This is a genomic window from Chelativorans sp. AA-79 (genome assembly GCF_029457495.1).
GTDB lineage: Bacteria > Pseudomonadota > Alphaproteobacteria > Rhizobiales > Rhizobiaceae > Chelativorans.
Genome location: NZ_CP120361.1, coordinates 2,288,729 through 2,344,056, shown reverse-complemented (window position 1 = coordinate 2,344,056; position 55,328 = coordinate 2,288,729). Strand labels below are relative to the sequence as shown.

Here is a 55,328-nt window from a genome sequence, read left to right as displayed (position 1 = left end):
TGCGTGGTGACGTGAAGCTGCGTATAGCCGAGCGAGCGCGCATGCGCGATGAGCCGCTCGAAGAGGCGGCTGCCGAGCCCGCGATGCTGCAACGGCCTCTCCACGCTGAAGGCGATCTCCGCCGTCGGTGGGTCGAGTTCCGGCCGCTCGTGCAGTTCGGCGGCGCCGAGCACGCGGCCGTCCTCCACATATCCCACGACCGTCGCCCCCTCGTGGAAGCTGCGCAGAGCGTAGTCTTCGAGAAAGGCGTCGCTGATGGCGCCGTTGAAACGATCACGGCGGCTCTCGCGGTCGAGCCGCAGAAGATGCTCGCGGAAGAGATTCAACTCTGAAGGCCTCAGCCGGCGAATCACGCCCGAGGGCTCCACTGTCGATCTTGACGATTGGACCATAAGCCGTACTCCTCGCGGGTTCCTCCCCGAGCCGTTCGACTCGTGACCTTATATGTGCGTGAAAGCGACTTTCACAAGACTTGCAGCCGCATTGCGGGTTTGCGGGCGGTGCATATCTCGATATTGTGATTTTTCTGGAGTTGCAAAGTCATATTTTTGCTGAATCGACTCTGGAATTATTCTAAACTCTGATCCATATTGAAGCTGGCTTCGAGCGAAAGGCATGTTATGCGGCTTACCCGACAAACGAACTACGCGATCCGGATCTTGATGTACTGCGCGGCCAACGAAGGCCGGCTGAGCCGGGTGCCGGATATCGCGCAGGCCTATTCGCTGTCCGATCTTTTTCTGTTCAAGATCCTCCAGCCTCTGGTGGAGGCGGGTTTCGTGCAGACGGTGCGCGGCCGCAATGGCGGCGTGAAGCTTGCAAAACCGGCAGAGGACATCACGCTATTCGACGTCGTGCGCGTGACGGAAGAGAATTTCGCCATGGCGGAATGCTTCGAAAACGACGGCACGGACTGCCCGCTCATCGAGGGCTGCGGCCTCAACGAGGCGCTGCGCCGGGCGCTCGGCGCCTTCTTCGAGGTGCTTGCCTCCTATTCGATCCAGGACTTGGTCGATGCACGGCCCAACATGCGCGATCTCCTCGGACTGGAGACAGGGGAAGCGCCGGCCGCAGCGACCGCCTGAGCCTCAGGCGCTTGCCGCCTGAGGCAGCACGAAGGGCATGGTACCGGCGGGTACGGCGCCCACTCTCAGCCGACAATCGAAGACCTCCGACAGGAGCGCATCCTGCATCACCTCACCGGGCGTGCCGGCGGCGACACTCCTTCCACGCTGCATAACGTGCACCATATCGGCAAATGCCGCCGTCAGATTGAGGTCGTGAAGCACGGCCACCACCCCTCCCCCGCGCTCGGCGAAATCGCGCGCGATCCGCATTACGAGGAGCTGGTGCTTGATGTCGAGGCTCGACACCGGCTCGTCGAGCAGGAGATAGCGCGGCCTCCCCTCCAGCACCGGCGCCCAGACCTGGCAGAGCACGCGCGCGAGCTGTACGCGTTGCTGCTCGCCGCCCGAAAGCTCCTGATAGAAGCGGCCGGCGAAGCCTGCAAGGTCCACCTTGGCCAGCGCACGCTCCGGCAGGTGCTCGTCCTGGCCGGGCAGCGCCCCGGAGCGCCCGCCCATGAGCGCGAGCCGCACCACCTCACGCACCGTATAGGGGAAGGAGAGGACCGTCGCCTGCGGCAGCACCGCCCGCACCACCGCCGCTTCCGTCGGCCTGAGGCCGGCGAGCTCACGCCCGTTGAAGGTGATGCTTCCGCCATAGGGAAGATCGCCGGACAGCGCCTTGATCAATGTTGATTTCCCCGAGCCGTTGGGGCCGACAATGGCCGTCACGCGGCCGGGCTCTGCGGAGAAATCTACGGATGAAAGAATACGCTTGCGGCCGATGGAGACGCTGACGTCACTGGCTTCGATCATGGGGTGCCTCAAAGGTCGAGAATGCCGCGCCGGCGCAGGAGCACCCAGAGAAAGAAGGGTGCGCCGAAAACGGCCGTCACGATGCCGATCGGCAGTTCCGCGGGCGCGACGATGGTGCGGCTGACGGCGTCGGCCAGGAGAAGCAGGCTCGCCCCGAGAAGCGCGGAAGCCGGCAGCAGGTAGCGGTTGTCCGGCCCGATCACGAGCCGGAGCAGATGCGGCACGACGATGCCGACAAAGCCGATCCCGCCGGAAACGGCTACGGAAGCGCCGGTGGCCGCCGCCACCGATAGGATCGCGAGCGCCTTCATGCGCTGGACGGGCACGCCCAGATGCCGCGCGGAAGGCTCGCCCAGCGCCAGCGCGTTGAGGCCACGGGCAAGGAACGGTCCGGCCGCGAGCGCGGCGAGGATGATCGGGCCCGCAGCCCAGATCTTCGCCCAGGTCGACCCGCCCAGCGAGCCGAGTTGCCAGAAGGTGAGGTCGCGGAGCTGCCGGTCGTCGGCGACATAGATGAGGATGCCCGACAAGGCCGCGGCCAGCGCGGCGAGCGCGATTCCCGCCAGAAGCATGGTGGCGATCGAGGTCTGCCCCCGGCGCGTGGCGACGCGGTAGAGCAGCAGCGTCGTCACCAGCCCGCCGACAAAGGCGGCAAAAGGCAGGGCATAGATGCCGAAAAGGCCGATGAGAGGTGCAAGCACGGTGGTGCCGAGCACGATGACCGAGATCGCGCCGAGCGCCGCGCCGGCCGAGACCCCGACAATGCCGGGATCGGCGAGCGGATTGCGGAACAGACCCTGCATCACCGCGCCGGAAACGGCGAGCGCAGCCCCCACCAGGATCCCCATCGCGATGCGCGGCAGGCGGATATCGTGGATGATCAGGCGGTCGCGGACCGACAGCGCGCTTTCCTCCCCCCCGCCGAGCCAACCCCGGATGACGCCGGTCACGGACGCATCGGAGGCACCCGTGGCGACGCTCACGGCCGCAACCGCGACCAGCAGCAGGAAAAGCAGCACGAGGATCAGCCGCGCCCGCGCGGAGCGATCCCCTTCCGGCACGTTGGCGATGCCGCGGGAGAGTGTCATTTCAGCAGACGGGAACATGTTTCAGTTCGCGATCGAGGCGCCGTAGAGCGCCGCTGCAAGGTCGCGGACGGCGCCGGCCGTGCGGGGGCCAAAGCCGAGCAGATAGCTGCCGTCCATGCGCACCACCGCCCGGTTGCGGCCCGCAGGTGTCGAGGCGATTGCGGCATTGGCCAGCAGTTCGGCATCGCCCGAATCGAGGCCGCCGCCCCGGTTCATCACCAGGATGACGTCCGGCTGGGCCTCGATGATCGCCTCCTCGGATACCTGCTTATAGCCCGGGAAAACGCCGACGGCATTGACGCCGCCCGCCATGCGGATGATGCCATCCGCCGCCGTGCCCGTGCCGGAGGCGAGGATACGGCCGCCCTGCGTGCTGAGGACAAAAAGCACGCGCTTGCGTTCCGCGATGCCCTTCGTGAGGGCCTCGGCCGCGTCGATCTCGCCCGCGATCTTTTCGGCCAGAGCTTCCGCCTTCTCCTCCGCGGCGAGTGCGGCGCCGACGACCCTGATTTTTTCGATGATGCCGTCGCGGTCAAAGCGGTCCGGCACCAGCAGAAGGGGCACGCTCCCCCTGGTGAGCACGTTCATCGTCTCCGGCGGACCGCTCCCCTCCAGCGCCAGAATGGCCGTCGGTGCAACCGAGAGCACGCCTTCCGGCGCAAGCTGTCGCATATAGCCGATATCGGGAAGCTCCAACGCCTCCCGCGGGAAGACGCTCGTCGAATCGCGGGCAACGAGCTTGTCCTGCTCGCCCAGCGCGTAGACGATCTCCGTGAGGGATCCGCCAATGGAGACCAGCCGGGAGGGGTCGGCGAAAGGCTCGGGCAGATCGTTCTGCGCGTGAGCCGGAAGCGAGAAGAGGACCACGGTGATCGACAGCGCGGCAAGCATGGTCGCCTTCGCAAAGATCGCTTGGAGACGCTGGCGTCCCTTCGCCCCCCCTTCTGGCCTGCCGGCCATCTCCCCCGCGAGAGGGGAGATCGGCTGTCTCCGCGGCTTTCGCCAATTGCCGATATGGAAGGACAAGCGATGGAGCAGGCGGCCGGCGTGATCTCCCCCCTCGTGGGGGAGATGGCCGGCAGGCCAGAGGAGAGCGTGAAAAGATGCCGGCATCTCCGCAACTCCCCTCAAGCCGCCGAGGCGTGCTGAAGACGCGGCAGGCCTTCCACAAGCCCCCGCCAGTCGGCCCGCTCGTCCTCGCCCTCGTGCCTTTTGCCGAAGAACTGGATGACGAGATGGCCGGCGGCGTTATAGGCCTCGAGCGAGGTCACATGGCCATCCCTGGTGGGCTTGCGTACTGCCCAGAGCTCGACGAGATGATCGAGCCTGAGATGCAGGTGGAAGGTCGGGTCCATCACGTTGAGCCAGGGCCCCATCGGCACCACCTTCACGACCGGACCGGAATGGATCTGGATGCAGCCGCGGCTGCCCACGAAGCACATGATCGGGATCTGTTTTTCGACTGCGCGCTCCATCATCGCGGGCACCGCCCCACCATCCAGCCGCCAGGCGAATTCCTCGCCGATCAGGTGTACGGCCTGCCGACGCGTGAGCTTCAAACTGCGCAGGATTCCCACGAACTGATGCACGTCCTGCATCGCCGTCCAGCGCTCCCGCAGGGCCGAAACATCCGCGTCCGCCTGCGGCGCCTCGCTCGTGATAATCGGCGCAACCTCGATGGCCGGGCTCTGCTCGGTGCTCGAGAGTTTTTCAACGAGTGCCAGATAGGCGTTGAGGTCCGACTCGGGTCGCAGATGCACCTTGTGCACGGCGTCGCCTGCCCGGTCGAAGAACTGCAGGCTGTGCCGCACCTCGCCTCCATCGCGCTTCTCCACGGCGAAGCCATGGACCCAATGGGATGGGAAGATGCGAAGATCGATGTCCCGGCCGAGCACGATCGCGCTCCTGTCGGAGGCGGACGCGTTTTCATAAACGCCGATCTTCTCGTGCACCGCGCTTTCGTTGCGCGTCAGCGCCATCACGGATCCCACCGCCTGCATGCCGGCGAGGAACTCCGCCACGCGCGGCTCGATCCGCCGCACGCCATGGCCGCAATGGGCAGCCACCAGCTCGGCCTCGGAGATGCCGAGGATGCGGGCGAGGTCCCGCTCGCGCATCTTTGGATTCTCCGCGCGCCTGCGCCGAATGTCCTCCGGGCGAAAGATGTCTTCGGTTACCATCATGCCCCCGGATTCACTTGTTGAGAATGAGCTTGCCCTGCCTGGTGATCTTCAGGCGGTAATAGGAACCTGCATGGGCTATGGCGATCTCCTGCGCCCCGCGGAAGAGCTCTTCGCTCGTCAAGGTGCGAACGGGTGCCTCGCGGCGCCGAAGCTCGCGATCATGGTCTATCGGCGGCAGATTGCGGTCCAGAGGAATTTCAGCGTTCACGTTCCGATGCCCTTGTTTCCGCGCCTGGCTCGCTTGGGCTGGCTGGGCGACGTCGTCGTGTGATCTGATTTCTTGACACCAATAATCAACTTAACTAGGAAGCGCAATACCGGATAAAGGAAGTCAACATTTAGCCTGCCGGGGGCAAGGCAAGCCAGCAAGCCTGCAGCGCGCAGGCAAGCCAGCGAACGCCTCATCGAGAGATCAGGGGATTCGCAATGAAGGGGCCATTGGCTCGAAATCGGACGGCGATGCTAGGCTGCGCGGCCGTCATTTGGTGTGTTTCAATGCAGGGGGCGGCAGCTCAGGAGACGGATGATAACACAATCGGCGTCACCATGCTCCAAAGACTCGTTGTCGGCGCGGGCGTGGAGAAGGTTGCAATCGATACGCCCCAGTCGGTCACTGTGGTTGAGCAGGAGGACATCGACGACGAGCAGGCCACAACGGTCGGTGAGATCTTGGAAAGTGTACCCGGGGTGAACACGTCTGGTTCCGACCGCGTTTTTGGCCAGACCTTCAACATCCGCGGCATCGGCGCACCGGAATCGGCCAATGAGGAAGGCCGCATCATTGTCACGGTCGATGGAGCGACGAAGTTCTACGAACAGTACCGCATGGGCGGCTTCTTCTCCGAACCCGAGCTCTACAAGCGCGTAGAGGTACTGCGCGGCCCTGCCTCCTCGACGCTCTACGGTTCGGGCGCGCTCGGCGGCGTCATCCGGTTTGAGACGAAGGATGCCTCGGACTTCATTGCCGACGGGCAGAACGGCGCGCTGCGGCTGAAGAGCGGCTATAACTCCAACAAGGACGGATGGCTTGGCTCCGCGATCCTCGCGCAGCGCTGGGGCGAAAACGCGGAATTCCTGCTGGCCGGCAATTACCGTCGCGCCGATCCGTACGAAACCGGCGACGGAACGGTAATCCGGAGTTCCGATTTCAAGGCTTGGTCGGGCCTCGCCAAGGGTACGTTCCAAGTGGGAGATGAAGGCACGCTGCGCCTTTCTTATCAGCAGTGGGATTCAGACGCAGATGATCAGGATTACGCTCAGGTCGGCGGTCCGGTATCGGGAGGGAGCGTCAGTGGGTTCGGGACAGTGGACCGGCACGTCATCGACCGCACGGCAGTGATCTCCTACGAAGATCCCGTATCAGACAATGACTGGGTCGACTTGAAACTCTCGGCATCCTTTTCCGACACAGCGGTGGAGCAAACGGATGCGTCGGGAGCTCCGCCTTCCCTGACCTGCGTTCAGAGTGCGCTCTTTTGTGACACCGACTACGGTTATCAGACTTGGCAGTTCAACGCCCAGAACACCAGCCAGTGGCAAGGTGACAGTTGGGAAAACCACCTCACCTACGGTTGGCAGACCTCTTATCAGATCCGGACGGCAGAGGCGATCAGCGCCACAGGCGCACCCGTCGGGATCACCTTCCACCCCGAAGGCACAGACCTAAAGACCGGCGTTTTCGTACAGAACGAGTTCATCTGGGACGAACGGCTGACGATCATTCCCGGCGTGCGGCTGGACTGGCACCGGCTCTCGCCTGAGGACGGGATCGCGGGCGCCGAAGATACGGACGACACAGCCGTCTCGCCGAAGATCGCGGCCCACTACCGCTTCAACAAGAACTTCGCAGTCTTCGGCTCGATCGCCCATACGGAGCGGTTTCCGACAATCGACGAGGTCTTCTCCACGAGTGGCAGTCGCAGCACATTTAATCCGAGCCTCGATCTCGAAAAGGAACGTTCAAACAATTTTGAGCTTGGTTTCGCAATCTCGGGCTACGACCTGTTGGAATCCGGCGACAGCCTGCAGATCAAGACGACCGGTTTCTACAATGACATCAAGGATTTGATCTCATTTAATCCAAACCTCGCACCGGGCTATAACAACGCGCCGGGATACGTCAACATCGACGATGCGGAGATCTATGGCGCCGAGGTCGAGCTTGCCTACGAAGCCCACCATGTCTTCGCGGAAGCCGGATATGCGTACGTGGTCGGCAAAGACAAGACCACCGGTGACTATCTCACCACCATCGCGCCGCATGAGCTATCGCTCACGATTGGCGGCAAGTTGCCTGCGCACGACCTGAGATTCGGCTGGAAAGCACGCCTCGTAGCTGCTCCGCAAGACGACTGCCGCCGTTCCGAAAATCCCGTCGTCTGTGCAGGCGACAGTTCGCAAGGCTCTCAGCGTTTCGCCGAATCGTTCGATGTCCACGACGTATTTCTCACCTGGACACCGCAGGAAGGCCGCTTCGCGGGTTGGGAGGCCAATCTGGGCGTCGAGAACGTCTTTGACACGCAGTACAAGGAATTTCTCCACAACGACGCCGCGAAAGGCCGGACCTTCAAGGTTTCGCTCGCCAAGCAGTTTGGATGGTGATCGTGAAGTGCATGTCAAAATACCGGCTGTACCCGATGCTCGGTTTCCTCGTTGCAGCGGGCGCCCTGCCCGCCGCAGCCCAAGGCGATGGCAATCAGCCCTCCCTCTCCATCGAGCTGAACGGGGCGGAGCCCAGCGAGCGCGGATGCAGGCTCACCTTCGTCGCGGCCAACCGGCTCGGGCAGGATATCGCCCGGGCCGCCTATGAGGTGGCGCTGTTCGGGAAGGACGGGCTCGTCGAGCGGCTCACCATCCTCGACTTCAAGGAACTGCCGGATGCCGAGACCAAGGTCCGCCAGTTCGACATGCCGGAGATCGATTGCGCCAATCTCGGCCGTGTTCTGATCAACGGCGCCACCGCCTGCGAGGGGCCGGACGCCTCCGCCTGCATGAAGCGGCTGGAAGCCACCACGCGCGGTGCGGTCGCATTCGGAAAATAGGACCGGCAAGCAGAACGCCAGCAAGGACAGGATAAAAATGCCCGCAGGACTGATCGATTCCATCACCTCCCTTCTCGAGCTCGGCGGCCCCGTCGTCGTCTTGATTCTCGTCCTGTCGATCTTCGCGGTCGCGATGATCCTCTTGAAGCTCGTGCAATTCTGGCGCGAGAAGGTGGGGCGCCACCGCAGGGCGGAACGGGCCCTGCATGCCTGGTTCCATCACGGCTACGGCGATGCGCGCAACCTCATCGAGGGCGACCGTTCGCCCGCGGGCGAGGCGCTTTCCGCCTGCATGCGGCTGGCGGTCGCGCCCAACATGCCCAAGGACGCGATAGAGGACGAGGTCGGGCGCATCGCGCTCACGCGCCTGCACGAGTTGCAGCGCGGCTTGCGCGCGCTCGACGCCGTCGCGCAGATCTCGCCGCTCCTGGGCCTCTTCGGTACCGTGCTCGGCATGATCGAGGCTTTCCGGCAGCTCCAGGAGGCCGGCAATGCGGTCGATCCCTCGATGCTGGCCGGCGGCATCTGGGTGGCCCTTCTCACCACCGCGGCGGGCCTCGCCGTCGCCATGCCCGTCTCCCTGGTGCTGACCTGGTTCGAAACGCGGGTGGAGAACGAGCGCGTGGCGATCGAGACCATGACGAGTGCGGTGCTCTCCCACCGCACCGCGGGCCGGCACACGGAAGCCGAGGCCCATGCGGTAAAGGCGGTCGCGGGGGCGGCCCATGCGCATTGACCTTCCGGTCTCCCGGCGGCGGCCGTTGTCGATGACGTCGCTGATCGACGTCATCTTCCTGTTGTTCCTGTTCTTCATGCTCTCCTCCACCTTCCTGCATTTTACCGAGGTGGAGGTGACGGGCGGTGCCGCCTCCAGCGCCGCCGCGACGGAGGCGCCAGACATCCTGATCCGGCTCGATGGCGAGACCTGGCAGGTGAACGGCGTCTCCGCCGATCCCGACCAGGGGTTGGCGGAACTCAAGCGCCTGCAGGACCAGGGTGCCGAAAAGGCCGTGCTTCTGGTGCGCGAGGGGCTCACCTCGCAGGACCTCGTCAGCGCGCTCGAGCGCATCCGCAAGGAAACAACCCTGTCCGTAACCGTCGCGAGGTGATTGCATGTTGCGCCTTTCCCGCCCCCTGCCCCCGCGCCAGCGCGAAAGCACCATCGCGCTGATCAATGTCGTGTTCCTGATGCTGGTGTTCTTCCTGGTGGCCGGCACGCTCGCCCCGCCGCTCGACAAGGAGATCGACCTGATCTCGACCGCAACGACCGAGCGCAGCACACCGCCCGACGCGCTCTTCGTGACGAGCGAGGGCGAGTTGCGCGTAGAGGGCACGACGACCACCGCGGCCGCTTTCCTGGAGAGCCTGCGGGCAAGCGGCGCGGCGGAAGGCGAACTCGAGGTGAAGCTCGCTGCCGATCGGAACCTGCCGGCCGTCCGGCTGGTGGAGATCGTGGGCGAACTGCGCCAGGCGGGCGCGGTGAAGATCAGCATCGTCACGGAGCTCGCCGCCGAATGAGGAAGCGTGCATGGGTTCTGGCATTGGGCGCCTCCCTCGTGCTGCACGCGGGAGCGGCGGTGCTGTTTCAGCCGAAGGAGGAAGAAGCCCTGGTCGCAGGCGGCGAAAGCGGGGAGATCATGATCCTCGGCAATGCCTTCGCGGACATGACCGCCGCCGGAACGCCCTCCGAGACCATCGAGCCCGTGGCGGACCCCGCAACGACGGTCTCTCCGGTGGAACCGGAGGCGGTCGAGGCGGAGACGGTGGTCCCCGTCGAGGCGCCGTCGCCCTCCGTGGCCGAAACCCCGGCGGAGGCCGTGCCGCAAGCGGAAACGCCGGAACTCGCGGAAACCGAACCGACGGAAGCGGCACCGGTCGAGGTGGCCGTGCCCGATCCTGTCGAGGTGGAGCCGGCCGAACCGCAGGAAGAGGTGGTGGCCATGGTTCCCGTTCCCCGGCCGACGCCTCGCCCGCACTACGAGCCGCCGAAGGCCGAGCCCCGCCGGGCGGAAACGCCTCAGCCGAAAAAGGCGGCCGCGCAGCGTCAGGCAGAGCGGAAGCAGGAAAGGCCGGTCCGCCGATCGGCGGGTTCCGGCGGGCGGGACACGCAAGAGGCAAGGCGCGGGTCGTCCGACGGCAGCACGGCGGCACGCGACGCCGGCAGCCGTGGCGCCGGCAGGGCTTCACAGGCCGGTAATGCCGCCGTTTCGAACTACAAGGGGAGAGTCAGGAGGAAGCTCGACCGCGCACTGCGCTATCCGCGTGATGCGGAACGCAACCGCGTGCGGGGCGAAGTGGTCGTATCCTTCACGATATCGGGGAACGGCTCCGTCAGCGGAATCCGTGTAGCCCGCAGTTCCGGCCATCCGGTCCTCGACCGGGCGGCCATTGAAACGGTACAGCGCGCCGCCCCCTTCCCTGCAATACCGGCCGACGCTGGCCGCGCGTCCTGGCCGTTCACTGTGCCCATCGCATTCACACGCTAACGGATAGCCCATGTTCCATCTCGCCGCACTTCATCAGCTTGGCGTCGCGCGCGGCGACGGTCTCAGGCCGGAATTCCTGGAACTTGCCCGGCGGCAATCCGAAAGAGGTCATCCGGCGGTGACGGAGATCTACGGAAACCGGCAGGCCGGCCCCGATCCCGCGCCGCGTCTGGATGGCATGCTGCCGGAAAATGTGGTGTTGTTCCCGCAGGCCGCTTCGGAAATGCCGAAAAAGTCAGTGATCACGAAGTGAAAATGAAGGAAAATCGATGTTCGTCGCGATGAACCGCTTCAAGGTGACGGAAGGACAGGAAGAGGCCTTCGAAGAGGTCTGGAAGAACCGGGATTCGAGCTTGGGCGAAATGCCGGGTTTCGTCGATTTCCACCTGCTGCGCGGTCCGCGCAACGAGGAAGAGGGCTACACGCTGTACGCCTCCCACACGGTCTGGAGAACACAGGAGGATTTCGTCGCCTGGACCAAGTCGGAGAATTTCCGTAACGCGCACAAAAATGCCGGCCAGAACAAGGTGCTCTACAAGGGTCACCCGGTGTTCGAAGGATTTTCCGCCGTCGAGGGGGCGTGAGTATTCGGTAACGGGAAGGCGCCCGCGGTATGTACCCTCTGGCCTGCCGACCATCTCCCCCTCGAGGGGGATTATAGCGCGGCCGCCTGCTCCAGAGCTCATTCTTCTACAGGCGTGCTGACTGGCGAAATCAAATCGCTACGGCTGATCTTCCCCTTGAGGGGAAGAGGTCCTGCAGGACAGGGAGGAGCATTCACCAAACGGTGATTGCCCAGCGATTACGCCGCCGCGAGCAGGCTTGCATTGCCGCCGGCCGCCGTCGTGTCCACGCAGACGGAGCGCTCGTGGACATAAGCCGCGGGATAGAGAAGCTCCGTCACCAGCGGCACGATCTGCCCTTCGCGCGCTGCGAGCGCGCGTCTCAGCGCCGCAAGCCATTCCTCGCCACCGGCGGCGGCCACGAGATCGACCGACAGGGTTTCAAGCGTCTCCGGCGCCACGGCGCCGTCGAGCGCGGCGAGCGGTAACCCCGCCTTGAGCAGCGGCTGCAGCGTGGCCTGCGCGTTCTGCGCGACGGCGAGCACCGCATTGCCGGCGGCGAGCGCCTGGATCACCTGCGCGGCGAGTATCTCGTCGTCCGCGCCCAGGCAGAGGACCCGGCCGCGTGGGGCAAGCTGAAGGGAATTGGCCTCGCCCGTCGGCCCGGGCAGGTCAACCGGACCGAGGTCGACGGCGGAAGCCGCGGCCAACACTTCCGGCCACCGGCCGCGCAGGGTCTTGCGCAGCACGACGATCCTGTCGGTTCGGACGGCCCAGCCGCTTCCTTGCGCGTCCGGGAAGGCCTGTACGAACCTTTCGCCATCGATCGCCGGCGCGTTTGAGGGCACCGCCCGCGCGCCCGCCTTGCCGCGCCGGAAACGGCGCAGATAGAGTGGACCGCCAGCCTTCGGTCCGGTGCCCGAAAGCCCCTCGCCGCCGAATGGCTGCGAGCCGACGACCGCGCCGATCTGATTGCGGTTCACGTAGATGTTGCCGACGTGGACGCCGTCGACGATTTCCTGCACGCGCGCGTCGATGCGCGTGTGCAGGCCGAAGGTGAGCCCGTAACCCCTGCGATTGATTTGGGAAATCACCTTTCCGAGGTCTTCCGCCTCGAAGGTGGCCACGTGCAGCACCGGCCCGAAGACCTCGCGTTCGATCTCCTCGATGCCCGACACCTGGAAGGCGGCGGGCGCCACGAAACGGCCGCCCTCGGGCTTTTCGATCCTGGCGATCAGGCGCCCCCTCTCCTCCATCTCCTCGCAATAGGCGGAAATACCGGAAAGCGCCTCGTTGTCGATGACGGGGCCGACATCGGTGGAGATCAGCCACGGGTCGCCCACGACAAGAGCCTGCATGGCGCCCTTCAGCATCTTGGTCATCCGCGCCTCCACGTCTTTCTGCACATAGAGGATGCGCAAGGCCGAGCAGCGCTGCCCCGCGCTCTGGAAGGCAGAGGCGAGGATGTCGCGCACCGCCTGCTCGGGCAGCGCGGTGGAATCGACGATCATCGCGTTGAGCCCGCCCGTCTCCGCGATCAGCATCGCGTCGGGCGCGGCGGTCTTTGCAAGCTGCCGCTCGATCAGCCGGGCGACTTCGGTGGAACCGGTGAAGCAGACGCCTGCAATGCGCGGATCGGCAGTGAGTGGCGCGCCCACCGACGGGCCGTCGCCCGGCAGGAGATGCAGAACATCTTCGGGAACGCCCGCCTCGTGCATGAGCGCCACCGCACGCGCGGCGATGAGGCAGGTCTGCTCGGCAGGCTTCGCCACCACGGCATTGCCGGTGGTGAGCGCCGCCGCGATCTGCCCCGTGAAGATGGCGAGCGGGAAGTTCCACGGCGAGATGCAAGCGATCACGCCGCGCGCCTCCGTCCCCTCCTCCGCGCGCACGGCCTCGTTGGCATAGTAGCGCAGGAAGTCGACGGCCTCCCGCACCTCCGCGATGCCGTCGGCCAGCGTCTTGCCGGCCTCGCGCGTGCAAAGCGCGAAGAACTCGCCGGCATGGTCCTCGTAGAGATCGGCGATGCGCCGCAGGATGTCAGCGCGCTCCGCCACCGGCCTTGCCGCCCAGGTGGGCTGAGCGGCGAGCGCGAGCCCCACGGCTTCGCTCGCCTGCTCCGGTGAGGCGTCGGTCACCGCGCCGACGATCTCGCTGGTGCGGGCAGGGTTTACGATCGTGCGCGTTGCGCCCTCGCCTGCGGCGCGTGTGACCGGACGCGCCTCCCAGCGATGCGGCGACTGGAACGGCCGCCGCGCGGCCCCGATCTCGCCGAGTGTCGTCGGGTCGGTGATGTCCCAGCCCTTCGAGTTCAGCCTCTGCGGGCCGAAAACGAGCTGCGGCGCGGGGATGGCCGGATTGGCGGCGGAACCTTGGGTCTCCACCATGCCGAAGGGATCGCGGGCGATCTCCTCCGCGCTCACCTCCTCGTCGACGATCTGGTGCACGAAGGAGGAGTTGGCGCCGTTCTCAAGGAGTCGGCGCACCAGATAGGCGAGCAGGTCCTCATGCGCACCCACGGGTGCATAGATGCGGCAGCGCGTGCCCTCGCGGCGGCGGATGATCTCGTGGAGCGAATCACCCATGCCGTGCAGGCGCTGAAACTCGAAGGACTGCTTGTCCTGCGCCATGGCGAGGATGGCCGCGGCCGTATGCGCGTTATGCGTGGCGAATTGCGGATAGATGCGGTCGGTGAGCGAGAGCAGCTTGCGCGCGCAGGCGATATAGGAGACATCCGTGTTCGCCTTGCGCGTGAAGACGGGGTAGCCGGCAAGCCCCATCACCTGGGCGCGCTTGATTTCCGTATCCCAGTAGGCGCCCTTGACGAGCCGCACCATGATCCTGCGGTTAAGCCTCTCCGCCAGTGCGTGCAGCCAGTCGATGATGAAGGGCGCGCGCCGCCCGTAAGCCTGGACGACGACACCGAACCCGTCCCAGCCTTCAAGCGATGGATCCGCCAGCACGTGTTCGATCACGTCGAGCGAAATGTCGAGGCGGTCCGCCTCCTCCGCGTCGATATTGAGGCCCATGCGGGCAGCCTCGGCGTCCTGCGCAAGCAGGAGCAGGCGTTCCGTCATCACCGGCAGCATGGTTTCCCGTTGCGTCGCCTCGTAGCGCGCATGGATCGCCGAGAGCTTTACCGAAATGCCGGGATTGGCGCGGATGTCGCCGCTCTTCGCCTCGCCCTTGAGCGAGGCGATCGCATCGCGGTAGGCTTGGAAATAGCGTAACGCGTCGGCATCGGTTCGTGCCGCCTCCCCCAACATGTCGTAGGAATAGGTGTATCCCTTGGCGGTCAGGCTCCGGCCGCGCTTGAGCGCTTCCCCGATGGTGCGTCCGAGCACGAACTGTTCGCCCATCTCGCGCATGGCGGCGGCGACCGCGGTTCGGATGACCGGCTCGCCCAGGCGGCGCACCATGCTGCGCAGGGTGGCCTCGATGCCGCTGCCCTCCTCGTCCAGCACGCGGCCGGTCAGCATCAGCGCCCAGGTGGATGCGTTGACGAAAATCGAGGCGGATTCTCCCGAATGGGCCGACCAGTCGTGCGGCGCGATCTTGTCGGCGATCAGATCGTCCATGGTCTCGGCGTCGGGCACGCGCAGCAGCGCTTCCGCCAGGCACATCAGCGCCACGCCCTCGCTCGTCGAAAGCCCGTATTCGGCGAGGAAGGATTCCATGAGATGCCGGGTCGAGCCTGCCCGCACCCCGCGTACCAGTTCCGCGGCCTTGGCCGAGATCGCCTCGCGGCGCGCCGGCGACAAGTCCGCAAGCTCGACGAGGCGCTTCAGGAGCGCGGCCTCGTCGGCCAGATAGTGTTTCCGGATCTCCGCGCGCAGGGCATCGAGAGCAGGCATCGTGGACCTCGGCCGTCAGTGGATTTGGAGCTTCATATCATATGGGGCCGGAGCCCCCCGGCCCAAAATGAAGGCATTGCCAGTCCAAAGAGACTATTCTACTGCAAGGAAACAATAACACCGCACCAGGGGAACGCATGGCGCCGGATCGTTTGGACCGCATCGACCGCAATATCCTCGACGCGCTGTCGCAGGATGGCCGGCTTTCCATTGCGGAACTCGCCAAACGGGTGGGCCTTTCCAAGACGCCGGTCCAGGCGCGGCTGCGCCGACTGGAGGCGGAGGGCTATATCCGCGGCTATACGGCCATCGTGGACCGCGAGCGCATGGGCGTAGGCCACATCGCCTTCGTGCAGGTGACCCTCTCGGACACGCGCTCCGCCGCGCTCGAAGCCTTCAACAAGGCTGCGCTCGCCGTGCCGGAGGTCGACCAATGCCACATGATCGCGGCAAGCTTCGATTATCTGCTCAAGGTGCGAACGAAGGATATCTCTGCCTATCGCCGCGTGCTGGGCGAAAAGATCTCCAACCTGCCGCACGTTTCCCACACCTCCACATTCGTGGTGATGGAGACAGTGAAGGATCGGTGACGGCCACGGCGAGGGAGCGCATTTGTCTAGATGATTAGACAAATAACGCTCTCGCCCGGCACCTCAATTGACTCGTCAAATCTATAGGATAACCGACGGGCATTTGCCCTCCTGCCGGAACGTGCTAATGCGCGGCGCATGGTTTGCTAGGGAGAAGCGCATGAAGGCGGGCGGGGTGGCGTCGGTGGGCGAATGCATGCTGGAACTCTCCGGCGGCAGGGACGACAACTGGCGCATGGGGCATGCCGGCGACACGTTCAACACGCTCTGGGCCATCCGTGCGCTGACTTCAGACACCACCCCGGCGGATTATGTCAGCGCCTTCGGCGACGATCCCTTTTCCGGGCAACAGAAGGATTTTTTCGCGAAGCACGGCATAGGAACGGCCGCCAGCCCGGTCATCCCCGGCCGCCGGCCGGGGCTCTACGCCATCACGCTGACGGGCGCGGAACGCTCCTTCACCTACTGGCGTGCGGATTCAGCCGCACGCCTGCTCGCCGACGACGAAAGGGAACTGCAAAAAAGCCTGCACAATCGCGAGCTTATCTACTTTTCCGGAATCACCTTGGCAATTCTTGAGGACGCCGCCCGCGAAACCTTTTTCTCGGTCCTGCACGATGTTCGGCGGGAAGGCAGCAGGATCGCCTTCGATCCCAACTACCGGCCCCGCCTATGGTCGTCCCCCGAAGCCGCCCGCGTCGCCTTCGAAACGGCACTTGGCAGCAGCGACATCGCGCTGCCCACTTTCCCCGACGAAGCAGCGCTCTACGACGATGCGGATCCCGAAGCGACGGCGAGGCGTATTCGGCAGGCGGGCGTCGGTGAAATTGTGGTGAAGAACGGCTCCGAGCCGACATTGCTTTCAAGCGAAGGCAAGGAAACGTCGATACCGGCTCTCCACGTGGAAACGCCGGTCGACACGACTGGGGCCGGCGATTCCTTCAACGGCGCCTATCTTGCAGCCCGTCTGGCAGGGGATGCGCCGGAGACGGCCGCCCGCCGCGCCCACCGTGTGGCTGCCGCGGTGATCCAGGTCTACGGCGCGCTGGCGCCGTTCGAGGTGCTGCGGCAGGCGTTCGAGGCGACGTAGTTGTGTTCTCGGGTCGCGGCGATTGCGACCCGAGAGCCCTTCCTTAAAATCCCAGCCCGCCGATGCAGACATATTTGGTATCGAGATAGTCGTCGATGCCCTGATGTCCGCCTTCCTTGCCGAGACCCGATTCCTTGAAGCCGCCGAAGGGTGCTTCAACCGTGGTGATCATGCCCTCGTTGACGCCGACGAGCCCGTATCTCAAGCCTTCCATCACCCGGAACGCGCGGCCCAGATCGCTCGTGTAGAAATAGCAGGCGAGGCCGAAGGAGGTGTCGTTGGCCATTTGCACGGCCTCCCGTTCCTCCCTGAAGCGGAAAATCGGTGCGACCGGGCCGAAGATCTCCTCTTCCATGAGACGCATCTTGGGCGCGGCTTCCGTCAGCACGGTGGGCTCGAAGAAGGTGCCGCCGAGCGCATGGCGCTTGCCGCCGGTCGCCACCTTGCCGCCCTTCGCCGTGGCGTCCGCGATCAGTTCCTCGACCTTCTCGACCGCATTCTCGTCGATCAGCGGCCCCTGCTCTACGCCGTCTTCGAGGCCCGAGCCCACTTTCAGCTTCTCCGTGGCCTCGACCAGCTTCTCGACGAAGCGGTCATGGACGCCTTCCTGCACGAAGAAGCGGTTGGTGCACACACAGGTCTGCCCGGCATTGCGGTATTTCGCGATCATGGCGCCCTCGACGGCGCGGTCCACATCCGCATCGTCGAAGACGAGGAAGGGGGCGTTGCCGCCCAGTTCCATGGACACCTTCTTCACCGTGCCGGCCGCCTTTTGCATCAGGAGCTTGCCGATCTCGGTGGAACCGGTGAATGTGATCTTGCGCACCAGCGGGTTTTCGGTGAGCTCGTCGCCGATCTCGGAAGCCGAGCCGGTGACGATGTTCACCACGCCCTTCGGGAAACCCGCCTCTTCCGCCAGCACACCCCAGGCAAGCCCGGAATAGGGCGTCTGGGAGGCGGGCTTCGCCACGGCCGTGCAGCCGGCGGCCAGAGCCGGGCCGAGCTTGCGCGCGAGCATGGAGGACGGGAAGTTCCAAGGCGTGATGGCACCGATCACGCCCACCGGCTCCTTGGTGACGAGGATGCGCCGATCCGCCCAGGGCGAGGGCACCACGTCGCCATAGACCCGCCTGCCCTCCTCCGCGAACCAGAGAATATAGGCGGCCGACATGCCGACCTCCCCCTTGGCCTCAGCAAAGGGCTTGCCCTGCTCCATGACGAGAAGCTCGGCGAGCGCGTCCTGATTGTCCATGATCGCGTCGTGCAGCTTGCGCAGGAGCTTGGCCCGGTCGTTGGCCGATGTCTTCTTCCAGGAATGGAAGGCCTCTTCCGCCGCCTCGATGGCGCGGCGCGTTTCCGCCCGGCCGCCTTTCGGCACCGTGCCGATCGTCTGCCGCGTGGCGGGATTGACCACCTCGATCGTGGCACCTGAATCCGCATTCACCCACTCGCCGCCGATGAAATTCGCCTCGCGCAGGAAATGGCTGGTCTTCTTGAGCATGGTTCCTCCTTTGCCGCCGCGGCGGCGCATTGTCCGGCCAACGGGAAAGTGGTCGAAATGTCAGACTGCTTCAAGCGCGGTCCACGCTCGACCGCTGGGCCAACTTGCCTTTGAAGCTAGGGCCACGTACGGCTCGCGGCAAGGCTATCGTTCAGCCGAACGCCCACTCCGCCACCGCGAGCCAGAAGGCGGTCGTGAAGAAGGCAAGCGCGGTGCTGATGCTCATGGAATTGGAGGCCAACGCCTGGCCTGTGCCGAAGCGGGTGGCGATGAGATAGGGGTTGACGCCGATCGGCAGGGAAGCGGCGGCGACCACCACCTTGGCACTCATGCCGGTGAGGCCCATCGTCTTTGCCATCAAAAGGGCGAGCACCGGCATCAGAAGCAGCTTGAAGGCCGCCATCGCGATCGCCGGACGGATATTGCCGCTGATGCCGTAGCGCCGGAGCCCCAGCCCCATGGCGAAGAGTGCGACCGGCGCTGCGACATCGGCAAGCGCGTCCACGAGCCTTGTCATGAGCGAAGGCATCTCCACACCGGCCGCGCGCCAAAGGAGTCCCGCCACGATGCCGATGATCAGCGGGTTCGTGGCGACGTTGGCGACGAAGTCCCGCACCACCGCACCGAGGCCGTGCGGAGCGTCCTTGTCGCCGAACCAGGAGAAAAGAACAATCGACGCGGCGATCATGATCGGCAAGTGGACGGAGAGGATAAGCGAGAGGACCTCGAAACCCTGCTGCCCGAAAATGCCGAGCGTGAAGGGGATGCCGAGGAGCGCCAGATTCGAGAAGCTGCCGGAAAGTCCGCCGACGACGCCGGCGCGGCTGTCGCGCCCGAAGACATGCACGATCGTGAGCTGCGCCAGGACCCATGTCACCGCCACGGCGGTGAAATAGGTCGCCCAGAGATGGAGCGGCAGGCTATCGGCGAAACTGGCATCCGCCATGGTGCGGAAGAGAAGCAGCGGCACGGCCACCGAGACGGCGAAATCGCTCAGCCCGGCACCGGTCTCCTCCTTGAGGAAGCCGGACCATCCGCTCAGATAACCAAGTGCAACCAGCGCGAAGACGAACGCGACTGTTTCGACGAGAGAAGACATGCGCTTCCGCTTTATGGCACTCCCCTCGCCTGCGCAAGCAGGACCGGGCCCGGCGTGGGTATCGGAGCGGCAGATCAAACTCTATATGGAGAGGAAGAGAACGAGAGATCCTGATGATCCGTACCGCAGCAACCGTCTTCCTGCTCCTCCTTGCCTGCCTTTCCGCTGCGGCGACGGAGGCGGGCTGGGCACTTCTGCGCGAGGGCGGACAGGTGGTGCTCATCAGCAACGCCAACGCACCCGGACACGGCGACCCCGCGAATTTCGACATCGAATCCTGCGCCACCCAGCGCAATCTGTCGGATCGGGGCCGGCAGCAGGCCCGTCGCATGGGCGCGCTCTTCTTTGCCCGGGCGGCACCGATCGAGGAGGTACTGACAAGCCGCTATTGTCGGGCCGTCGAAACGGCAACGCTTGCTTTCGGCGATGCGGAACCCCTCGATGCCCTCGACTACTTCGAGCCGGGCTCCGAAGCAGGGGAAGCGCAGCTGGAGGCGCTGCGCGAGCGCGTGACGGCCTATACGGGCGCCGGCAATCTGGTCATGGTGACGCATCCCGAGGTGATCGAATCCCTTACCGGAGTGCTCCCGCGCGAGGCCGAAGCGGTGATCCTTTCACGGTCTGCGGAGCGGATCGATGTGGCTGCGCGGATCAGGTTCAACTAGGTGAGAGTGAGCCGGCAAGCGTCTCTGCCCTTTTCCTGCCTTCAAAAACCGATTAGAGAGCCGCTGATCTATTTTTCAGAAAAACGAATCCCGTTTCCGAGGGAAGCCAGTGACGACGACATTCGACAAGGTTGCCGATATCATCGCCGAGACGAGCGAGATCGACCGCGACAAGATCACTCCCGAAAGCCACACGATCGACGATCTGGGCATCGACAGCCTGGACTTCCTCGACATCGTCTTCGCGATCGACAAGGAATTCGGCATCAAGGTGCCGCTCGAGAAGTGGACGCAGGAAGTGAATGACGGCAAGGTGGACGGCGAGGAATACTTCGTCATGAAGAACCTGTGCGCCAAGATCGACGCGCTGGTCGCCGCCAAGGCCGCAAGCTGAGTTTCTGCTTCTAACAAGCGAGGGGACATGAACCAGACGGACGTCGTCATCACCGGCATCGGTGTCGTCTCCTCGCTGGGCCTCGGCGCTGAGGCGCACTGGCAGGCGCTCACCGGGCGCGAGCCGATGCCGGTCATCGATCGCGAGCGCTTTGCGCCCTACATCGTCCATCCCCTGCCCGAGATCGACTGGAGCACGCAGATTCCCAAGCGGGGCGACCAGCGCCAGATGGAGACATGGCAGCGGCTGGGCACCTACACGGCGGGGCTCGCGCTTGATGATGCCGGGCTAAAGGACGACGAGGCGCTCTGCGCTTCCATGGACATGATCGTGGCCGCCGGCGGCGGCGAGCGCGACGTGGCGGTGGACCAGGCGATCCTGGACGCCTCGCTCAACCGCAACGACCATGACGTGCTCCTGAACGAGAAGCTCACCACCGAGCTTCGCCCCACGCTCTTCCTGGCCCAGCTTTCCAATCTCCTGGCAGGCAACATCTCCATCGTTCACAAGGTCACCGGCTCCTCCCGCACCTTCATGGGCGAGGACGGCGCCGGCGTTTCGGCCGTCGAGACCGCGGCGGCGCGCATCCGCGCCGGCCAGTCGACGCATCTCCTGGTGGGCGCGGCCTTTCAGACCGAGCATCCGGACATGCTGCTCGCCTACGAGCTCGGCGGCTATCTCCAGCGTGAGAGATGGTCGCCCGTCTGGCAGCGTAACAAGGATCTGGGCGGCGGCGTGATCACCGGCTCGGGCGCTGCTTTTCTCGTGCTCGAATCGCGCGAACATGCCGAAAAGCGCGGCCGCATACCCTATGCGGCGATCGGCGCCGTGGCTTCCGGCCGCTCCCGGCGCAGCGGCGATGCCCTGAAGGATGAGTTTCAACGCATGCTCGCCTCGGTCGCGGGCGAGCGGAAGCCCATCCTGACAATCTCCGGCGCCTCCGGCGCCCACGCCCCGACGGAAGCGGAAAAAGCCGCGCTCGAAGACAGCGGAGCTGTGGCACGAGCCTTCTCCGGCATCACCGGTCATCTGAAGGAGGCGCAGTTCCCCTTCGCCGTGGCGCTGGCGGCCCTCGCCATCCGCAACGGACAAGCCTATCCCGCCTTCGATCCCTCGGTCGAGAAGCCGTTCGAAACCGCGCCCAAGACCATGCTCGCCACGTCCGTCGGCTACAACTGCTTCGAAGGCGTCGGGCTCGTCGTCGAGGCCTGAGGAAGGAGCGTCCCATGAAGACCACCGACAGTTTCGGACGACCGCTCGTCGCCGTCACCGGCATGGGGGTCGTCACCTCGCTCGGCCAGGGCAAGAAGGACAATTGGGAGGCGCTGACCGGCGGGCGCTCCGGCATCCACCCGATCGCCCGCTTCCCCACCGATCATCTGGCCACGACGATCGCCGGCACCATCGAATTTCTGCCGGAAAGCAGTGGTGGGGCCAGCGCGCTCACCTTCGCTCTCGCCGATTTCGCCGCGGATGAAGCGATCGGCGAGGCCGGGCTGGCGCAGGCCGATTTCGGCGGCCCGCTGTTCCTCGCCGCCCCGCCGGTGGAACTCGATTGGCACAACCGGCTCAGCCTCTACGCGCAATCCGACCGTTCCAACGGTTGGCGCAGCCTGATCGAAGCCGCGCGCAAGGCGAATGAGGAAGCGCTGTTCGACGAAAGCCAGTTCGCCGCGATCGCCGACCGGCTGGCGGAGAAATACGGCACGCGCGGCCTGCCGATCACGCTTTCCACCGCCTGCGCTTCGGGCGCCACGGCGATCCAGCTCGGCACGGAGGCGATCCGCCGCGGCGAATGCGACCGGGCGCTTGCCATCGGCGCCGACGGCTCGGCGACCGCCGAGGCGCTCATTCGCTTTTCGCTTCTTTCCGCGCTCTCGACGCAAAACGAGCGGCCGGAAAAAGCCTCCAAGCCCTTCTCGAAGGATCGCGACGGCTTCGTTCTGGCGGAAGGTTCGGGCGCTCTGGTGCTGGAATCGCTGGAAAGCGCGCTTTCGCGCGGCGCGGAGGTTTTGGGCATCCTGCGCGGCTGCGGCGAGAAGGCGGACGATTTCCACCGCACCCGCTCCAAGCCCGACGGCTCGCCGGCCATCGCCGCCGTGCGCGCCGCGCTCCAGGATGCCGGCATGTCGGAAGACGAGATCGCCTATGTGAACGCCCACGGCACCTCGACGCCCGAAAACGACAAGATGGAGCATCTCTCGCTCTCCACCGTCTTCGGCGAGCGCATGCGCAGCATCCCGATTTCCTCCAACAAGTCGATGATCGGCCACACGCTTTCGGCCGCCGGCGCGGTCGAGGCGGTCTTCTCGCTCCTGACCATGCGCGAGGGGGTCATCCCGCCCACCATCAATTACGAGAACCCGGACCCGTCCATCGATCTCGACGTGGTCCCGAACACGAAGCGTGACGCGGACGTGGCGACGGTGCTCTCCAATTCCTTCGGCTTCGGCGGCCAGAACACGTGCCTGGTGATGGCGAGGGAGGCGGGGTGAAAAGAACCAATGGTGAAATAGCGAGTAGCGAATAGGGAAAAGCATCTGTAATCGGGTTCTTTCTATTCGCTATTCGCTACTCCCTATTCGCTTCCGAGACACTGACCCATGCGCGCACTCCAGCTCATCGCCGACCGCAAGCTTGAGATTGCGGACATTTCCCCGCCCCCTCCTCCCGCCCACGGCGAAGTGACGGTCCGCATTTCGGCCGTGGCGCTCAATCACATCGACGTGTGGGGTTGGCGTGGCATGGCCTTTGCCAAGCGCAAGCTGCCGCTCACGGTGGGTGCCGAGGCGTCCGGCCGGGTGGATGCGATCGGCCCCGGCGTCATGGGCCTGGCGCCCGGCCAGCTCGTATCCATCTACGGCGCACGCACCTGCGGTCTTTGCCGCCCCTGCCGCGAGGGCCGCGACAATCTGTGCGAGAATGTGGGCGGCGTGCACGGCTTCCATCTCGACGGCTTCGCGCAGGAGAAGATCAACCTGCCGGCCCGCCTCCTCGTACCCGCGCCGCCCGGCGTGGACGAGATCGGGGCGGCGGTCGCCCCTGTCACCTTCGGCACGGTCGAGCATATGCTGTTCGACAACGCGAAGCTCGAGCCGGGCGAGACGATCCTGGTCCATGCCGGCGGCTCGGGCATCGGCTCGGCCGCGATCCAGCTCGCCAGGCGCATGGGCTGCACGGTGATCACCACCGTGGGCTCGAACGAGAAGATCGAGAGGGCGAAGGCGCTCGGCGCCGATCACGTGATCAACTATCGCGAGGACCGTTTCGAAGGCGCCGTGCGCAAGATCACGAAGAAGCGCGGCGTGGATGTGGTGTTCGAGCATGTGGGCGCGGACACCTGGGCTGGATCCATGCTGTCGCTCCGCCGGGGCGGGCGGCTCGTCACCTGCGGATCCACCTCGGGTGTGTCCACCAGCATCAACCTGATGCAGCTCTTCCAGCAGCAGCTAAAGATCCTGGGTTCCTTCGGCTGCCGCATGGAGAACATGGCGGATGCCATGCAGAAGATGGCGGCGGGCCTCGTTTCGCCGGTGATCGACACCGAAGTCGGCTTCGAGGAGATCGACAGGGCCCTCGCCCGCATGGAAGGCCGCGACGTCTTCGGCAAGATCATCTTGCGCGTCGGCTGATCGCCATCGATGAAGCGCTTCCTCCGCAAGCTCGGCCGCAGGCTCAAGACCGCCGAGCATTGGCTGACGGCGCAGGTGGCGCTTGCCGTCCTTTGGCTGCTCCGGCTGCTGCCGCCGGATGCGGCGCTGAACTTCGCCGAGCGCGTCGCGCGCCGGATCGGACCCTGGACGGGGCGGCACCGGGTGGCGCTCGGCAATCTGCGCCGCGCCTATCCGGAAAAGCCGGAGGCGGAACTCGAAGCCATCGCCTCGGACATGTGGGCGAACATGGCGCGGCTCGCGGTCGAATATGTCTTTCTCGACAAGCTCTTCGACTTCGATCCCGACAGCCCTGTGCCGGGCCGCGTGGAGGTCTCCGGCATCGACATTTTCCTGCGCATACGCGAGGAGAATCGCCCGCACATCTTCTTCACCGCCCATCTCGGCAATTTCGAATTCCTGCCCATCGCGGCAGCGACCTTCGGCCTGCAGGTCACCTCTCTCTTCCGGCCGCCGAACAACCCTTATATCGCCGATTACATCCACAAGACGCGCCGCTCCTCCATGGGCGGGCTTCTCGCATCGCGCTCGGGCGCAGCCCTCCAGCTCGCGCGCGTGCTGGAGGAAGGCGGCAATATCGGCGCGCTGGTGGACCAGAAATTCATGGGCGGCGTGCGCACCCGCTTCTTCGGCCGCGAATGCAACACCAGCCCGCTCGTGCCCAAGCTCGCGCGCCATTACGACTGCGACGTCTATCCCGCCCACTGCATCCGCCTGCCCGGCGGACGCTACCGTCTGGAAGTGAGCGAAAAGCTCGACCTGCCCCGCGGCGGGGATGGCGCCGTCGACGTGCAGAAGACGGCGCAACTCCTGAACGACGTGGTGGAAGGCTGGGTGCGTGCCGATCCCGGCCAGTGGATGTGGTTCCACAAACGCTGGCAGATCCGCTGACCGATCCTCACTCCGTCACGACGATGCGCGTGTTGGCCGGTCCGATCTTCTGCACGAGCGAATAGAACTGCGCTGCGTTGTCCGGGTGGAGCCGCACGCATCCGTGCGAGGCCGGGCGCCCCAGCGCCTTCACGGCGGATGTGCCGTGGACTGCGTAGCCGCCATGGTAGAAGACCGCGTGCGGCATGGGCGCCATCTCGTATTTGCGCGAGTGCCACATGCGGTGCATGCGCGTCGGCTTCCAGCTGCCGCGCGGCGTGACATAGCCCTTGCGCGCCGTCGAGACCGGCCAGCGGTAAAGGACCTTGCCGCCCTTCTTGACCGTCATGACCTGTTTGGACAGGCTCACTTTTGCCTCCAGATTGCCCGCGAACGCCTCTCCGGCAAGGAAGGTGGTGACGGCCGCCGCGGCGACGACGCTCCAAATCAGCTTTTTCATGTTTCACCTCGACTGTCCCCAGCGCGAATCGCGCCGAACTCTGCCATGGAGATACAACTTGGAGATTAAGTTTCCTTGTAATCTCCCGATAAGGTAGAGCATTGGCAGCTTACCGACTCTTAGCCAAGACGTGTTGCGGAGCTCGCCCTTTCACCGGCTTGCCAAGCGCGGAGAATCCCGGCTTGATGGCCCCATGAACGACGATCTGGCCAAAGCCGTCAGTGATCGCAGGGAAGAGCTTGTCGCGCTCACGGTCGAACTGATCCGCTTTCCCACCGTGAACCCGCCCGGCGAGGCCTACACGCCCTGCGCGGAATACCTGAACGGGAAGCTCGCCGCGCGCGGGTTCGAAACGAGGCTCATCCGCGGCGAAGGCGCGCCCGGCGACAGCGACCGCTATCCGCGGACCAATGTGGTCGCCCGGCGCGAAGGCCGGCGGCCCGGCCCGACCGTCCATTTCAACTCGCATATCGACGTGGTGGAGGCCGGAGAGGGCTGGACGGTCGATCCCTTCGCCGGCGTGGTGCGGGACGGAAAGGTGTTCGGCCGCGGCGCCTGTGACATGAAAGGCGGGCTCGCCGCCTCCATCATCGCGGTCGACGCCTTCATGGCCGTCCATCCGGATTTCCCCGGAGCAATCGAGATCTCCGGCACGGTGGACGAGGAGTCCGGCGGCTATGGCGGCGTGGCGCATCTGGCACGGCAGGGCTTCTTCTCCAGGCCCCGTGTCGATCACGTCATCATCCCCGAGCCGCTGAACAAGGACCGCATCTGTCTCGGCCATCGCGGCGTGTGGTGGGCGGAGATCGAGACCGGCGGCTCGATCGCCCATGGCTCCATGCCCTTCCTCGGCGATTCTGCGATCCGCCACATGGCGGCGGTGCTCCACGCCTTCGAGGAAGAGCTTTACCCCGCCCTCGATTGCAAGCGGACGGAGATGCCCGTGGTGCCCGAGGGCGCGCGCCGCTCCACCATGAACATCAACTCCATCCATGGTGGCCAGACGGAGGATTTCTTTCCGGGCCTCCCCTCCCCCAATGTGGCCGATTCCTGCCGCTTGGTGATCGACCGCCGCTTCCTCATCGAGGAAAGCCTCGAGGAGGTGAAGGGCGAGGTGGTCGCGATCCTGGAGCGGCTGAAACGCGAGCGCCCGCGCTTCAGCTATTCGCTCCGCGACCTGATGGAGGTGCTGCCCACCATGACGGATCGCGGTGCACCGGTGCCGCAGGCGCTCGCCGCCGCCATCCGCCAAGTCTTCGGCAGGGAGCCTGACTACGTGATTTCGCCCGGCACCTACGACCAGAAGCACGTCGCCCGCATCGGCCACCTGCACGATTGCGTGGCCTACGGGCCGGGCGTCCTCGACCTCGCGCATCGGCCGGACGAATGGGTGGGGATCGAGGACATGCTGGAATCGGCGACCGTGATGGCGATGAGCCTGGATACGCTGCTGAGAGGTATCGGGTGAAGCTGACTCCCCCTCACTTGCGATTTCTCGGGTTTGGCGAAGCTAAGCCCGTAGAAATCGCAAGTGAGGGGTGAATCGCCACCGCTTCCCCGCCGAAGTTCAGCACCAAGCCGATTTACTCGCCCTCCGATTCGCGCTTCAATCGGCCCGGCAACATGCACCTGCAAAGCGGTGCCGGACGTGGGGAGTGACGGAATGAAGACGATTGCACGATTGCTGGGCGCAGCCGCCATCCTGGCCGCCTCGGGCACTGCTGCGCTGAGCGCGCGCACGGACCTGGTGGTGGGCGTGGTGCTCGAGCCTCCGCATCTCGACCCAACGGCGGGTGCGGCCGCCGCGATCGACGAGATCGTCTATGCCAATATCTTCGAAGGGCTCACCCGCATCGGCCCCAGCGGTGACGTGCTGCCCGCATTGGCCGAAAGCTGGGAAATCTCGGAGGACGGCAAGACCTACACGTTCAAGCTGCACGAGGGCGTCAAATTCCATGACGGCACGACCTTCGACGCGGAGGACGTGAAATTCACGCTCGAGCGTGCCATGGTAGAGGATTCCGTCAACGCGCAGAAAGTGCTGTTCTCCGCGATCGACGGCGTCGAGGTGGTGGACCCTGCCACGGTGAAGGTCACGCTCGAGCACCCGCAGGGCTCCTTCCTCTACAATATGGGCTGGGGCGACGCCGTGATCGTGGCGCCCGAATCGGCCGGCGGCAACAAGGAGAACCCCATCGGCACCGGGCCGTTCAAATTCGACAGCTGGGCCAAGGGCTCTTCCGTCACCATGTCGAAGAATCCGGACTATTGGGGCGAGCCGGCGGCGCTGGAGAAGGCCGAGTTCCGTTTCATCCCGGACGCGGCCGCCTCCGTGACCGCGCTGCTTTCCGGCGACGTGCAGGCTTTCCCCAACATGCAGGCGGGCGATGCGCTGCCGCAGATCGAGGCCGATCCCCGCTTCGAGGTCGTGATCGGCGCCACGGAGGGCGAGACGATCCTCGCCATGAACAACGGCAAGGAGCCTTTCGGCAATCTGAAGGTCCGGCAGGCGATCTCCCACGCGGTCAACCGCGACGAGGTGATCCTAGGCGCCACCAGCGGTCACGGCGTACCGATCGGTACGCACTTCTCGCCGGCAAACCCGGCCTATGTGGACCTCACCGGCACCTATCCCCACGACGTGGAAAAGGCCAGGGCGCTTCTGGCGGAAGCGGGCTATCCCGACGGATTCTCAGCCACCCTGAAGCTGCCGCCGCCGCCCTACGCCCGCCTTGGCGGCGAAATCATCGCATCCGAGCTGCGCGAGGTGGGGATCAACCTCGAGATCATTCCGATGGAATGGGCCCAATGGCTGGAGCAGGTCTTCACCAACAAGGACTACGACCTCACCATCGTCTCCCACACCGAGCCCAACGACATCAACATCTACGCGCGTGACGATTACTACTTCGACTACCAGAACCCGAAATTCAAAGAGGTGATGGCCGAACTCGATGCGACGACGGATCGGGAGAAACGCAACGAGCTCTATGGGCAGGCGCAGCGCATCCTCACCGAGGACGCCGTGAACGTCTTCCTCTTCCAGCTTCCCAAGGTCGGCGTGTGGGACGCGAAGCTCGAGGGCATGTGGGAGAACATGCCGATCCAGGCGAATGACCTGACGAAGGTGCGTTGGGTGGATTGATGGGCGCTTTGTGCGTTGTTCTTTTGAGGCCGGATTCCTGCACTGGATGACCCCCCTCTGGCCTGCCGGACATCTCCCCCTCAACGGGGGAGATTGCGCCGTCCGCTTGCTTCAGTGCCTCTTCTGCAGCGCGGATGACTGGCGAAACGAACTGCGACAGCCAATCTCCCCCTTGAGGGGAGATGGCCGGCAGGCCAGAGGGGGTGTGGAGGAGCGCCGGCGAAACCAATTGGCAACGGGGCAGGTTCGATGACGGCCTATCTCCTCCGCCGTCTCCTCATCGCCTTTGCGACGCTTCTCGCCGCGTCGCTGGTCGTCTTTTCGGTGCTCGAAATCCTGCCCGGCGACCCGGCCCGCATCATGCTCGGCCTGAACGCCAGTCCAGAGGCGCTGGAAAGCCTGCGCAGCCAAATGGGCCTCGACCGTCCCGTGTCCACCCGTTACCTGGACTGGCTCGGCGGCATGGTCGTGGGTGATTTCGGGCGCTCCATCACCTATTCCTCGCCGGTGATCGACCTCGTGGCGGAGCGCCTCGCCGTATCGCTGCCGCTTGCCGTGATCGCGCTGGCGCTCTCCACGGCGATCGCCCTTCCGGTCGGTGTCTTCGCCGCTTCCCGGCGCGGACGCGCCGCCGATACCGTCACCATGGGCGTCGCGCAGGTGGGCGTGGCAGTGCCCAATTTCTGGTTCGCGCTTCTTCTCGTCTACGTCTTCGCCGTGGGGCTCCGCCTGGTGCCGGCCGGCGGCTTTCCCGGCTGGGGCGATGATTGGAGCGGCCATTGGCGGGCCTTGAAGGCGCTCGTCCTGCCGGCGATCTCGCTCGCCCTGCCGCAAGCCGCCATCCTTGCCCGCGTCACGCGCTCGGCCATGGTGGAGGTGCTGGGCGAGGATTATATCCGCACCGCCCGCGCCAAGGGCCTGCCCCGGCGCATGGTGCTGTGGCGGCACGCGCTGCGCAACGCGATGATTCCGGTGCTCACCATTCTCGGCCTGCAATTCGCCTTCCTGCTCGCCGGCACGATCATCATCGAGAACGTGTTCTACCTGCCGGGCCTCGGACGCCTCATCTTCCAGGCCATCAGCCAGCGCGACCTGATCGTGGTGGAAGGCGTGGTGATGCTGCTGGTGGCCAGCGTCATCCTCATCAATTTCCTGGTCGACCTCTGCTACGCGGTCGTCGATCCGCGCCTGAGGGTTGGCCGATGAGCCTCGACCCGGTCTTCACCCCGGTGCCCGAGCGGCATGTGCTGCGCAAGGCGCTCGACAACCGCTCCTTCCTGATCGGCCTTGCGATCACGTCCCTGGTGGCGCTGATGGCGCTCGTCTCCTTCGTCTGGACACCCTACGACATCACGCGCCTGCAGGTCGCCGACAGGCTCCAGGGACTGTCGCTGGCCCATCCATTCGGCACCGACCATATGGGGCGCGACATCCTGTCGATGATCATGATCGGCGCGCGCAACTCGATTGCCGTCGCCCTCGTGGCGGTCGGGATCGGCATGGGCCTCGGCGTACCGCTCGGTACGTGGGCGGCCGCGCGCGGCGGCTGGGCCGACGAGATGCTGATGCGCGCCAACGACGTGGTCTTTGCCTTTCCGTCGCTGCTCTCGGCGGTGATGATCACGGCGATCTTCGGTCCGGGCGCGATCAATGCCATCATCGCCATCGGTATCTTCAACGTGCCCGTCTTCGCCCGCATCGCCCGTGCCGGTGCGCTGGCGCTCTGGCCGCGCGAATTCATCCTGGCCGCGCGGGCCGCGGGCAAGGGCAAGATGCTGATCACGGTCGAGCACATCCTGCCCAATATCGCGAGCCTGCTCCTCGTCCAGGGTACCATCCAGTTCGCGCTCGGCATCCTGGCGGAAGCCGGGCTTTCCTATCTCGGCCTCGGCGCGCAGCCGCCCATGCCCTCCTGGGGCCGCATGCTCTTCGATGCGCAGACGCGCATTGCCGTCGCACCGCATCTCGCCCTCTTCCCGGGCCTCGCCATCGTCGTCACCGTGCTCGGCCTCAACCTCCTCGGCGACGGACTGCGCGACGTGCTCGACCCTCGGCTGAGGCGCGAAGGATGAGCCTTCTTGCGATCGAGAACCTGTCGCTTCGGATCGGCGGCACACCGATCCTGAAGGATATCGATCTTTCGATCGCGCCCGGTGAGGTGATGGGGCTCGTCGGCGAATCGGGGTCCGGCAAGTCCATGACGGCGCTCACCGTCATGAAGCTCCTGCCCCATGGAGCCGAGGCGACCGGCCGCGTCGCCTTCGACGGCATCGATATCCTCGCGGCACCCGAAGCCGCCATGTGCCGGCTGCGCGGGGACGACATCGGCATGGTCTTCCAGGAACCGATGACGGCGCTGAACCCGGTGAAGACCATCGGCGAGCAGGTCGCCGAAGGCATCCGCTGGCATACGGGCGCGAACCGCACCGATGCGGAGGCGCGCGCCCGCGCGATGCTCCACCGCGTGGGCCTGCCCGAGGCGAAATTCCCCCTCACGCGCTATCCGCACGAGCTTTCGGGCGGGCAGCGCCAGCGCGTCGTCATCGCCATCGCCTGCGCGCTGAAACCGAAGCTGCTCATCGCCGACGAGCCGACCACCGCTCTCGACGTGGTGCTGCAGAAGCAGATCCTGGAACTCCTGCGCGAACTCGTGGACGAGAACCGCATGAGCCTGCTCCTCATCTCGCACGATCTCGCGGTCGTCGCGGAGATGACCGACCGCGTCACCATCATCCGCCGGGGAGAGGTGATGGAGGCGGGAGAGACCGCACGCACGCTGACGGAAATGGCGCATCCCTATACGAGGCGCCTGGCCGAGGCTTCCACTCACGTGCCCGCACGCGCAGGGCCGCAGCAGCCTGCCGCCCCGGCCGCACCGTTCCTGGAGGTGAAGGGCCTCACGCGCGACTACCCGGTGCGGCGCGCCTCCCTCTTCTCCCGGCCGGGGACCTTCCGGGCGGTGGACGATGTCTCCTTCGCGCTTCAACCCGGCCGGTCGATGGCGCTGGTCGGCCGTTCGGGCTGCGGGAAATCCACGCTCGCCCGAATGGTCCTGGCGCTGGACCGGCCGACGGCCGGCTCCATCCGCTTCATGGGCGAAGAGATTAGCGGGAAGGGCGAGCAAGCGCTGCGCTCCGCCCGCCGCAACATGCAGGTGGTGTTCCAGGATCCCTACGGCTCCTTCGATCCGCGCCGCAAGGCGGAGTGGCTGGTGGCCGAGCCCCTGCATCTGCTCGACCAGAAGCCCGATGCGGCGGGCCGACGGGACCTGGTGGCCGAAGCGCTGGAACAGGTGGGACTGGCACCCGCGGACATGCGCAAATACCCGCACCAATTCTCCGGCGGCCAGCGCCAGCGCCTTTCCATCGCCCGCGCAATCATCACCAAACCGAAGCTGATCGTGGCCGACGAGCCCGTCTCCGCGCTGGACGTCTCCATCCGCGCCCAGATCCTCGACCTCTTCGCAGACCTCCGCGACCGGCTCGGCGTGGCCTATCTCTTCATCACCCACGACCTGACCGTCGCTCGCGCCGTCACCGACACGGTGATGGTGATGCACGAAGGCAGGATCGTCGAACGGGGCAACACCGCGACCGTTCTCTCGCGCCCGGAGACCGAGCCGGCCAGGGCCCTGGTCGACGCTGCACCCGACCTGCAGCATGCGCTGCAAGGACGGATGACCCGTCCGGCCAGGGAGGTGTAGGATGCGACGGTTACGCCCTCGCAGCAACGATTGCTGCGGTAAACCGTTGGTGGAAGGCAGCCTGTGCCGTCTCTTCCTGCTGAGGAGTGCATCATGAGCAAATCCGTTGCCATCCAGCCGCCGCGCGTCTACCCGACCTTCCGCTATCGCGACCCCGCCGCCATGATCGACTGGCTGGTCAAGGTGTTCGGCTTTTCCATCCATGCCCGTTACGGCGAAGGCAACACCGTCGTGCATGCCGAGCTCGCCCTCGGCTCCTCGATCGTCATGCTCGGCCAGGTGGCGGACGACGCCTATGGCGCGATGGTTGGCGGCCCCGGTGAGAACGGCGGCAAATCCACCTATGTCGCGGTCGAGGATGTCGACCTCGTCCATGAGCGCGCGGTGAAGGAAGGTGCGGAAATCCTCCAGGGCCCGGTGGACCGCGACTATGGCAGCCGCGAGTTCATCTGCCGCGACCCCGAGGGCAATATCTGGTCCGTCGGCACCTATTGGCCGAAAGCCCACGAGGCGGCGGAGGAATAGGACGTGGCGGCACCTCTCCCCTTGCGGGACAGATACTACCGCGCCGCGGCGAAGATCCCGTCGCAATCGAGATGCCGCTCCAGATCGCCGGCGATGGCGTCGAGGGCGGCTTCCACCTGCTCGCGATACCCGCCGGTGGACCTGACGCCGAACTCCGCCAGGAAGGCGCGGCGAAAGGCATCCGCTCCGAAGAGTCCGTGCAGATAGGTGCCGAACACCCTGCCGTCGGGCGACATCGCGCCGTCGGGCCTATCGCCGATAAAAGCCACCGGGCGACCGCAGTCCGGCCCCGTGGTCTCGCCCAGATGGATCTCGTAGCCGGAAAGAGGCACCGGGTAGCGGGCCGAGCGCGCCTCCACATTGCGCACGGCCTTCTCGGGCGCCATCACCGTTTCCACGTCGAGGAAGCCCAGCCCGTCAGCCTCGCGCTGATTTCCTTCGATTCCCTGCGGGTCCAGAACGCGCCGGCCGAGCATCTGGTAACCGCCGCATAGCCCCACGACCGCGCCGCCGCGCGCACGGTGTGCCGCAATGTCCCTGTCCCAGCCGTTCCGGCGCAGGAAGGCGAGATCGGCGATGGTCGACTTGGTACCCGGAACAATCACGAGCGACCCATCTTCAGGCAACCGACGGCCGGGGGGCACGAACACCACCTCCACGCCGGGCTCGGCCCTGAGCGGATCGAGGTCGTCGAAATTCGCGATCCGCGACAGCATCGGCACGGCGACCTTCAGGCCCGGCGCATCTCCGGCTCTCAAGCGCTCCAGGACGACCGAATCCTCGGACGGCAGCCGCGCCGCCTCGGCGAGCCAGGGGACGATGCCGAAGGGACGCCAGCCGGTGAAGCGGGTGATGGCTGCAAGCCCCTCATCGAACAATGAAAGATCGCCGCGGAACTTGTTGATGATGAAGCCTTCCACCATCGCCCGGTCCTCCTCGGGCAGGATGAGATGCGTGCCGGCGAGTGCGGCGATCACCCCGCCCCGGTCGATATCGCCCACGAGGATGACCGGCACATCCGCCCGCGTGGCAAAGCCCATATTGGCGATGTCGCGGTCGCGCAGGTTGATCTCGGCCGGCGAACCGGCCCCCTCCACGATCACGAGGTCTGCCCCCTCGCCCACCTTCTCCCAGGAATCCATCACTGCGGAAAGCAGGTGCTTCTTGAGTGCGCCGTAATCCCTTGCCCTCGCCTCGCAATGCACCCTGCCCTGCACCACCACCTGCGCACCGATATCGCTCTGCGGTTTGAGCAGCACAGGATTCATATGCACCGTCGGCGCCACGCCACAGGCGAGCGCCTGCAGCCATTGCGCGCGGCCGATCTCGCCCTCCGCCTCCTCGCCTGGAATGGCCGCGACGGCGGCATTGTTGGACATGTTCTGCGGCTTGAACGGGCGCACCTTCAGCCCGCGCCGACGCGCGGCGCGGCAGAGCCCCGCGACGAGCACGGTCTTGCCCACGTCCGAACCCGTTCCCTGCAGCATGACGGCACGCGCCATCCGCCCTCCTTCCGAAGCGCACAGCCCCTGTGCGGAACCTTGCATTGCGCGCGCAACCCAATGCACTAAACTCGCACTCCGAGGAAGACTCTTGGGAGGAGAAGAATGACAGCCGGGGAGGAATCCGGTCAATTCGAGCTCAATTCCGATCAGCGCGCCATTTACGAGATGACGCGAAGCTTCGCGGCCGACCGCGTGGCGCCCTTCGCGCTCGAATGGGACCGGGAGCGCCACTTTCCCGTCGATGTCATTCGTGAGACCGGGCCGCTCGGCTTCGGCGGCATCTACTGCTCGGAGGAATATGGCGGCTCCGGGCTGAAGCGGCTCGACGCAGTGCTGATCTTCGAGGCGCTGGCCGCCGCCTGCCCCGGCTTCTCCTCCTTCGTCTCCATCCACAACATGGCCGCCTGGATGATCGATACATTCGGCGACGGGGAGCTCCGCGGCCGGCTCCTGCCGAAGCTCACATCCATGGAATGGCTCGCGAGCTACTGCCTGACGGAGCCCGGCTCCGGCTCCGATGCCGCGGCACTCAAGACGCGGGCGCAGAAGTCCGGCGGTCACTACGTCCTCAACGGCACGAAGCAGTTCATCTCCGGCGCCGGCGTGTCGGACCTCTACGTGGTCATGGCGCGCACGGGCGAGGAAGGCCCGAAGGGCATTTCCGCGCTCGTGGTGTCAAAGGATGCGCCGGGTCTCTCCTTCGGCCCGCTCGAGAAGAAGATGGGCTGGCACATGCAGCCGACCCGGCAGGTGATCTTCGAGGATTGCCGGGTGCCGGCGGAAAACCTGCTCGGCAGCGAGGGCGACGGCTTCCGCATCGCCATGGCCGGCCTCGACGGCGGCCGGCTCAACATCGCCGCCTGCTCCCTGGGCGGCGCCCAGGCCGCGCATGAGAAGGCGCTCGCCTATACGGCCGAGCGAAGGGCATTCGGGCAGCCGGTCAACCGCTTCCAGGCACTGCAGTTCAAGCTCGCCGACATGGAGACCGGCCTCGCTGCCGCGCGCCAGCTCCTCTACGCCGCCGCCGCCAAGCTGGACGCCAGGGAGCCGGATGCCCCCAAATGGTCGGCCATGGCCAAGCGCTTCGTCACCGACACCTGCTTCGAGGTGGCCAACGATGCGCTCCAGCTTCACGGCGGCTATGGCTACCTGCACGACTACGGACTGGAGAAGCTGGTGCGCGACCTGCGCGTGCACCAGATCCTGGAAGGCACGAACGAGATCATGCGCGTCATCATCGCGCGGCATTTGGTTGGAGGGCGGTAGGGTTTGGGACAGTCGTTTCGATTGCTGCGCTGGCGCTCCATGCCTGAACATCGACACGCCTCGGCGGCCCTCGCTCATTCTCTGCCTCACCACCCTATTCCCCTACCGCCTCAGCTCGGAGGAGACACATGACCACCATCGCCTTTATCGGCCTCGGCAATATGGGAAACCCGATGGCCGCCAACCTCGTCAAGGCCGGGCACCAGGTGCAGGGCTTCGACCTCGTTCCCGAAAGCCTGGACAAGGCCGCCGGCAACGGGGTGGATGTGGCCACGAGCGCCGAGGCGGCGATCGAGGGGGCGGAGGTGGTGATCACCATGCTTCCCGCGGGCAAGCATGTGCTCTCCGTCTACGAGCACCTGGTGCCGAAGGCGGCTAAGGGCACGCTCTTCATCGATTCCTCGACCATCGACGTGGCGTCGGCACGCAAGGCGCACGCGATTGCCGCCGAGCACGGCCTGTTGTCGATCGACGCGCCCGTCTCGGGCGGCGTGGGCGGCGCGGAAGCGGGCACGCTCACCTTCATGGCCGGCGGCTCCGACGAAGCCTTCGCCATTGCGGAACCGGTGCTTCAGCCCATGGCCGGCCGCATCGTCCATTGCGGCGGGGATGGCGCCGGTCAGGCCGCAAAGATCTGCAACAACATGATTCTCGGCGTCTCGATGATCGCCGTCGGCGAAGCCTTCGTGCTGGCGGAAAAGCTGGGGCTTTCGCACCAGGCCCTTTTCGACGTGGCCTCCACCTCCTCCGGCCAGTGCTGGTCGCTCACCACCTACTGCCCGGTGCCGGGGCCGGTGCCCGCCTCCCCCGCCAATCGCGGCTACCAGCCGGGATTCGCCGCGAGCCTGATGCTGAAGGATCTGCGACTGGCCCAGGAGGCCGCGCAAGGCGCGGGCGCGGCGACCCCGCTCGGAGCGGAGGCCGCACAGATCTACGCGATCTTCGAAGCCATGGGCCAAGGAGGCAAGGATTTCTCGGGCATCATCGAATTCCTGCGCGGCAAGGCGGCCGTGGAGAAGAGTTGAGCTCCCGAAAAGCCCGGCAGAGCAACTTTCTGCCGCAAAAAATCCGGAATTAAGGATTGTGCAAGCACTTGCTAACCTCCCGGTAACGATGTCCGGCTAAAACAGCAGACGAGGCGGACATCGAAGCCTCCCCGACTCCGGAAAAGGTCTCGCGTACCGGAGCGGCCGCCCTCGCAGCGTATCGGTAAGCGGCGGGCGCAGAGTAGTGCGTTTAAGACCGCGTTCCTCTTCACCGGAGAACGCGGTTTTGCCTTTTTTGGAAATCCGATCCCTTTCAAATCACCCTAGGTCAGACCTGACCGGTTCGCCGCTCAGGCGGCGCTGCGGCTGCATTTCGTTTGACCTGATATAAAGACTTCTTTATATCGTTATTCCAATGACGACCGCATCAGCTGCGAAGGTTTTTCCATGCACAATCCGATTGACGCGCTGCTGGCGGAAAAAGGCGTTCTCCTCGCCGATGGCGCGACGGGAACGAATCTTTTCGCGATGGGCCTCCAGTCCGGCGAGGCGCCAGAGCTCTGGAATGAGACCGAGCCGCAGAAGATCGAGGCGCTGCATCAGGGTTTCGTCGATGCGGGCGCCGACATCATCCTCACAAACTCCTTCGGCGGCACGCGCCAGCGGCTGAAGCTGCATCACGCGCAGGACCGTGTGTTCGAACTGAACAAGAAGGCCGCCGAGATTGCCCGCGGCGTGGCCGATCGTGCCGGCCGGCGCGTCATCGTGGCAGGCTCCGTCGGCCCAACGGGCGAGCTTTTGCAGCCGCTCGGTGCGATGACCTACGAGGAGGCCGTGGAAGCCTTTGTCGAGCAGATGGAGGGGCTCAAGGCAGGCGGCGCGGACGTGGCCTGGATCGAGACCATGTCTGCGCCGGAGGAGATTCACGCCGCGGCGGAAGCCGCCGTGCGCGTCGGCCTCCCCTACACTTATACGGGATCGTTCGACACCGCCGGCCGCACGATGATGGGCCTGGCGCCGAAGGACATCCACGGCGTGGTGGACGATATCGAGGAGAAGCCGCTCGCCGTCGGCGCCAATTGCGGCGTCGGTGCGCCCGACATCCTGGCGGCCCTGCTCGACATGTCCGAAGCGAAGCCCGATAGCACCATCATCGTGAAGGGCAATTGCGGCATTCCGGAATTCCGCGGGACCGAAATCCATTATTCCGGCACGCCGGAGCTGATGGCCGATTATGTACGCCTCGCCATCGACGGCGGGGCGAGGATCGTCGGCGGCTGCTGCGGCACGTCCTTCGAGCATCTTGCCGCGATGCGCAAGGCGCTCGACAGTCACGCCAAGGCGCACCGCCCCAGCGTGCAGGAGATCGAAGCCCGCGTCGGCCCGATGCGCAACAAGGCGGCGAACCAGAGCGGCGCCGAAAGTGCCGGTGCCGGCCGCCGCGAACGCCGCCGTTCGCGCGGCTGAAGGCCCGCCACTGGCGAGTGGTCTGGTCTTACAACCTGTTCAGCTCGTCAAGCGCCCGCCTCAGGATCTCCAGAGCCTTGCGCGCCTGCTCGGCATCCAGCTCGCCGCTGCGCATCTTGCGGAAAAGCTCGTGGCGCAGAGCGCCCAGCGCCTCCCCCAGCGCCACATCCTGCATCTCCGATGAGGCCGCGTCGAGCTGCGCGTTGATGCGGTCGAGTTCCTCCCGGTGCTCGTCGAGATAGACCCGCCCCTCTTCGGTGATCGAGAAGAGCCGCTTGTTCCCGGTGGTCTCGGAAGAAAGAAGATCCGCTTCCTCCATCATCTGGAGCATCGGATAGATGGCGCCGGGGCTCGGGCTATAGGCGCCCTGGAACCGGGCCTCCAGCGCCTTGATGATGTCGTAGCCGTGGCGTGGCTCTTCCGCGATCAGACCGAGCACGACCAGGCGCAGCGCGCCCGAATCGAACATCCGCCCGCCGCGGCCGCCGAAAGGCCCGCCGCGATGACGGCCGAACGGACCGCCTCCGCCGCGCCCGCCGCGGAAACCACCACCACCGAAAGAGCCGCGCGCGGCGGCAATGGCCCAGTCGTGCCGGCATCCATGATGCCTGTGTGAATGCATTCCACGCATCGGATTCTCCTGCGTAATAACTTTGATACGACATATCTATCAAGAGATATATCTTTTATCAAGCGCCAGGTGCCTCCGGCCGGGCAGAGCCGGAGGCCAGCCGATCACAAAGGAATGGAATGCGGGCGTCCACGCGGAGGCGCGTCACATCTGGCGCATGATGGAGCGCCAGACCTCTTCGCGGATGATTTCGGCCACTATAGCCCGGCCTGTCGCGGGCTCCCTTCAGGAGAAGGCGTCGGGCATGGAGTCCTTCTTCCGCGCCACGAAATCCTTGAGAGCCTCGTCGATCGCTTCGTCCAGCGCCGGTGCCTGGTAGGTGTCGAGCCACTGCCGGGCGAGCTGGCCGGCGCGCTGATGCGCCGCCTTCTCCCCTTCGGACGACCATTGCTCGTAGGAATTGTTGTCGGCGATCGCGGAACGGTAGAAGGCGGTCTGGAAATTCGCCTGGGTATGCGCGCAGCCGAGATAATGGCTGCCGGGTCCCACCTCGCGGATCGCGTCCATAGCCTGGCCGTTCTCCGAAAGATCGACGCCTTCGGCAATGCGCTGCTGCATCCCGAGCTGGTCCACATCCATCATGAATTTCTCGTAGGAGGAGACGAGCCCGCCTTCGAGCCAGCCTGCCGCGTGCAGCACGAAATTCGTGCCGGCGAGCATGGTGGAATTGAGCGTGTTGGCGCTTTCGTAGGCCGCCTGCGCGTCCGAGACCTTGGAAGCCGTAAGCGATCCGCCCGTGCGGAAGGGCAGGCCCAGCCGCCGGGCGAGCTGCGCTGCGCCATAGGAGACGAGCGAAGGCTCCGGCGTCCCGAACGTGGGCGCGCCCGATTGCATGGATATGGACGAGGCGAAGGTGCCGAAGACGACCGGCGCGCCCGGCCGCACGAGCTGGGTGAAGGCGGCTCCCGCCAGCACCTCCGCCAATACCTGCGTCAGCGTGCCGGCCACCGTCACCGGGCTCATGGCGCCGGCCAGGATGAAGGGCGTGATGATGGTCGCCTGGTTGTGGCGGGCGTAGACCTTCGCCGCCCCCAGCATGGTCTCGTCGAACACCATGGGCGAATTGGCGTTGATGAGGCTGATGATCACGGTGTTCTGGTCTACGAAATCCTCGCCGAAGAGGATCTTCGCCATGGCCACCGTGTCCTCCGCCCGCTCAGGCGCCGTCACCGAACCCATGAACGGCTTGTCGGAAAAGCGCATATGCGCGTAGACCATGTCGAGGTGGCGCTTGTTCACCGGCACGTCCACCGGCTCGCACACCGTGCCCCCGGAATGGTGGATGTTGGGCGCCATATAGGCGAGCTTCACGAAATTGCGGAAATCCTCCACCGTGGCGTAGCGGCGGTTGCCGTCGAGATCGCGCACGAAGGGCGGACCGTAGACGGGCGCGAACACCGTGGCGTCGCCGCCTATCTGAACGGAACGCTCCGGATTGCGCGCATGCTGCGTGAAGATGGAGGGCGCGGTGCTGAGCAGGCTGCGGCACAGTCCCTTGGGAAAATGGATGCGCTCGCCCTTCACCTCGGCGCCGGCTTCCTTCCATAGCGCAAGCGCCTCGGCATCTCCGCGGAACTCGATGCCTACCTCCTCGAGCACCGTATCCGCATTGGCTTCGATGAGAGCGATCCCCTCCTCGCCCAGCACCTCATAGACAGGCAGTTTTCGCGTGACATAGGTGAGCTGCTGGCCGGGGCCTCCGCCGCTGCGCGCCGCGCGCCGCGCGGCGGCACCGCCACGTTCGCCCCGTCCGCCACGCCCGCGCCTTGCCTCGGTGGCTTCGGCTGCCGTGTTTTCGTCCGCAGGCATTTGGTTCATGGCTCCGATCCCTGGCCGCGGCATACCTTCCCGATGGTGCCGCCTCATTCGGCCGCATCCTATTCGCGGGCGCGCGGCCGGACGTTCAGCAAGCGCCAGCACATGTCGCAATAAGAGCGGAGCGCATGAAAGGTATCCGCGCCGAAGACGAATTCCGCTGAACTTGTCCGAAAAGCTTAGCAGTTCCAGTCGCTTTCCTTTTGCAACGCGTCGCAAATCGGCTATGGAAAGCGGCCGGGGACGGCTTATCTAGGTGCAGACGGTAATGGCCGGACGGCGTAAGGCAGGAGCCAGGAATGTCCGACGACGAAATCATTCTTTCGGAGCTTCCAGACGACGAGCTCGTGCAGCAGATGCACGACGATCTTTATGACGGGCTGAAGGAGGAGATCGAGGAAGGCACGCGCATTCTGCTGGATCGCGGCTGGGCCCCCTATGACGTGCTGACCCAGGCCCTGGTCGAAGGCATGCGCATTGTCGGCGAGGATTTCCGCGACGGCATCCTCTTCGTGCCGGAGGTGCTGCTCTCGGCCAATGCGATGAAGGCCGGCATGTTCATACTGCGCCCGCTTCTGGTGGAGACCGGCGCCCCCAAGCAGGGCAAGATGGTCATCGGGACCGTGAAGGGCGACATCCACGACATCGGCAAGAATCTCGTTGGCATGATGATGGAAGGCGCCGGCTTCGAGGTCATCGATCTGGGCATCAACAATCCGGTGGAGAACTATCTCGACGCCATCGAGAAGCACCAGCCGGACATCATCGGCATGTCCGCCCTGCTCACCACCACCATGCCCTATATGAAGGTCGTCATCGACACCTTGAAGGAAAAGGGCATCCGCGACGATTTCATCGTGCTCGTCGGCGGCGCGCCGCTCAACGAGGAATTCGGCAAGGCCGTGGGCGCGGACGCGTATTGCCGAGATGCGGCAGTGGCGGTCGAGACCGCCAAGGATCTGATGAAGCGCAAGCACAATATCGGCGCCGCGGTTTAGCCGCGGCAGCCCCATGCTTGCCCTTGCGCCGCGTGGTCAGTAACTATCGGCCGAATCGGCGACGTCCTGTCCCGCATCCTGGGTGGCGTCGACCACGTTTGCAGTGTCCTGCCCCACCCCGCGAATGGTGTTGGAGCAGCCGGTGACGAAGCCGATTACCGCGATAAGAAGAGCGATGCGTGAAAAGATCCTGGCGGACATGATCCGTTTCCCCGTTCTGGTCTGGTGCGCTATACGCAACAGCGATGAAAACGCCGAGAATGAAACGCGCTGAAACGGAAAAGGTTCTGGTGATCGCCTGCGGCATGATCGCTCGCGAGGTGCTTGCCGTGCGCGGGCAGTTGGGGCTCGACCATCTCGAACTCACATGCCTTCCGGCGGAATACCATTACTATCCCGACCGCATCGCCCCTGCCCTCGACACTGCGATAGAGCGGGCGAAGAAAGACGGCTATCGCCACATCTTCGTCGGCTATGCCGATTGCGGCACGGGTGGCGGGCTCGACCGCATATGCGAGAAGCACGGCGTCGAGCGCATCGCCGGGCCGCACTGCTTCGCCTTCTACCAGGGACTGGCGCAGTTCGCGGACCGCGAGGAGGCGGACATGACCTCCTTCTACATGACCGATTTCCTCTGCCGGCAGTTCGACGCGTTCTTCCTGAAGCCGCTCGGCCTCGACCGGCATCCCGAACTCATCGGGGATTTCTTCGGCAATTACGAGAAGCTCGTTTACCTGGCGCAAGTGGACGACCCGGCGCTGGAGAAGGTCGCTCGCGATGCCGCGCGGCTGTTGGGCCTCAGCTATGAACGCCGGTTCACAGGTTATGGCGAACTTGCCGACGCCCTGCGCAATGCGGCCCGCGCCGCCTGAATCTCGCCGACGCGATCTATGGGTCGCGAAATGGCCGGAATTGCTGCTATAGCTCGATTCATCGTTTCGGAAGAGCTTTTCATGTTTATTCGAATTCTTGCCTTCGCACTGTTTTTCGCCGCCACCGGCCTTGCCCATGCCGATGGCGAGATGTTGAAGATCATCACGAAAACGGACAGCGCCCGGCTCGATCGTTTCGAGCAGACGCGCAGGGCCGCCATCGCCGAGGCGAAGGCGGGAGGATCGACCCGGGACGTCGCCACCTTCGAGGAAATCCTTTCCCGCCCCACCCTTTCCTTCCACGGCTTCGACATGGCCGGAGACTGGCAGTGCCGCACCATCAAGGCCGGCGGGTTGGCCTCCCTGGTGATCTATGACTGGTTCCGCTGCCGCGTCACGGATGACGGGTCCGGCTGGATGCTCGAAAAGCTCACGGGCTCCCAGCGCACCAAGGGCCGGTTCTTCACCGATGGCGACAAGCGCCTCATCTATCTCGGCTCCTTCTTCGTCCAGCAGGACGAGGCTCCGGAATATGGCGCAGGCCCGGAGACGGACCAGGTCGGCTATGTCTATCGCGACGGGGAGGACCGGTGGCGCATCGAACTGCCCGAGCCCGCCCGGGAATCCAAGCTCGACATCCTGGAGTTTCGCCGCGCGCGTTAGCTCCTTATATTCACCCAGGCCCGCCGGGCTACGGAAAACAAGCAGATGATCGGAAGTAGGGCAGGTTGAAAGCGGAAGGCGGCGCAATCCAGGCGATGTCGGGCAGCCGGTCCTCGGGCGTGCCGCCACGACGGCTGTCGCAGATATTCGAAGAGCTTGCGCGAAGCACGGAGACGGCGATCACCGTGGAGCAGTTGCGCGATGCGCTGGGCGACCGCAGCTTCGCGACGCTCCTCGTCTTCTTCGCCCTTATCAACATGCTTCCGCTGCCGCCGGGCAGCACGCTGGTCCTGGGCGTGCCCCTCCTGCTCGTCTCCGTGCAGATGGTGCTCGGACGCAGCACCGTTTGGCTGCCGCGCCCCATCCTGACGAAATCCGTCGGCGCGGAGCAGTTTCGGCACATGATCGGCAAGGTCGTTCCGAAAATAAAGTGGCTGGAGCGTCTCGTCCGGCCGCGCTACTGGCCCTTTGCCCATGGGCAGGTGGAGCGCGCGGTCGGCCTCTGTGCCCTGCTCCTTGCCACCATCGTCACCCTGCCCATTCCGCTCGGCAACTGGTTTCCGGCCCTTTCCTGCGCGATCCTGGGTCTCGCACTGTCGGAGCGCGACGGCCTCCTGCTGGGTATTGGGGTCGTGATCGGGCTCCTGTCTCTCGCCGTCATCGCGCTTCTTGTCGGCAGCGCCGGCGCACTCGCCGCCTTCTTCATCTTCTAGAGCCGTCCTGCTACGTCGCATTTGAAAGGGCGCGCGTCGCTTCATAACGGGCGGGCGCGCCACGCCTCGACCATCCTCCACACCAGCAAGGAAAGAAGCTCCCATGGCCGATCTGATCATCGTCTACTGGCGCGATATCCCCGCCCAGGTCATCGTGAAGAAAGGGCGGGCAAGCGCCAAGCGCGAGCTACCGCTGCGCTTCACGGAAGCGATCGACATGTGCGCCATGCGCGTCGGCGCGCGCGACACGGACGCGTATCTCGCCGAGTGGCGGCGCGGCGATCCCACGCCCGTGAGCGATGATCTGGAAGCGGAAGCCGACAAGGCGCTGCAAACGATCGAACGTGAGTTCACCGACGACAAGCTGAAGGCGCTCGTCAAGGCGGGCGGCCGTGCCGGGGAGTGAGCGCGCGGCTTCCTCTTGCGGATGCCGGTTGAAAAAGATCAGATAACGACATAAAGAAGTCTTTATATCCCTTTGGAGGACTGCGCATGACCCGCACAATCGTCGCCTCGGCGACCCGGGAAGTCGTGATCGGCTTCGACCAGCCCTTTTGCGTCATCGGCGAACGCATCAACCCCACCGGCCGCAAGAAGCTTGCGGCGGAGATGGTGGCCGGCAATTTCGAGACGGTGAAGAAGGATGCGCTGGACCAGGTCGCGGCCGGCGCCACCATGCTCGACGTCAATGCCGGCGTGACGGCGGTGGACCCGAATGCGACCGAGCCGGCGCTTCTGGTCCAGACGCTGGAGATCGTACAGGATCTCGTCGACGTCCCGCTCTCCATCGATTCCTCGGTCTCCGCTGCCATCGAGGCCGCGCTGAAGGTGGCGAAGGGCCGGCCGCTGGTGAACTCCGTCACCGGCGAGGAGGAGAAGCTCGAGGCCATCCTGCCGCTCATCAAGAAATACGACGTGCCGGTGGTGGCGATTTCCAATGACGAGACCGGCATCTCCGAGGACCCGGACGTGCGTTTCGCGGTGGCGAAGAAGATCGTCCAGCACGCCGCCGATTACGGCATACCCGCACACGATATCGTCGTGGATCCGCTGGTCATGCCCATCGGCGCCATGGGCACGGCGGGCAAGCAGGTCTTCGCACTGCTGCGCCGCCTGCGCGAGGAGCTGAAGGTCAACACCACCTGCGGCCTCTCCAACATCTCCTTCGGGCTGCCGCATCGCCACGGCATCAATGCGGGCTTCATTCCCATGGTCATCGGCGCGGGCATGACCAGCGCCATCATGAATCCCTGCCGGCCGCAGGAGATGGAGATGGTCCGCGCGGCAAACGTACTGAACGGTACGGACCCCAACTGCCAGACCTGGATCATGACCTATCGCGACCATCAGCCCGCGCCCTCGGGGAACACCGGCGCTTCGGCGGAGTCTTCGAACGGGAACGGCGGCCAAGCCTCCGCCGGCGGGCGCCGGCGCGGCGGCCGCGAGGCACGCATGGCGCGGATAGGGCGGGGATAGATTGGTTGCTCGGAAATGACAGTGCTCCGTCACGCCCCCCTCTGGCCTGCCGGCCATCTCCCCCTCGAGGGGGGAGATCAGCCATCGCGAGTGCTTTCGCCGATCGCCAGTGCTGTAGGAAAGGCGCCGAGCCAAGCGGCCGGCTCAATCTCCCCCCTCGAGGGGGAGATGCCCGGCAGGGCAGAGGGGGGTCTGAAAGGCACGACCCTTTATGACACGTCGGAGCCCTTCCTCCCATGAACGCCCCGCCCAATATGTCGGACCCCCTCGTTCTCTTCATGCCCTCGGGCAAACGCGGGCGTTTCCCGAAAGGCACGACCGTCCTCGATGCCGCGCGTCAGCTCGGCGTCTATGTGGAGAGCGTGTGCGGCGGGCGGGCCACCTGCGGGCGATGCCAGATCGAGGTGCAGGAAGGCCATTTCGCCAAGCATAAGATTTCATCCGCGAAAGAGCACATCTCCTCGCCCGGCCCCAGGGAAGCGCGCTATGCGGAGAAGCGTGAGCTTCTTCCCGGGCGCCGTCTTTCCTGCTCGGCCACCATCGAAGGCGACCTCGTCGTCGACGTGCCGCAGGATGCCATCATCAACGCGCAAGTGGTGCGCAAGGACGCCGACAGCCGTGTGATCGAGCGGCATCCGGCGGTGAATCTGCGCTATGTCGAGGTGCCCGAACCCGACATGCATCACCCGCTGGGCGATGTCGACCGACTGAAGGTCCAGCTCCAGAAGGACTGGGGATACGATCGCCTGGAGGTGGAGCTCCACCTCCTGCCCGAAGTCCAGAAGATCCTGCGCGAAGGCGAATGGGCCGTCACCGCCGCCGTCCATCACGACCAGGATGAAGATGCCGCGCGCATCATCGCGCTCTGGCCGGGGCTGAAGAACGAGGCCTACGGGCTTGCCTGCGACATCGGCTCCACGACCATTGCGATGCATCTGGTCTCGCTGCTTTCCGGGCGCGTGGTGGCCTCGGCGGGGGCGTCGAACCCGCAGATCCGCTTCGGCGAAGACCTGATGAGCCGCGTCTCCTATGTGATGATGAACCCGGACGGACGGCAGGCGATGACCAAGGCCGTGCGGCTGGAGATATCGAAGCTCGTCGACCGGGTGGCGACGGAGGGTGGCGTCGAGCGCGCCGACATTCTCGACGCCGTCTTCGTCGGCAATCCCATCATGCACCACCTTTTCCTCGGCATCGACCCGACGGAGCTGGGCGGCGCGCCCTTTGCGCTCGCCGTCTCCGGCGCGGTGAAGGCGCGGACGGACGATTTGCGGCTCGCGCTCAATCCGGGCGCCCGGCTCTACATGCTCCCCTGCATCGCCGGCCATGTGGGTGCGGATGCCGCCGCGGTGACATTGTCGGAAGGCCCGCATCGTCAGGACAGGATGATGCTCATCGTCGACGTCGGCACCAATGCCGAGATCGTCCTGGGCAACCGGCAGCGCGTCGTCGCCGCCTCCTCGCCCACCGGTCCGGCTTTCGAGGGCGCGGAAATCTCTTCCGGCCAGCGCGCGGCCCCCGGCGCCATCGAGCGTGTGCGCATCGATCGGGCAACGCTGGAGCCCCGCTTCCGCGTCATCGGCTCGGAGCTCTGGTCCGACGATCCGGGCTTCGCGGAGGCCGTTGCCACCACCGGCGTCACCGGCATTTGCGGCTCCGGTATCATCGAGGTGGTGGCGGAGATGTATCTTTGCGGCCTCATCTCCGAGGACGGCGTGATTGACGGCGCCCTGGCCGCGAGGAGCCCGCGCATCATCGAACAGGGCCGCACCTTCTCCTATGTGCTCCGCGAGGAAGAGCCGCGCATCACCGTCACGCAGAACGACGTGCGCGCCATCCAGCTCGCCAAGGCGGCGCTCTATGCCGGCACGAGGCTGCTCATGGAGAAGCAGGGCATCGAGACGGTGGATGTGATCCGCTTCGCCGGGGCCTTCGGCTCCTTCATCGACCCGACCTATGCGATGGTGCTGGGGCTGATCCCCGATTGCGAGCTGGAGAATGTCTCCGCCGTCGGCAACGCCGCCGGCACCGGCGCGCGCATGGCGCTCCTGAACCGCAATCACCGCCGCGAGATCGAGGAGACGGTTCGCCGTATCGAGAAGATCGAGACCGCTCTGGAGCCGAAATTCCAGGAGCATTTCGTCCACGCGATGGCGCTCCCCAACAAGGTGGATCCCTTCCCGAAGCTCAGCCGGCAGGTCGAGCTGCCGCGCCGGAAGGTGCTGGCCGAAGGCGGCACGCAAGCCCCCCGCCGCCGCTCGCGCGAGGAGCGGGAGGCGAGGCGAAGGCGATAGATCAGTATGATGTGGGCAAAAGCAGGCATTCCGGACGCTGGGCCGTGGAGCTCGGTCTGCCGGATCACCCCCCATAGGCATCCGCCCCGATCTTCTCCAGCATCGTCTTCGTGATCCCCTGGCGCCAGCCTTCCGCCTCCGCCCAGGGATCGGGCGCCGTCATTCGCGCTCCCATGTCTTGGATGCGGAATGTGTTGGCGGCCGAAAGCCCGCCAAATTCCTCCCAGGAAACGGGCATGGCGATCGGGGCGCCCTGCCGCGCGCGCGTCGAATAGGGCGCAATGGCGGTCGCTCCACGCTCGTTCCTTAGCCAGTCAATGAAGATCCGGCCCTTGCGCTTTTCCTTCGAGGCCTGCGCGAGGAAGCGCTCCGGCTCCTCCTCGCCCATGCGGTTTGCGACCGCGCGGGCGAAGGCCTTCACCTGCGGCCATTCGGTGCGGCGGGCAAGCGGCGCCACCACATGCACGCCCTTGCCGCCCGTCACCAGTGGCAGGGATTTGAGGCCGAGACCTTCCAGCCGGTCGCGCAGATCGAGGGCGGCCTGCCGCACATCGCCGAAAGCGAGCCCCTCGGCGGGATCGAGGTCGAAGACCAGACGGTCGGGCTTCTCCAGCGAGTCGATCCGCGAACCCCAGATGTGGAATTCCAGCGTGTTCATCTGCACGCCGGCGACAATGCCCGCGAGATCGCCGACATAAAGATATTCGGCGGTGCCGCCGTCCTTCTCGGTGATTTCCTGCCGCCTCACGGCCTTGGGAAAGCCCCTGCCCGCATGCTTCTGGAAAAAGCACTCCTTGCTGCGGCCGTCCGGGCAACGCACGAGGCTGATGAGGCGGTTCCTCACCGCCGGAAGCATCCGCTCCGCCACGCGCACATAGTGCCTGGCGATGTCGGCCTTGGTCAGTCCCTGCGCGTCGAAAAGCACCTTGTCCGGGTGCGAAAGGGAAATGCCGGCAATGGTCTCGCGGTTTTCGCGCTGCATGGCCGCCTCCTCGAGCCGCCCCGGACACCATACAACAATGGAGCAGTTGCGGCGAGGTTCCTTCCGGCGCTTAGAACCGGCCGGTCTCGTTGAACATGTCGAAAGCCGCGCGGATATGGTCGGCCGCCGCCCGCACCGGCGCCGAGGCATCGGGGGCCACGACCATGCCGATATGATAATTGCCCAGTTCGGGCAGCCCGTCCTTCGGCCCGAGCTCCACGAGATCCCCGCCGATGAAGGACTTGGGCAGGGGCGCGATGGCGAGATCGGACAGGATCGCCGCCCGCTGGCCGGCCGTGTGTGCGCTCATATAGGCGATGCGGTGCTCCCGGTTGTACTTCGAAAGCGCCGTCACTGCGGCGGCGCGCCAAGCGCACCCTTCCTCCCACAACGAGACGGGAAGCGGCTCTCGCATATACGCGCACCCGCCCTTCGCGCCCGCCCACACGATGGGCTCGGAAAGAAGGATCTCGACCCCCGACTGCATCAGTTCGTCCGAGCAGGTCATCAGCGTGATGTCGAGCTGGCGCGCGGCCATGCGCTTGCGGAGATTGACGCTCTGGTCGATCACCACGTCCACCGCGATCGCCGGATGCGTCTGTGCGAAGCGCTTGAGCACGCTCGGCAGCACGCGCTCGCCGAAATCGTCGGGCGATCCGAGCCGGACGATGCCGCTGATATCGGGCATCACGAATTTGGAGACCGCCTCCCGGTTGAGGGCAAGCAGCCGCCGCGCATAGCTGAGCAGCATATCGCCATCCGAGGTGAGCGAAACCGAACGCGCATCGCGCACGAAGACGGGCCGGCCGAGCTGGTCCTCCAGCTTCTTGATCTGCATGGAAACCGCGGAAGGCGTGCGGAATACGGCGTTGGCCGCGGCCGTGAAGCTGCCGGTCTCCGCGATGGCCACGAAGGTGCGCAGCACGTCCAGTTCCAAGAGCGGCAGAGGATGGTTCAGGGGAGCGTTCATCGCCGATCCTTCAATTACATTGAATGTAATCATCATTCCATTGCGTTTGATTGAACATGAAAAGGGCGCCATAGTCAATCCCAAGCTTGATCGACCGGCCATGGCGGCCGGAAGCAGAAGGAGCGAGATCATGTCCATTCGTGCATCGGTGACGGAATATCTGCGTCGTCGCGCCGCGATCTGGAGGCGCCGCCGGACGGAACGCTACATCAGCAGCCTGCCGATCGAAATCCGCAAGGATATCGGCTGGCCAGGCAACGGCTCGGCCGGTCGCGGCGCGGGCCGCACCTTCCACCCGGATCTGGAGCCGCAGTGGCAGCAGCGCTGAAAGGGCAGGCCATGACACTCTGGAAAGAAATCCGCGCGTTCCTGCGCGAGTTCGACGCGATGCTGGACCAGGGTCGCACCGGCAGACGGCCGGTGACGCGCGCCCCGCGAGCAGGTTCCCGGCCGCAAGCAGGGAGCGGCGGGCGGCGATAGCCGCCCCCGATTGCCCGCGATTGCGCCAGGGCTCCGGCCGCTGAAATTTTTCCGTTGGCGCAGCCCCAGCCGATTGACAGGCAAGGGCTTTCCGGCGAAGCCTTGTCCGTTAGCGACATCGATCGGCGGGCGGAAGCGCGCGGAGGCCTGGCATGCGGGACGAACGGCAGCTCAAGCGGTCACTGGTTTTCTTCCTGGTCCCGGATTTCACCATGATCGCCTTTGCGACAGCGCTGGAGCCGCTGCGCTCGGCCAACCGGATGCTGGGCTACGAGGCCTATCGCTGGCGCCTGGCGAGCGCCGACGGCAATCCGGTGCGCGCCTCGAACGGGGTCGAACTCACGGTCCACACCTCGCTCGCGGAAGAGCGGCAGAAGATGATCGGCAGCGACCGGCCGACCATGGTGATCGTCTGCAGCGGGCTCGACGTGGAATCCTATGGCAACAGGTCGGCCTTCGCCTGGCTGCGCGAGGAGTATAACCGCGGCGTGGCGCTCGGCGGCCTGTGCACCGGGGCACACATTCTCGCCGCCGCCGGCCTGCTTGCCGACAAGCGCTGCGCGATCCATTGGGAGAACCTGCCGGGCTTCGCCGAGGCGTTTCCGAAAGTCAACGTCTTTGCCGATCTCTTCGAGATCGATTCCAACATCTACACCTGCGCCGGCGGCACGGCGGCCATGGACATGATGTTCCGCCTGATCGGCGAGGATTTCGACGACGGTCTCGTCAACCGCGTTTGCGAGCAGATGCTGACGGATCGCGTCAGAAGCCCCTCCGACCGCCAGCGCCTGCCGCTCAGGGCGCGGCTCGGCGTGCAGAATTCGAAGGTGCTCACCATTATCGAACTGATGGAGGCCAATCTGGCGGAACCTCTCTCGCTGGTGGAGATCGCCGCTGCCGTGGGGCTTTCGCGCCGCCAGATCGAGCGCCTCTTCCGCCAGGAGATGGGCCGCTCGCCCGCCCGCTACTATCTGGAAATCCGGCTCGACCGGGCGCGGCACCTCCTGATCCAGTCCACCATGCCGGTGGTGGAAGTGGCGGTCGCCTGCGGCTTCGTTTCCGCCTCGCATTTCTCCAAATGCTATCGCGAGGTCTATGCGCGCTCGCCCCAGCAGGAACGTCACGACCGCAAGCACCTGGTGGCCGCGTAGAGCCGTGGTCGCGGCTCAGCGGTCCTGCCACATCCACGAGCGGTTGCGCCACATCTTCTCGCCGATGAGGCAATCATAGGCCGGCCCTGCCTGGGCGAGTACGATGTGCGGCACCTCGTCCGGCGCGCGGCCCGCAAGCTCGATCACGAGCTTGCGGCGAATGGCTTCCGGGAATTGGGACCAGTCGTTGACCGGGATCATGAAGGCGCCGAGCCCGCCGATCACGCAATTCGTATAATAGTCATCGAGGTCGGAGACGTCGTAGGAGGACGTGAAGCCCTCGTTCGTCATCAGCGGCAAGCCGTTGATGGTGATGCTGTTGGCGACCAGGGCGTCGCGCGCGCCCGTCACCGGCGGCCCCTGGTTGTTCGGCCCGTCGCCGGAGATGTCGAGCACCCGGCGCACGCCCCTGTAGGGGCTTTCGGCGAAGAGGTCGGCGGCAAAATTGATGGCACCCGAAATCGAGGTGCGCCGCGCGCTCTGGGACGGACTCGCCGTCAGCATGCCGGCCACCTCCGCTGCATCGTCCGCGGAGGCGATCACCGTCCAGGGCACGAGCACGCGCTGGGAGAAATCGCCAGCCCATTCGAAGAGGGCCAACGCGATGCGGCCGTGCAGCCCGTCCTCGATCGCGTCGATGACCGATTGGTGCGTAAGAGCCGCGGCATAGCCGTGACGCTGGATTTCGAGCTCGCCCGGGGACATGGAGAGTGAGACGTCCACCGCCAGCACCAGCTCCACATCCACGGCCTCCTGCGCTTGCGCCGGGCCTGCATTCAGCATCAGCGCGGCGAGCGCGCCATAGAGATACCAGCCCCGTTTTCGACCCGTGGACATGGGAGGAGTTTACGTGAGGCGGAGCCGGCGGCAATTCACGGCGTGTGACAAACCGCTCGGCTCCGTTCACATTTGCGCGATTGCAGCCGGGAGGATGTCAGCCATCCGCCCGCAGAGCAGCGTTCTGCGGATCGAACGGGCTCTCGCCGATCACGGTGGCCGGGTGGAGCTTTCCGAGGATCCTGATCTCGAGCCCTGTGCCCTCGGTCGCGCAATCGGGCCGCACCATGGCGAGCGCGAGGCTCTTTCCCACGCGCCAGCCATAGCCGCCATGGGTGGCGCGGCCGACGAGCCTGCCGTCGCGGTAGACCGCCTCCGAGCCGCGCGCATCCGCGTCGGCCACGTCATGGACCTCGAGCGTCACATAATTCCGGCCGAGCCCCTCCTGCCTCTGGCGGACCAAAGCCTCCCGGCCGATGAAGTCCCCCTTGTCGAGGTTCACGAAGCGGTCGAGGCCGCTTTCCCAAGCGGAATATTCGATGGACAGTTCGCGCGGGATGAGCCGGTAGCTCTTCTCGATCGCCATCGAGGTCATGGCACGGATGCCGAAGGGCTTTATCCCGAACTCCGCGCCGGCTTCCATCAGGTGATCGAAGATGGCGTTCTGCATCTCGATCGGATGGTGCAGTTCCCAGCCGAGTTCACCGACGAAGTTGACGCGCAGCGCATGCGCCGTGGCGGGTCCGACATCGATGCGCCTGCCGGAAAGCCACGGGAAGGCAGCGTTGGAGAGGTCGGCGCGGGTGAGCTTCCTCAACAAATCCCGGCTCTTCGGCCCCGCCAGCACCAGGACGCCCCAATGCGTGGTGAAGGGGAACATGGCGACAGTACCGTCCTTTGGCAGGAGCTTGTTCAGGACGTCGTGGTCATGCGCCTCATAGGCGCCGGCCGAGACGAGATAGAACCCTGTCGGCTGCCGATAGACGGTGAATTCGGACCGCACGCCGCCATCCTTGGTGAGCAAATGGCAGAGCGCGATGCGGCCGTCCTTCTTCGGGATGCGGTTGGCGAAGATGCGGTTGAGCCAGGCTTCGGCACCCGGTCCGCTCACCCAGCATTTTGCGAAGGCCGACATGTCGAGCAGGCCGACATTCTCGTGGGTGTTCCTCACCTCGTTCCCGACATGCTCGAAATAGTTCGAGCGGCGGAACGACCACTTTTCCACGATGCGGCCATCTTCAAGCGGAGCAGCGTGGTTGTGCTTCATGAGCACGTCCGCTCCGACGCCCAGTTCCTCCTCCGGCACCTCGTATCCTTCGGGCGCGAACCAGTTGGGCCGCTCCCAGCCGTAGACGGAGCCGAAGACCGCACCGAGCCTCTTCATGCGGCCGTGGCAGGGCGTGGTCCTGAGCGGCCTCGCCGCCGCCCGCTCCTCATCCGGATAGTGCACGGTGAAGACGTTGGCATAGGCCTCCTCGTTCTTCTCGCGGAGGTAGCCTTCCGTCGCGTAAGGGCCGAAGCGGCGCGGGTCGACACCCATCATGTCGATGGACGGTTCACCTTCGACGATCCATTCGGCGAGCTGCCAGCCGGCCCCGCCGGCGGCCGTGATGCCGAAGGAGTGGCCCTCGTTGAGCCAGAAGTTCTTGAGCCCCGGCGCCGGCCCGATGATGGGCGAACCGTCGGGCGTATAGGCGATGGCACCGTTATAGATCTTCTTGATGCCGACCTCGCCGAAGGCCGGCACGCGCGCGATGGCCGTCTCGACATGCGGCATGAGCCGCTCGAGATCCTCCTGGAACAGCTCGTACTCGCTGTCCTCGGACGGCCCGTCGACATAGCAGCACGGCGCGCCCTTCTCATAGGGACCGAGCAGCAGCCCGCCATTCTCCTCGCGCATGTACCAGGAGCAATCGCTTTCGCGCAGCACGCCCATCTCCGGCATGCCCTGGCGCTTGCGCTCCAGGATCGCCGGGTGCGGCTCGGTGACGATATACTGGTGCTCGACGGGAATCACCGGCACGTCGAGCCCGACCATCCTTCCCGTCAGCCTGGCGAAGTTGCCGGTGGCGGAAACCACGTGCTCGGTGAGGATGTCGCCCTTGTCGGTCTTCACCAGCCACCGTCCATCCGGCTGCTGCTCGATCGCCGTGACCGTGGTGTTGCGCTGGATCACAGCACCCAGGTCGCGCGCGCCCTTCGCCAATGCCTGCGTCAGATCGGCCGGTTGGATATAGCCGTCATCGGGATGCTGGATCGCTCCCAGGAGGCCGTCGGTCTCGCAGAGCGGCCAGATCTCCTTCACCTGTTCGGGCGTGAGGATGTTGACCGGGACGCCGATCGTCTCTGCGATGCCCGCGTAATACATATATTCGTCCCAGCGGTCCCTGGTGCGGGCGAGGCGGATGTTCGAGCATTGGGTGAAGCCGACATTCATGCCGGTCTCGCGCTGAAGCTCCTGGTAGAACTTCACCGAATATTTGTGGATCTGGCCGACCGAGTAGCTCATGTTGAAGAGCGGCAGGAGGCCTGCCGCGTGCCAGGTGGAGCCGGAAGTCAATTCCCTTCGCTCGACGAGCACGGCATCCGACCAACCCTTCTTCGCGAGATGATAGAGGGTGGAGACGCCGACCACCCCTCCCCCGATGACGACCGCGCGCGCCTCGCTCTTCATGCACTGCTCCCTCACACCGTCCGGCGACAGCCGGATAGAGCAGAATTATGCCTGATGCGATACCGCGTCCGGCCTGTTTGCGACATCGCCAAAGCGGCGCGCGACTTGCGAACGCAAAAGGGCCCGGCGCTACGGCCGAGCCCTGTTCAAGCAGGCACCGATGCGGCGGTGCTGCCTACTGCTGAGACGGCTCCTGTCCGGCGGGGCCGGCAGGTTCCATGCGATGATGCATGAACTTGCGATGATGGCCCTCGCCATGGCGCATGGAGAAGCGCGGCCCGTCCCTGTCCATGCCGCGCATGTGCATCGCGCGCTTGCCGAACTCGCCGCGGCGGAGTTCATCCTGGCTCAGCATGCCGTCACTGTTGCGGTCGAGCAGCGCGAAGCGCTTGCCCTGATGGTCCTCGATCTCGGCAACGGTCACCGTGCCGTCGCCATCGATGTCGAGCCGGTTCGCAAGCCGCTCGGCGCGGCGCTGGAACTCGCGCAGCATGACGTAATTGGTGAGTTCCTCCTGCGAGAGCGTGCCGTCCTGGTTCTCGTCGGCGGCCTGCAGCATGTCCATCCGGGTGCCGCCGAACTCGTCCTGGGAAATCGAGCCGTCGCCATCGGCGTCCAGGCGGCCGAAAATCCCCTTCGGCGCATTCGGGGCCGGCTGGGCGGCGGCCGGCGCGTCGTTGTCCGCCTGCTGGGCTTCGGCAAGGCTCACCGCGCCGGCAGCCACCGACAGCGCGAGCGCGGAGACGAGAATTTTGCGAAACATGCGTTCACTCCTCATTTCATGCCGCAGGAGGCGGCGC

54 protein-coding genes (1 of these 54 cut by a window edge) are annotated in these 55,328 nt (G+C 65.4%); 35 read left to right on the top strand and 19 right to left on the bottom strand.

The features are described 5' to 3' along the window. Positions 1-392 carry the 5' portion of a GNAT family N-acetyltransferase gene (locus tag PVE73_RS11315; protein WP_277367027.1) on the bottom strand. It extends 166 nt beyond the left edge of the window, so the window shows 392 of its 558 coding nt (coding positions 1-392); the start codon lies at positions 390-392; its stop codon lies beyond the left edge, outside the window. A gap of 228 nt (positions 393-620) precedes the next feature. Between PVE73_RS11315 and rirA the strand changes: the two genes are divergently transcribed. Next, positions 621-1,085: an iron-responsive transcriptional regulator RirA gene (rirA, locus tag PVE73_RS11310; RefSeq protein ID WP_277367026.1), complete on the top strand. Its 465-nt coding sequence runs from the start codon at positions 621-623 to the stop codon at positions 1,083-1,085. A gap of 3 nt (positions 1,086-1,088) precedes the next feature. On the opposite strand, the gene PVE73_RS11305 is transcribed toward rirA, so the two are convergent. The 5 genes from PVE73_RS11305 to PVE73_RS11285 all read right to left on the bottom strand — a co-directional run bounded on the left by PVE73_RS11305 (position 1,089) and on the right by PVE73_RS11285 (position 5,329). Then, on the bottom strand, positions 1,089-1,880 hold the full coding sequence (locus PVE73_RS11305; protein WP_277367025.1) for a heme ABC transporter ATP-binding protein: 792 nt from the start codon (positions 1,878-1,880) through the stop codon (positions 1,089-1,091). 8 nt (positions 1,881-1,888) lie between these two features. Further along, entirely contained in the window at positions 1,889-2,986 is a 1,098-nt protein-coding gene (locus PVE73_RS11300) for an iron ABC transporter permease (RefSeq protein ID WP_277367024.1), read from the bottom strand. A 3-nt stretch (positions 2,987-2,989) separates the two neighbouring features. Beyond that, positions 2,990-3,859, bottom strand: a complete 870-nt coding sequence (locus PVE73_RS11295; protein ID WP_277367425.1) for an ABC transporter substrate-binding protein — start codon at positions 3,857-3,859, stop codon at positions 2,990-2,992. A gap of 236 nt (positions 3,860-4,095) precedes the next feature. Beyond that, positions 4,096-5,148, bottom strand: a complete 1,053-nt coding sequence (locus PVE73_RS11290; protein ID WP_277367424.1) for a ChuX/HutX family heme-like substrate-binding protein — start codon at positions 5,146-5,148, stop codon at positions 4,096-4,098. Between the two features lie 13 nt (positions 5,149-5,161). Then, on the bottom strand, positions 5,162-5,329 hold the full coding sequence (locus PVE73_RS11285) for a hemin uptake protein HemP (RefSeq protein ID WP_277367423.1): 168 nt from the start codon (positions 5,327-5,329) through the stop codon (positions 5,162-5,164). Between the two features lie 248 nt (positions 5,330-5,577). Between PVE73_RS11285 and PVE73_RS11280 the strand changes: the two genes are divergently transcribed. Genes PVE73_RS11280 through PVE73_RS11245 form a run of 8 tightly spaced genes read left to right on the top strand, consistent with a single transcriptional unit; the run spans position 5,578 to position 11,262 of the window. Beyond that, on the top strand, positions 5,578-7,752 hold the full coding sequence (locus PVE73_RS11280; protein ID WP_277367023.1) for a TonB-dependent hemoglobin/transferrin/lactoferrin family receptor: 2,175 nt from the start codon (positions 5,578-5,580) through the stop codon (positions 7,750-7,752). 11 nt (positions 7,753-7,763) lie between these two features. Beyond that, positions 7,764-8,192, top strand: coding sequence for a hypothetical protein (locus PVE73_RS11275; protein ID WP_277367422.1), 429 nt, complete (start codon positions 7,764-7,766; stop codon positions 8,190-8,192). A gap of 37 nt (positions 8,193-8,229) precedes the next feature. Next, positions 8,230-8,928, top strand: coding sequence for a MotA/TolQ/ExbB proton channel family protein (locus tag PVE73_RS11270; protein WP_277367022.1), 699 nt, complete (start codon positions 8,230-8,232; stop codon positions 8,926-8,928). After that, positions 8,918-9,301, top strand: a complete 384-nt coding sequence (locus PVE73_RS11265; RefSeq protein WP_277367021.1) for a biopolymer transporter ExbD — start codon at positions 8,918-8,920, stop codon at positions 9,299-9,301. The genes PVE73_RS11270 and PVE73_RS11265 overlap by 11 nt, the downstream gene beginning before the upstream one ends. 4 nt (positions 9,302-9,305) lie before the next feature. Continuing rightward, positions 9,306-9,710, top strand: a complete 405-nt coding sequence (locus tag PVE73_RS11260) for a biopolymer transporter ExbD (protein WP_277367020.1) — start codon at positions 9,306-9,308, stop codon at positions 9,708-9,710. Continuing rightward, entirely contained in the window at positions 9,707-10,678 is a 972-nt protein-coding gene (locus PVE73_RS11255) for an energy transducer TonB (RefSeq protein ID WP_277367019.1), read from the top strand. Before PVE73_RS11260 ends, PVE73_RS11255 begins: the two co-directional genes overlap by 4 nt. A gap of 10 nt (positions 10,679-10,688) precedes the next feature. Next, positions 10,689-10,931, top strand: a complete 243-nt coding sequence (locus PVE73_RS11250; protein ID WP_277367018.1) for a hypothetical protein — start codon at positions 10,689-10,691, stop codon at positions 10,929-10,931. A 16-nt stretch (positions 10,932-10,947) separates the two neighbouring features. Continuing rightward, positions 10,948-11,262: an antibiotic biosynthesis monooxygenase gene (locus PVE73_RS11245; protein WP_277367017.1), complete on the top strand. Its 315-nt coding sequence runs from the start codon at positions 10,948-10,950 to the stop codon at positions 11,260-11,262. 218 nt (positions 11,263-11,480) lie between these two features. Here the strand turns inward: PVE73_RS11245 and putA are convergent, their stop codons facing one another. After that, the gene (putA, locus tag PVE73_RS11240; protein ID WP_277367016.1) at positions 11,481-15,095 is read right to left on the bottom strand and encodes a bifunctional proline dehydrogenase/L-glutamate gamma-semialdehyde dehydrogenase PutA; all 3,615 of its coding nucleotides are present in this window, start codon (positions 15,093-15,095) and stop codon (positions 11,481-11,483) included. Between the two features lie 137 nt (positions 15,096-15,232). On the opposite strand from putA, the gene PVE73_RS11235 reads away from it, so the two are divergent. Beyond that, a complete protein-coding gene (locus PVE73_RS11235) occupies positions 15,233-15,685 on the top strand; it encodes an Lrp/AsnC ligand binding domain-containing protein (RefSeq protein WP_277367015.1) in 453 nt (150 codons plus the stop codon). A gap of 160 nt (positions 15,686-15,845) precedes the next feature. Then, positions 15,846-16,775 (top strand): sugar kinase, encoded by a 930-nt coding sequence (locus PVE73_RS11230; protein WP_277367014.1) that lies wholly within the window; start codon positions 15,846-15,848, stop codon positions 16,773-16,775. Between the two features lie 43 nt (positions 16,776-16,818). Here the strand turns inward: PVE73_RS11230 and PVE73_RS11225 are convergent, their stop codons facing one another. After that, positions 16,819-18,276: an NAD-dependent succinate-semialdehyde dehydrogenase gene (locus PVE73_RS11225; protein ID WP_277367013.1), complete on the bottom strand. Its 1,458-nt coding sequence runs from the start codon at positions 18,274-18,276 to the stop codon at positions 16,819-16,821. A 151-nt stretch (positions 18,277-18,427) separates the two neighbouring features. After that, positions 18,428-19,375, bottom strand: a complete 948-nt coding sequence (locus tag PVE73_RS11220; RefSeq protein WP_277367012.1) for an AEC family transporter — start codon at positions 19,373-19,375, stop codon at positions 18,428-18,430. A gap of 113 nt (positions 19,376-19,488) precedes the next feature. Between PVE73_RS11220 and PVE73_RS11215 the strand changes: the two genes are divergently transcribed. The 6 genes from PVE73_RS11215 (at position 19,489) to PVE73_RS11190 (ending at position 24,996) form a co-directional block, all read left to right on the top strand. Continuing rightward, positions 19,489-20,040 (top strand): histidine phosphatase family protein, encoded by a 552-nt coding sequence (locus PVE73_RS11215; protein WP_277367011.1) that lies wholly within the window; start codon positions 19,489-19,491, stop codon positions 20,038-20,040. Between the two features lie 109 nt (positions 20,041-20,149). Then, entirely contained in the window at positions 20,150-20,434 is a 285-nt protein-coding gene (locus PVE73_RS11210) for an acyl carrier protein (protein WP_277367010.1), read from the top strand. Between the two features lie 27 nt (positions 20,435-20,461). Further along, complete coding sequence (locus PVE73_RS11205) at positions 20,462-21,646, top strand: beta-ketoacyl-ACP synthase (RefSeq protein ID WP_277367009.1); 1,185 nt, start codon at positions 20,462-20,464, stop codon at positions 21,644-21,646. 14 nt (positions 21,647-21,660) lie between these two features. Continuing rightward, positions 21,661-22,929 (top strand): beta-ketoacyl-ACP synthase, encoded by a 1,269-nt coding sequence (locus tag PVE73_RS11200; RefSeq protein ID WP_277367008.1) that lies wholly within the window; start codon positions 21,661-21,663, stop codon positions 22,927-22,929. 108 nt (positions 22,930-23,037) lie between these two features. Then, the gene (locus PVE73_RS11195; protein WP_277367007.1) at positions 23,038-24,066 is read left to right on the top strand and encodes a zinc-binding dehydrogenase; all 1,029 of its coding nucleotides are present in this window, start codon (positions 23,038-23,040) and stop codon (positions 24,064-24,066) included. Positions 24,067-24,075: 9 nt separating this feature from the next. Then, positions 24,076-24,996 carry a lipid A biosynthesis lauroyl acyltransferase gene (locus tag PVE73_RS11190; protein WP_277367006.1) on the top strand — a complete coding sequence of 307 codons (921 nt, stop codon included), beginning with the start codon at positions 24,076-24,078 and terminating at the stop codon, positions 24,994-24,996. Positions 24,997-25,003: 7 nt separating this feature from the next. Here PVE73_RS11190 and PVE73_RS11185 read toward each other — a convergent pair whose 3' ends face one another. Beyond that, on the bottom strand, positions 25,004-25,435 hold the full coding sequence (locus tag PVE73_RS11185; RefSeq protein WP_277367005.1) for a L,D-transpeptidase: 432 nt from the start codon (positions 25,433-25,435) through the stop codon (positions 25,004-25,006). A gap of 193 nt (positions 25,436-25,628) precedes the next feature. On the opposite strand from PVE73_RS11185, the gene PVE73_RS11180 reads away from it, so the two are divergent. The 6 genes from PVE73_RS11180 (at position 25,629) to PVE73_RS11155 (ending at position 32,808) form a co-directional block, all read left to right on the top strand. Beyond that, positions 25,629-26,903: an acetylornithine deacetylase/succinyl-diaminopimelate desuccinylase family protein gene (locus tag PVE73_RS11180; protein ID WP_277367004.1), complete on the top strand. Its 1,275-nt coding sequence runs from the start codon at positions 25,629-25,631 to the stop codon at positions 26,901-26,903. 195 nt (positions 26,904-27,098) lie between these two features. Next, entirely contained in the window at positions 27,099-28,580 is a 1,482-nt protein-coding gene (locus PVE73_RS11175) for an ABC transporter substrate-binding protein (RefSeq protein WP_277367003.1), read from the top strand. Positions 28,581-28,829: 249 nt separating this feature from the next. Further along, the gene (locus PVE73_RS11170) at positions 28,830-29,786 is read left to right on the top strand and encodes an ABC transporter permease (protein ID WP_277367002.1); all 957 of its coding nucleotides are present in this window, start codon (positions 28,830-28,832) and stop codon (positions 29,784-29,786) included. After that, positions 29,783-30,652 (top strand): ABC transporter permease, encoded by an 870-nt coding sequence (locus tag PVE73_RS11165; protein ID WP_277367001.1) that lies wholly within the window; start codon positions 29,783-29,785, stop codon positions 30,650-30,652. Before PVE73_RS11170 ends, PVE73_RS11165 begins: the two co-directional genes overlap by 4 nt. Further along, entirely contained in the window at positions 30,649-32,283 is a 1,635-nt protein-coding gene (locus PVE73_RS11160) for a dipeptide ABC transporter ATP-binding protein (RefSeq protein ID WP_277367000.1), read from the top strand. Before PVE73_RS11165 ends, PVE73_RS11160 begins: the two co-directional genes overlap by 4 nt. Before the next feature lie 93 nt (positions 32,284-32,376). Further along, entirely contained in the window at positions 32,377-32,808 is a 432-nt protein-coding gene (locus PVE73_RS11155) for a VOC family protein (RefSeq protein WP_277366999.1), read from the top strand. Positions 32,809-32,843: 35 nt separating this feature from the next. Here PVE73_RS11155 and PVE73_RS11150 read toward each other — a convergent pair whose 3' ends face one another. After that, complete coding sequence (locus PVE73_RS11150; protein WP_277366998.1) at positions 32,844-34,310, bottom strand: cobyric acid synthase; 1,467 nt, start codon at positions 34,308-34,310, stop codon at positions 32,844-32,846. Positions 34,311-34,415: 105 nt separating this feature from the next. Between PVE73_RS11150 and PVE73_RS11145 the strand changes: the two genes are divergently transcribed. The 3 genes from PVE73_RS11145 (at position 34,416) to bmt (ending at position 38,032) form a co-directional block, all read left to right on the top strand. After that, positions 34,416-35,579 carry an isobutyryl-CoA dehydrogenase gene (locus PVE73_RS11145; RefSeq protein ID WP_277366997.1) on the top strand — a complete coding sequence of 388 codons (1,164 nt, stop codon included), beginning with the start codon at positions 34,416-34,418 and terminating at the stop codon, positions 35,577-35,579. Between the two features lie 128 nt (positions 35,580-35,707). After that, entirely contained in the window at positions 35,708-36,604 is an 897-nt protein-coding gene (gene mmsB, locus PVE73_RS11140) for a 3-hydroxyisobutyrate dehydrogenase (protein ID WP_277366996.1), read from the top strand. A 408-nt stretch (positions 36,605-37,012) separates the two neighbouring features. Further along, on the top strand, positions 37,013-38,032 hold the full coding sequence (gene bmt, locus PVE73_RS11135) for a betaine--homocysteine S-methyltransferase (RefSeq protein ID WP_277366995.1): 1,020 nt from the start codon (positions 37,013-37,015) through the stop codon (positions 38,030-38,032). Between the two features lie 28 nt (positions 38,033-38,060). Here the strand turns inward: bmt and PVE73_RS11130 are convergent, their stop codons facing one another. Further along, entirely contained in the window at positions 38,061-38,663 is a 603-nt protein-coding gene (locus PVE73_RS11130; RefSeq protein WP_277366994.1) for a helix-turn-helix transcriptional regulator, read from the bottom strand. A 225-nt stretch (positions 38,664-38,888) separates the two neighbouring features. Next, the gene (locus PVE73_RS11125; protein ID WP_277367421.1) at positions 38,889-40,472 is read right to left on the bottom strand and encodes a trimethylamine methyltransferase family protein; all 1,584 of its coding nucleotides are present in this window, start codon (positions 40,470-40,472) and stop codon (positions 38,889-38,891) included. A gap of 305 nt (positions 40,473-40,777) precedes the next feature. Here PVE73_RS11125 and PVE73_RS11120 point away from each other — a divergent pair, with 305 nt between their 5' ends. Next, a complete protein-coding gene (locus PVE73_RS11120; protein WP_277366993.1) occupies positions 40,778-41,476 on the top strand; it encodes a B12-binding domain-containing protein in 699 nt (232 codons plus the stop codon). Positions 41,477-41,512: 36 nt separating this feature from the next. On the opposite strand, the gene PVE73_RS11115 is transcribed toward PVE73_RS11120, so the two are convergent. Beyond that, positions 41,513-41,677 carry an entericidin gene (locus PVE73_RS11115; RefSeq protein WP_277366992.1) on the bottom strand — a complete coding sequence of 55 codons (165 nt, stop codon included), beginning with the start codon at positions 41,675-41,677 and terminating at the stop codon, positions 41,513-41,515. A gap of 59 nt (positions 41,678-41,736) precedes the next feature. Between PVE73_RS11115 and PVE73_RS11110 the strand changes: the two genes are divergently transcribed. The 6 genes from PVE73_RS11110 to PVE73_RS11085 all read left to right on the top strand — a co-directional run bounded on the left by PVE73_RS11110 (position 41,737) and on the right by PVE73_RS11085 (position 47,494). Then, positions 41,737-42,348 (top strand): DUF1638 domain-containing protein, encoded by a 612-nt coding sequence (locus tag PVE73_RS11110; RefSeq protein ID WP_277366991.1) that lies wholly within the window; start codon positions 41,737-41,739, stop codon positions 42,346-42,348. Between the two features lie 81 nt (positions 42,349-42,429). Next, complete coding sequence (locus tag PVE73_RS11105) at positions 42,430-43,011, top strand: DUF4893 domain-containing protein (protein WP_277366990.1); 582 nt, start codon at positions 42,430-42,432, stop codon at positions 43,009-43,011. Positions 43,012-43,076: 65 nt separating this feature from the next. Then, positions 43,077-43,724, top strand: coding sequence for an exopolysaccharide biosynthesis protein (locus PVE73_RS11100; protein WP_277366989.1), 648 nt, complete (start codon positions 43,077-43,079; stop codon positions 43,722-43,724). 103 nt (positions 43,725-43,827) lie between these two features. Then, positions 43,828-44,130 carry a virulence factor gene (locus PVE73_RS11095; RefSeq protein WP_277366988.1) on the top strand — a complete coding sequence of 101 codons (303 nt, stop codon included), beginning with the start codon at positions 43,828-43,830 and terminating at the stop codon, positions 44,128-44,130. 86 nt (positions 44,131-44,216) lie between these two features. Beyond that, a complete protein-coding gene (locus PVE73_RS11090; protein WP_277366987.1) occupies positions 44,217-45,200 on the top strand; it encodes a methyltetrahydrofolate cobalamin methyltransferase in 984 nt (327 codons plus the stop codon). A 236-nt stretch (positions 45,201-45,436) separates the two neighbouring features. Then, positions 45,437-47,494, top strand: coding sequence for an ASKHA domain-containing protein (locus PVE73_RS11085; RefSeq protein ID WP_277366986.1), 2,058 nt, complete (start codon positions 45,437-45,439; stop codon positions 47,492-47,494). A gap of 64 nt (positions 47,495-47,558) precedes the next feature. Here PVE73_RS11085 and ligD read toward each other — a convergent pair whose 3' ends face one another. Beyond that, positions 47,559-48,476, bottom strand: a complete 918-nt coding sequence (gene ligD / locus PVE73_RS11080; protein WP_277366985.1) for a non-homologous end-joining DNA ligase — start codon at positions 48,474-48,476, stop codon at positions 47,559-47,561. 70 nt (positions 48,477-48,546) lie between these two features. After that, on the bottom strand, positions 48,547-49,446 hold the full coding sequence (locus tag PVE73_RS11075; protein ID WP_277366984.1) for a LysR family transcriptional regulator: 900 nt from the start codon (positions 49,444-49,446) through the stop codon (positions 48,547-48,549). 19 nt (positions 49,447-49,465) lie between these two features. On the opposite strand from PVE73_RS11075, the gene PVE73_RS11070 reads away from it, so the two are divergent. Together PVE73_RS11070 and PVE73_RS11065 are read left to right on the top strand one after the other, a co-directional pair. Continuing rightward, positions 49,466-49,774 (top strand): hypothetical protein, encoded by a 309-nt coding sequence (locus tag PVE73_RS11070; protein WP_277366983.1) that lies wholly within the window; start codon positions 49,466-49,468, stop codon positions 49,772-49,774. A 304-nt stretch (positions 49,775-50,078) separates the two neighbouring features. Beyond that, positions 50,079-51,077: a GlxA family transcriptional regulator gene (locus PVE73_RS11065; protein ID WP_277366982.1), complete on the top strand. Its 999-nt coding sequence runs from the start codon at positions 50,079-50,081 to the stop codon at positions 51,075-51,077. A gap of 15 nt (positions 51,078-51,092) precedes the next feature. On the opposite strand, the gene PVE73_RS11060 is transcribed toward PVE73_RS11065, so the two are convergent. The 3 genes from PVE73_RS11060 to PVE73_RS11050 all read right to left on the bottom strand — a co-directional run bounded on the left by PVE73_RS11060 (position 51,093) and on the right by PVE73_RS11050 (position 55,291). Next, on the bottom strand, positions 51,093-51,860 hold the full coding sequence (locus PVE73_RS11060) for a DUF1194 domain-containing protein (RefSeq protein ID WP_277367420.1): 768 nt from the start codon (positions 51,858-51,860) through the stop codon (positions 51,093-51,095). A gap of 151 nt (positions 51,861-52,011) precedes the next feature. After that, a complete protein-coding gene (locus PVE73_RS11055) occupies positions 52,012-54,528 on the bottom strand; it encodes an FAD-dependent oxidoreductase (protein ID WP_277366981.1) in 2,517 nt (838 codons plus the stop codon). Positions 54,529-54,703: 175 nt separating this feature from the next. Continuing rightward, on the bottom strand, positions 54,704-55,291 hold the full coding sequence (locus tag PVE73_RS11050) for an EF-hand domain-containing protein (RefSeq protein WP_277366980.1): 588 nt from the start codon (positions 55,289-55,291) through the stop codon (positions 54,704-54,706). Positions 55,292-55,328: the final 37 nt, after the last annotated feature.

What these genes read in the sequence shown, in the direction of transcription:
- PVE73_RS11200 (WP_277367008.1), top strand. Translation starts at nt 21,661, where the DNA reads ATGAAGACCACCGACAGTTTCGGACGACCGCTCGTCGCCGTCACCGGC.
- PVE73_RS11150 (WP_277366998.1), bottom strand. Translation starts at nt 34,310, where the DNA reads ATGGCGCGTGCCGTCATGCTGCAGGGAACGGGTTCGGACGTGGGCAAG.
- rirA (WP_277367026.1), top strand. Translation starts at nt 621, where the DNA reads ATGCGGCTTACCCGACAAACGAACTACGCGATCCGGATCTTGATGTAC.
- PVE73_RS11125 (WP_277367421.1), bottom strand. Translation starts at nt 40,472, where the DNA reads ATGCCTGCGGACGAAAACACGGCAGCCGAAGCCACCGAGGCAAGGCGC.
- PVE73_RS11060 (WP_277367420.1), bottom strand. Translation starts at nt 51,860, where the DNA reads ATGCTGAATGCAGGCCCGGCGCAAGCGCAGGAGGCCGTGGATGTGGAG.
- PVE73_RS11265 (WP_277367021.1), top strand. Translation starts at nt 8,918, where the DNA reads ATGCGCATTGACCTTCCGGTCTCCCGGCGGCGGCCGTTGTCGATGACG.
- PVE73_RS11085 (WP_277366986.1), top strand. Translation starts at nt 45,437, where the DNA reads ATGAACGCCCCGCCCAATATGTCGGACCCCCTCGTTCTCTTCATGCCC.
- PVE73_RS11170 (WP_277367002.1), top strand. Translation starts at nt 28,830, where the DNA reads ATGACGGCCTATCTCCTCCGCCGTCTCCTCATCGCCTTTGCGACGCTT.
- PVE73_RS11205 (WP_277367009.1), top strand. Translation starts at nt 20,462, where the DNA reads ATGAACCAGACGGACGTCGTCATCACCGGCATCGGTGTCGTCTCCTCG.
- PVE73_RS11050 (WP_277366980.1), bottom strand. Translation starts at nt 55,291, where the DNA reads ATGTTTCGCAAAATTCTCGTCTCCGCGCTCGCGCTGTCGGTGGCTGCC.
- PVE73_RS11110 (WP_277366991.1), top strand. Translation starts at nt 41,737, where the DNA reads ATGAAACGCGCTGAAACGGAAAAGGTTCTGGTGATCGCCTGCGGCATG.
- PVE73_RS11250 (WP_277367018.1), top strand. Translation starts at nt 10,689, where the DNA reads ATGTTCCATCTCGCCGCACTTCATCAGCTTGGCGTCGCGCGCGGCGAC.
- PVE73_RS11175 (WP_277367003.1), top strand. Translation starts at nt 27,099, where the DNA reads ATGAAGACGATTGCACGATTGCTGGGCGCAGCCGCCATCCTGGCCGCC.
- PVE73_RS11165 (WP_277367001.1), top strand. Translation starts at nt 29,783, where the DNA reads ATGAGCCTCGACCCGGTCTTCACCCCGGTGCCCGAGCGGCATGTGCTG.
- PVE73_RS11180 (WP_277367004.1), top strand. Translation starts at nt 25,629, where the DNA reads ATGAACGACGATCTGGCCAAAGCCGTCAGTGATCGCAGGGAAGAGCTT.
- PVE73_RS11235 (WP_277367015.1), top strand. Translation starts at nt 15,233, where the DNA reads ATGGCGCCGGATCGTTTGGACCGCATCGACCGCAATATCCTCGACGCG.
- PVE73_RS11275 (WP_277367422.1), top strand. Translation starts at nt 7,764, where the DNA reads ATGTCAAAATACCGGCTGTACCCGATGCTCGGTTTCCTCGTTGCAGCG.
- PVE73_RS11105 (WP_277366990.1), top strand. Translation starts at nt 42,430, where the DNA reads ATGTTTATTCGAATTCTTGCCTTCGCACTGTTTTTCGCCGCCACCGGC.
- PVE73_RS11160 (WP_277367000.1), top strand. Translation starts at nt 30,649, where the DNA reads ATGAGCCTTCTTGCGATCGAGAACCTGTCGCTTCGGATCGGCGGCACA.
- PVE73_RS11065 (WP_277366982.1), top strand. Translation starts at nt 50,079, where the DNA reads ATGCGGGACGAACGGCAGCTCAAGCGGTCACTGGTTTTCTTCCTGGTC.
- ligD (WP_277366985.1), bottom strand. Translation starts at nt 48,476, where the DNA reads ATGCAGCGCGAAAACCGCGAGACCATTGCCGGCATTTCCCTTTCGCAC.
- putA (WP_277367016.1), bottom strand. Translation starts at nt 15,095, where the DNA reads ATGCCTGCTCTCGATGCCCTGCGCGCGGAGATCCGGAAACACTATCTG.
- PVE73_RS11215 (WP_277367011.1), top strand. Translation starts at nt 19,489, where the DNA reads ATGATCCGTACCGCAGCAACCGTCTTCCTGCTCCTCCTTGCCTGCCTT.
- PVE73_RS11055 (WP_277366981.1), bottom strand. Translation starts at nt 54,528, where the DNA reads ATGAAGAGCGAGGCGCGCGCGGTCGTCATCGGGGGAGGGGTGGTCGGC.
- PVE73_RS11220 (WP_277367012.1), bottom strand. Translation starts at nt 19,375, where the DNA reads ATGTCTTCTCTCGTCGAAACAGTCGCGTTCGTCTTCGCGCTGGTTGCA.
- bmt (WP_277366995.1), top strand. Translation starts at nt 37,013, where the DNA reads ATGCACAATCCGATTGACGCGCTGCTGGCGGAAAAAGGCGTTCTCCTC.
- PVE73_RS11120 (WP_277366993.1), top strand. Translation starts at nt 40,778, where the DNA reads ATGTCCGACGACGAAATCATTCTTTCGGAGCTTCCAGACGACGAGCTC.
- PVE73_RS11095 (WP_277366988.1), top strand. Translation starts at nt 43,828, where the DNA reads ATGGCCGATCTGATCATCGTCTACTGGCGCGATATCCCCGCCCAGGTC.
- PVE73_RS11255 (WP_277367019.1), top strand. Translation starts at nt 9,707, where the DNA reads ATGAGGAAGCGTGCATGGGTTCTGGCATTGGGCGCCTCCCTCGTGCTG.
- PVE73_RS11245 (WP_277367017.1), top strand. Translation starts at nt 10,948, where the DNA reads ATGTTCGTCGCGATGAACCGCTTCAAGGTGACGGAAGGACAGGAAGAG.
- PVE73_RS11130 (WP_277366994.1), bottom strand. Translation starts at nt 38,663, where the DNA reads ATGCGTGGAATGCATTCACACAGGCATCATGGATGCCGGCACGACTGG.
- PVE73_RS11305 (WP_277367025.1), bottom strand. Translation starts at nt 1,880, where the DNA reads ATGATCGAAGCCAGTGACGTCAGCGTCTCCATCGGCCGCAAGCGTATT.
- PVE73_RS11280 (WP_277367023.1), top strand. Translation starts at nt 5,578, where the DNA reads ATGAAGGGGCCATTGGCTCGAAATCGGACGGCGATGCTAGGCTGCGCG.
- PVE73_RS11075 (WP_277366984.1), bottom strand. Translation starts at nt 49,446, where the DNA reads ATGAACGCTCCCCTGAACCATCCTCTGCCGCTCTTGGAACTGGACGTG.
- PVE73_RS11185 (WP_277367005.1), bottom strand. Translation starts at nt 25,435, where the DNA reads ATGAAAAAGCTGATTTGGAGCGTCGTCGCCGCGGCGGCCGTCACCACC.
- PVE73_RS11260 (WP_277367020.1), top strand. Translation starts at nt 9,306, where the DNA reads ATGTTGCGCCTTTCCCGCCCCCTGCCCCCGCGCCAGCGCGAAAGCACC.
- PVE73_RS11115 (WP_277366992.1), bottom strand. Translation starts at nt 41,677, where the DNA reads ATGTCCGCCAGGATCTTTTCACGCATCGCTCTTCTTATCGCGGTAATC.
- PVE73_RS11090 (WP_277366987.1), top strand. Translation starts at nt 44,217, where the DNA reads ATGACCCGCACAATCGTCGCCTCGGCGACCCGGGAAGTCGTGATCGGC.
- PVE73_RS11270 (WP_277367022.1), top strand. Translation starts at nt 8,230, where the DNA reads ATGCCCGCAGGACTGATCGATTCCATCACCTCCCTTCTCGAGCTCGGC.
- mmsB (WP_277366996.1), top strand. Translation starts at nt 35,708, where the DNA reads ATGACCACCATCGCCTTTATCGGCCTCGGCAATATGGGAAACCCGATG.
- PVE73_RS11155 (WP_277366999.1), top strand. Translation starts at nt 32,377, where the DNA reads ATGAGCAAATCCGTTGCCATCCAGCCGCCGCGCGTCTACCCGACCTTC.
- PVE73_RS11230 (WP_277367014.1), top strand. Translation starts at nt 15,846, where the DNA reads ATGAAGGCGGGCGGGGTGGCGTCGGTGGGCGAATGCATGCTGGAACTC.
- PVE73_RS11295 (WP_277367425.1), bottom strand. Translation starts at nt 3,859, where the DNA reads ATGCTTGCCGCGCTGTCGATCACCGTGGTCCTCTTCTCGCTTCCGGCT.
- PVE73_RS11190 (WP_277367006.1), top strand. Translation starts at nt 24,076, where the DNA reads ATGAAGCGCTTCCTCCGCAAGCTCGGCCGCAGGCTCAAGACCGCCGAG.
- PVE73_RS11290 (WP_277367424.1), bottom strand. Translation starts at nt 5,148, where the DNA reads ATGGTAACCGAAGACATCTTTCGCCCGGAGGACATTCGGCGCAGGCGC.
- PVE73_RS11145 (WP_277366997.1), top strand. Translation starts at nt 34,416, where the DNA reads ATGACAGCCGGGGAGGAATCCGGTCAATTCGAGCTCAATTCCGATCAG.
- PVE73_RS11195 (WP_277367007.1), top strand. Translation starts at nt 23,038, where the DNA reads ATGCGCGCACTCCAGCTCATCGCCGACCGCAAGCTTGAGATTGCGGAC.
- PVE73_RS11300 (WP_277367024.1), bottom strand. Translation starts at nt 2,986, where the DNA reads ATGTTCCCGTCTGCTGAAATGACACTCTCCCGCGGCATCGCCAACGTG.
- PVE73_RS11225 (WP_277367013.1), bottom strand. Translation starts at nt 18,276, where the DNA reads ATGCTCAAGAAGACCAGCCATTTCCTGCGCGAGGCGAATTTCATCGGC.